This is a genomic window from Pseudomonas fluorescens, from assembly GCF_002022275.1.
Classification (GTDB): Bacteria; Pseudomonadota; Gammaproteobacteria; order Pseudomonadales; family Pseudomonadaceae; genus Aquipseudomonas; species Aquipseudomonas fluorescens_AJ.
This window is the reverse complement of sequence record NZ_MSDF01000008.1, coordinates 57672-104964: the sequence shown is the minus strand read 5'-3', so window position 1 is coordinate 104964 and position 47293 is coordinate 57672. Positions and strand designations below refer to the sequence as shown.

38 protein-coding genes, 4 tRNA genes and 1 riboswitch (1 of these 43 running past the window's edge) are annotated in these 47293 nt (G+C 57.8%); of the genes, 30 read left to right on the top strand and 12 right to left on the bottom strand.

Going from position 1 to position 47293, the window contains the following annotated elements:
* Positions 1-97: 97 nt before the first annotated feature.
* Positions 98-367 (bottom strand): DUF2790 domain-containing protein, encoded by a 270-nt coding sequence (locus BFW87_RS04235; RefSeq protein ID WP_078738716.1) that lies wholly within the window; start codon positions 365-367, stop codon positions 98-100.
* A gap of 397 nt (positions 368-764) precedes the next feature.
* Between BFW87_RS04235 and acs the strand changes: the two genes are divergently transcribed.
* The 7 genes from acs to BFW87_RS04200 all read left to right on the top strand — a co-directional run bounded on the left by acs (position 765) and on the right by BFW87_RS04200 (position 8804).
* A complete protein-coding gene (gene acs, locus BFW87_RS04230) occupies positions 765-2720 on the top strand; it encodes an acetate--CoA ligase (RefSeq protein WP_078738715.1) in 1956 nt (651 codons plus the stop codon).
* A 688-nt stretch (positions 2721-3408) separates the two neighbouring features.
* Positions 3409-4194, top strand: coding sequence for an ABC transporter substrate-binding protein (locus tag BFW87_RS04225; RefSeq protein ID WP_078738714.1), 786 nt, complete (start codon positions 3409-3411; stop codon positions 4192-4194).
* 91 nt (positions 4195-4285) lie between these two features.
* Positions 4286-4975 carry an ABC transporter permease gene (locus tag BFW87_RS04220; RefSeq protein ID WP_078738713.1) on the top strand — a complete coding sequence of 230 codons (690 nt, stop codon included), beginning with the start codon at positions 4286-4288 and terminating at the stop codon, positions 4973-4975.
* Entirely contained in the window at positions 4972-5670 is a 699-nt protein-coding gene (locus BFW87_RS04215) for an ABC transporter permease (protein WP_078738712.1), read from the top strand. Before BFW87_RS04220 ends, BFW87_RS04215 begins: the two co-directional genes overlap by 4 nt.
* A gap of 1 nt (position 5671) precedes the next feature.
* On the top strand, positions 5672-6784 hold the full coding sequence (locus BFW87_RS04210; protein ID WP_078738711.1) for a succinylglutamate desuccinylase/aspartoacylase family protein: 1113 nt from the start codon (positions 5672-5674) through the stop codon (positions 6782-6784).
* 27 nt (positions 6785-6811) lie between these two features.
* Complete coding sequence (locus tag BFW87_RS04205; RefSeq protein ID WP_003214336.1) at positions 6812-7576, top strand: ABC transporter ATP-binding protein; 765 nt, start codon at positions 6812-6814, stop codon at positions 7574-7576.
* Positions 7577-7823: 247 nt separating this feature from the next.
* Positions 7824-8804, top strand: coding sequence for a GlxA family transcriptional regulator (locus tag BFW87_RS04200; RefSeq protein WP_078738710.1), 981 nt, complete (start codon positions 7824-7826; stop codon positions 8802-8804).
* Positions 8805-8808: 4 nt separating this feature from the next.
* On the opposite strand, the gene BFW87_RS04195 is transcribed toward BFW87_RS04200, so the two are convergent.
* On the bottom strand, positions 8809-13698 hold the full coding sequence (locus tag BFW87_RS04195; RefSeq protein ID WP_254865850.1) for a leucine-rich repeat domain-containing protein: 4890 nt from the start codon (positions 13696-13698) through the stop codon (positions 8809-8811).
* A gap of 425 nt (positions 13699-14123) precedes the next feature.
* Between BFW87_RS04195 and BFW87_RS04190 the strand changes: the two genes are divergently transcribed.
* The 7 genes from BFW87_RS04190 to astE all read left to right on the top strand — a co-directional run bounded on the left by BFW87_RS04190 (position 14124) and on the right by astE (position 21892).
* Positions 14124-15344, top strand: coding sequence for an aspartate aminotransferase family protein (locus tag BFW87_RS04190; protein ID WP_078738708.1), 1221 nt, complete (start codon positions 14124-14126; stop codon positions 15342-15344).
* A gap of 132 nt (positions 15345-15476) precedes the next feature.
* Positions 15477-16496, top strand: coding sequence for an arginine/ornithine succinyltransferase subunit alpha (gene aruF, locus BFW87_RS04185; RefSeq protein ID WP_078738707.1), 1020 nt, complete (start codon positions 15477-15479; stop codon positions 16494-16496).
* Between the two features lie 51 nt (positions 16497-16547).
* Positions 16548-17573 (top strand): arginine N-succinyltransferase, encoded by a 1026-nt coding sequence (astA, locus tag BFW87_RS04180; RefSeq protein ID WP_078738706.1) that lies wholly within the window; start codon positions 16548-16550, stop codon positions 17571-17573.
* Positions 17570-19039: a succinylglutamate-semialdehyde dehydrogenase gene (astD, locus tag BFW87_RS04175; RefSeq protein WP_176159706.1), complete on the top strand. Its 1470-nt coding sequence runs from the start codon at positions 17570-17572 to the stop codon at positions 19037-19039. The genes astA and astD overlap by 4 nt, the downstream gene beginning before the upstream one ends.
* 173 nt (positions 19040-19212) lie before the next feature.
* Positions 19213-20559 carry an N-succinylarginine dihydrolase gene (gene astB, locus BFW87_RS04170; RefSeq protein ID WP_078738704.1) on the top strand — a complete coding sequence of 449 codons (1347 nt, stop codon included), beginning with the start codon at positions 19213-19215 and terminating at the stop codon, positions 20557-20559.
* 26 nt (positions 20560-20585) lie between these two features.
* On the top strand, positions 20586-20876 hold the full coding sequence (locus BFW87_RS04165; RefSeq protein ID WP_003214319.1) for a hypothetical protein: 291 nt from the start codon (positions 20586-20588) through the stop codon (positions 20874-20876).
* Between the two features lie 11 nt (positions 20877-20887).
* Positions 20888-21892 (top strand): succinylglutamate desuccinylase, encoded by a 1005-nt coding sequence (astE, locus tag BFW87_RS04160; protein ID WP_078738703.1) that lies wholly within the window; start codon positions 20888-20890, stop codon positions 21890-21892.
* 147 nt (positions 21893-22039) lie between these two features.
* On the opposite strand, the gene BFW87_RS04155 is transcribed toward astE, so the two are convergent.
* A complete protein-coding gene (locus tag BFW87_RS04155; protein WP_003193604.1) occupies positions 22040-22549 on the bottom strand; it encodes a 6,7-dimethyl-8-ribityllumazine synthase in 510 nt (169 codons plus the stop codon).
* A gap of 112 nt (positions 22550-22661) precedes the next feature.
* Positions 22662-22831: riboswitch (FMN riboswitch) on the bottom strand.
* Positions 22832-23022: 191 nt separating this feature from the next.
* Here BFW87_RS04155 and ltaE point away from each other — a divergent pair.
* The 8 genes from ltaE (at position 23023) to mgtE (ending at position 30759) form a co-directional block, all read left to right on the top strand.
* Positions 23023-24027, top strand: a complete 1005-nt coding sequence (gene ltaE / locus BFW87_RS04150) for a low-specificity L-threonine aldolase (protein ID WP_078738702.1) — start codon at positions 23023-23025, stop codon at positions 24025-24027.
* A gap of 146 nt (positions 24028-24173) precedes the next feature.
* Positions 24174-26792 carry an alanine--tRNA ligase gene (gene alaS / locus BFW87_RS04145; RefSeq protein WP_078738701.1) on the top strand — a complete coding sequence of 873 codons (2619 nt, stop codon included), beginning with the start codon at positions 24174-24176 and terminating at the stop codon, positions 26790-26792.
* A 95-nt stretch (positions 26793-26887) separates the two neighbouring features.
* On the top strand, positions 26888-28129 hold the full coding sequence (locus BFW87_RS04140) for an aspartate kinase (protein ID WP_078738700.1): 1242 nt from the start codon (positions 26888-26890) through the stop codon (positions 28127-28129).
* A gap of 172 nt (positions 28130-28301) precedes the next feature.
* On the top strand, positions 28302-28490 hold the full coding sequence (gene csrA / locus BFW87_RS04135; protein ID WP_003175645.1) for a carbon storage regulator CsrA: 189 nt from the start codon (positions 28302-28304) through the stop codon (positions 28488-28490).
* Positions 28491-28552: 62 nt separating this feature from the next.
* Positions 28553-28643 (top strand) — tRNA-Ser (locus BFW87_RS04130).
* Between the two features lie 108 nt (positions 28644-28751).
* A tRNA-Arg gene (locus BFW87_RS04125) sits at positions 28752-28828 on the top strand.
* 72 nt (positions 28829-28900) lie between these two features.
* A tRNA-Arg gene (locus BFW87_RS04120) sits at positions 28901-28977 on the top strand.
* 339 nt (positions 28978-29316) lie between these two features.
* Complete coding sequence (gene mgtE / locus BFW87_RS04115; RefSeq protein ID WP_078738699.1) at positions 29317-30759, top strand: magnesium transporter; 1443 nt, start codon at positions 29317-29319, stop codon at positions 30757-30759.
* A 109-nt stretch (positions 30760-30868) separates the two neighbouring features.
* On the opposite strand, the gene BFW87_RS04110 is transcribed toward mgtE, so the two are convergent.
* The 3 genes from BFW87_RS04110 to BFW87_RS04095 form a co-directional block, all read right to left on the bottom strand.
* Positions 30869-31195 carry an Arc family DNA-binding protein gene (locus tag BFW87_RS04110; RefSeq protein WP_078738698.1) on the bottom strand — a complete coding sequence of 109 codons (327 nt, stop codon included), beginning with the start codon at positions 31193-31195 and terminating at the stop codon, positions 30869-30871.
* A gap of 388 nt (positions 31196-31583) precedes the next feature.
* Positions 31584-31763 carry a PA3371 family protein gene (locus BFW87_RS04100; protein WP_078738697.1) on the bottom strand — a complete coding sequence of 60 codons (180 nt, stop codon included), beginning with the start codon at positions 31761-31763 and terminating at the stop codon, positions 31584-31586.
* A 10-nt stretch (positions 31764-31773) separates the two neighbouring features.
* Positions 31774-32001 carry a hypothetical protein gene (locus tag BFW87_RS04095; RefSeq protein WP_078738719.1) on the bottom strand — a complete coding sequence of 76 codons (228 nt, stop codon included), beginning with the start codon at positions 31999-32001 and terminating at the stop codon, positions 31774-31776.
* Positions 32002-32327: 326 nt separating this feature from the next.
* On the opposite strand from BFW87_RS04095, the gene BFW87_RS04090 reads away from it, so the two are divergent.
* Both BFW87_RS04090 and BFW87_RS04085 read left to right on the top strand, forming a co-directional pair.
* Positions 32328-32404: transfer RNA gene (locus BFW87_RS04090), tRNA-Arg, on the top strand.
* A 145-nt stretch (positions 32405-32549) separates the two neighbouring features.
* Entirely contained in the window at positions 32550-33377 is an 828-nt protein-coding gene (locus BFW87_RS04085) for a hypothetical protein (protein ID WP_078738696.1), read from the top strand.
* Here the strand turns inward: BFW87_RS04085 and BFW87_RS04080 are convergent.
* Complete coding sequence (locus BFW87_RS04080) at positions 33358-33972, bottom strand: recombinase family protein (RefSeq protein WP_078738695.1); 615 nt, start codon at positions 33970-33972, stop codon at positions 33358-33360. The genes BFW87_RS04085 and BFW87_RS04080 overlap by 20 nt on opposite strands.
* A gap of 173 nt (positions 33973-34145) precedes the next feature.
* Between BFW87_RS04080 and BFW87_RS04075 the strand changes: the two genes are divergently transcribed.
* Entirely contained in the window at positions 34146-34451 is a 306-nt protein-coding gene (locus BFW87_RS04075; RefSeq protein WP_078738694.1) for a hypothetical protein, read from the top strand.
* Positions 34444-34842 (top strand): hypothetical protein, encoded by a 399-nt coding sequence (locus BFW87_RS04070; RefSeq protein WP_078738693.1) that lies wholly within the window; start codon positions 34444-34446, stop codon positions 34840-34842. Before BFW87_RS04075 ends, BFW87_RS04070 begins: the two co-directional genes overlap by 8 nt.
* A 79-nt stretch (positions 34843-34921) precedes the next feature.
* Here the strand turns inward: BFW87_RS04070 and BFW87_RS04065 are convergent, their stop codons facing one another.
* Positions 34922-35503: a hypothetical protein gene (locus BFW87_RS04065; protein ID WP_078738692.1), complete on the bottom strand. Its 582-nt coding sequence runs from the start codon at positions 35501-35503 to the stop codon at positions 34922-34924.
* A 282-nt stretch (positions 35504-35785) separates the two neighbouring features.
* On the opposite strand from BFW87_RS04065, the gene BFW87_RS04060 reads away from it, so the two are divergent.
* Positions 35786-40414, top strand: a complete 4629-nt coding sequence (locus BFW87_RS04060; RefSeq protein ID WP_139372389.1) for a hypothetical protein — start codon at positions 35786-35788, stop codon at positions 40412-40414.
* Positions 40415-41532: 1118 nt separating this feature from the next.
* Positions 41533-42918: an MFS transporter gene (locus BFW87_RS04055; RefSeq protein WP_078738690.1), complete on the top strand. Its 1386-nt coding sequence runs from the start codon at positions 41533-41535 to the stop codon at positions 42916-42918.
* Between the two features lie 60 nt (positions 42919-42978).
* Here the strand turns inward: BFW87_RS04055 and BFW87_RS04050 are convergent, their stop codons facing one another.
* The 4 genes from BFW87_RS04050 to flgA all read right to left on the bottom strand — a co-directional run bounded on the left by BFW87_RS04050 (position 42979) and on the right by flgA (position 45576).
* A complete protein-coding gene (locus BFW87_RS04050) occupies positions 42979-43728 on the bottom strand; it encodes a flagellar brake protein (RefSeq protein ID WP_078738689.1) in 750 nt (249 codons plus the stop codon).
* 95 nt (positions 43729-43823) lie between these two features.
* The gene (locus tag BFW87_RS04045) at positions 43824-44294 is read right to left on the bottom strand and encodes a flagella synthesis protein FlgN (protein ID WP_078738688.1); all 471 of its coding nucleotides are present in this window, start codon (positions 44292-44294) and stop codon (positions 43824-43826) included.
* Positions 44295-44342: 48 nt separating this feature from the next.
* Entirely contained in the window at positions 44343-44669 is a 327-nt protein-coding gene (gene flgM / locus BFW87_RS04040) for a flagellar biosynthesis anti-sigma factor FlgM (RefSeq protein ID WP_078738687.1), read from the bottom strand.
* A gap of 142 nt (positions 44670-44811) precedes the next feature.
* A complete protein-coding gene (gene flgA, locus BFW87_RS04035; protein ID WP_078738686.1) occupies positions 44812-45576 on the bottom strand; it encodes a flagellar basal body P-ring formation chaperone FlgA in 765 nt (254 codons plus the stop codon).
* Positions 45577-45655: 79 nt separating this feature from the next.
* On the opposite strand from flgA, the gene BFW87_RS04030 reads away from it, so the two are divergent.
* Complete coding sequence (locus tag BFW87_RS04030; protein ID WP_078738685.1) at positions 45656-46588, top strand: chemotaxis protein CheV; 933 nt, start codon at positions 45656-45658, stop codon at positions 46586-46588.
* Between the two features lie 42 nt (positions 46589-46630).
* Positions 46631-47293 carry the 5' portion of a protein-glutamate O-methyltransferase CheR gene (gene cheR, locus BFW87_RS04025; protein WP_078738684.1) on the top strand. It continues 165 nt past the right edge of the window, so 663 of the gene's 828 nt are visible here — the first part of the coding sequence; its start codon is at positions 46631-46633; its stop codon lies beyond the right edge, outside the window.

The window sequence follows — 47293 nt, the reverse complement described above, 5'->3', positions numbered from 1 at the left end:
AGCCAGCTCCCACATTGGAGCTTCACCGGGTTTGAGGTGGGTGCTTGCCGCAAGAACGATTTCTTGCGGCGAATAAGGAATTAAATGTGGGAAGTTATTACCCGTTAGAGCAGCCATTGCCCATGACTTGATAGTTCAGAATATGCCGCTGACCTTGTGAGTCTTCATATTCCATTTGCACTGGAACAACTTCGCACACTTCCGGAACTTCACTCATGGAGAGTACTTTGGCAACGTCCAAGTGGGTGCTGTAGGTGTAGTCCTCAACCAACGGTGCGTTCTGGTCGGCCAGTTCAGTCGGGGCTTCATCGGCCAGGGCGGCGGTGGCGCACAAGCTGCTGAGGGCCATAACTATTAAAGCTTTCATTGCGGTATTTACCTTCTTCAGGGCGAAAGGGGTCACGAGGCCCTTGTGAGGCCACGTGTGTAACTTAAGAGTTGGGAAGTTCGGATTAACGTTGCCTTCGTGGGGGCTGTTGCGTTGTTAATCACGGTGCCTTGTTGGCGGAGTTGATTTTAGGCCTGCGGGTTATATTCATATACCCGTGCTTTTGATAAACACTATTGGCGGTTTTTGTAACAATCCCGTGGTAAAGCTTTTTTCATCAAGCCGCAAAGCGCCACAGGGCGCGGGCCAGAGCCGTAAATGGGTATGGCATGGCAATTTGTAGGGGCTTGTTACTACCATCGTCGAATGGTTCTATGGGGGCGCCCCGGCTACAACAGGGCATACAAAAACAACGATTGTCACCGAGGTAAGAAAGATGAGTGCGGCTTCCCTGTACCCCGTTCGCCCCGAAGTAGCAGCCAACACGCTGACCGACGAGGCGACTTACAAGGCCATGTACCAGCAGTCGGTGGTCAACCCCGATGGCTTCTGGCGCGAGCAAGCCAAGCGCCTTGACTGGGTCAAGCCTTTCACCGCGGTGAAGCAGACCTCTTTCGACGACCACCATGTCGACATCAAATGGTTTGCCGATGGCACCCTGAACGTTTCCTACAACTGCCTGGACCGTCACCTCGCCGAGCGCGGCGACCAGGCGGCAATCATCTGGGAAGGCGACGACCCCTCCGAAAGCCGCACCATCACCTACCGCGAGCTGCATGAAGAAGTCTGCAAGTTCGCCAACGCCTTGCGCGGCCAGGATGTGCACCGCGGCGACGTGGTGACTATCTATATGCCGATGATCCCCGAGGCGGTGGTCGCCATGCTGGCGTGTACCCGCATCGGTGCGATTCACTCGGTGGTGTTTGGCGGTTTTTCCCCGGAAGCCCTGGCCGGTCGCATCATCGACTGTAAGTCGAAGGTGGTGATCACGGCCGACGAAGGCATCCGCGCCGGTAAGAAGATTCCGCTGAAGGCTAACGTCGACGACGCGCTGACCAACCCGGAAACCAGCAGCATCCAGAAAGTCATCGTGTGCAAGCGCACCAATGGCGCGATCAAGTGGAACCAGCATCGCGACATCTGGTACGAAGACCTGATGAAAGTGGCGGGCACCGTGTGCGCGCCGAAAGAGATGGGCGCTGAAGAAGCCCTGTTCATCCTTTATACCTCCGGCTCCACCGGCAAGCCGAAGGGCGTGCAACACACCACCGGCGGTTACCTGCTCTACGCCGCCCTGACCCACGAGCGCGTGTTCGACTACCGCCCGGGCGAAATCTACTGGTGCACCGCCGACGTCGGCTGGGTCACCGGCCACACCTATATCGTCTACGGCCCGCTGGCGAATGGCGCGACCACGCTGCTGTTCGAAGGCGTGCCGAACTACCCGGACATCACCCGCGTCGGCAAAATCGTCGACAAGCACAAGGTCAATATCCTCTACACCGCGCCAACCGCGATCCGCGCGATGATGGCGTCTGGCACTGCGGCGTGCGAAGGCGTGGACGGCAGCAGCTTGCGTTTGCTCGGTTCGGTGGGTGAGCCGATTAACCCGGAAGCGTGGGACTGGTACTACAAGAATGTCGGCCAATCCCGTTGCCCAATCGTCGATACCTGGTGGCAGACCGAAACCGGCGCCACCCTGATGAGCCCGCTGCCGGGTGCGCACGCACTCAAGCCGGGTTCGGCGGCGCGGCCATTCTTTGGCGTGGTGCCGGCGCTGGTGGACAACCTGGGCAACATCATCGAAGGCGCCGCCGAAGGCAATCTGGTGATCCTCGATTCGTGGCCGGGCCAGGCGCGCACGCTGTACGGCGACCATGACCGTTTTGTTGATACCTATTTCAAGACCTTCCGTGGCATGTACTTCACCGGTGACGGCGCGCGTCGCGATGAGGACGGCTACTGGTGGATCACCGGGCGTGTGGACGACGTGTTGAACGTGTCCGGCCACCGCATGGGCACTGCCGAGATTGAAAGTGCCATGGTTGCGCACCCGAAAGTCGCTGAGGCCGCTGTGGTGGGTGTGCCGCATGACATCAAGGGGCAGGGCATTTATGTGTATGTCACGCTGAAAAACGGCGAAGAGCCGAATGAAGCGTTGCGCCTGGAGCTGAAAAACTGGGTGCGTAAGGAGATCGGGCCGATTGCTTCGCCGGATGTGATTCAGTGGGCGCCGGGGTTGCCGAAGACGCGCTCGGGGAAAATCATGCGACGGATTCTGCGCAAGATTGCCACGGCTGAATATGACGGGTTGGGGGATATCTCCACCCTGGCTGATCCGGGGGTGGTGGCGCATTTGATTGAGACGCACAAGGGCATGAACGCCGCCTAAGGCCGCGTACAGAGCCCCATTCGGTGAACGCCGGGTGGGGCTTTTTTGTGGGATCTCGAAACTCATGGAGATCAAATGTGGGAGCTGGCTTGCCTGCGATGAGGGTGTGTCAGGCGCAGGTGGGCGAACTGATGGATTGCTATCGCAGGCAAGCCAGCTCCCACAGGTGGAATGCATTTCACAGTGACTGTCAGTGGTGGCTTACAGGACCGCTTAACCACCAAGCCAATAAATATCGGTTTTTCATGTAGGGCATTTCCGAATGTTACCGCCACCGCGAAATGTGTAACCCCGCGCCCAATCCTGAGGCAATGCGCTACGCCAACGCCCCGAAAAACCCCATTCCAGACACCCCCGGAAATAAGATTAAACGCCAGACTTGCCGTGCTAGAAGGGTTTGCGAATAATAGGCCCGCTATTTGCAGCATCAACAGGTTTAATATCTTTTGTCTCTGCATAAAAAACAGAGGCTGTCAATGTGCTGGATCCGCTTTCTCAGTGCTTCTGTAAATTGTTGTCGCATTGAGGAAATATCGGCTTCCGGCCTGTCGTTAGAATGCCGATCACTCGCTCGTCGTCTCCGGTGTTGAACCGGTGTAGGACGCAGCACCGCTATTCGGTTTCATTTAAGTCGCATGGTGGGCCCTGGCTCATACTGCTTATTGCCCTATACCGATGGAGTCCCAAGATGAAGAAACTCGTGCTGTTGGGCGCCCTGGCGCTGTCCGTGCTGTCCATGCAGGCTTTCGCTGATGAGAAGCCCCTGAAGATTGGTATCGAAGCGGCTTACCCTCCGTTTGCCTCGAAGGCGCCGGATGGCAGCATCGTGGGTTTTGACTACGACATCGGCAACGCCCTGTGCGCAGAGATGAAGGTCAAGTGTGTGTGGGTCGAGCAAGAGTTCGACGGCCTGATCCCGGCGCTGAAAGTGCGCAAGATCGACGCGATCCTGTCGTCCATGTCCATCACCGAAGACCGCAAGAAGTCCGTGGACTTCACCACCCGCTACTACCTGACCCCGGCGCGCCTGGTGATGAAGGAAGGCACCACCGTCAGCGACAGCCTGGATGAATTGAAAGGCAAGAAAATCGGCGTGCAGCGCGGTTCGATCCACGATCGCTTCGCCAAGGAAGTCCTGGCCCCTAAAGGCGCCACCGTGGTTCCTTACAGCTCGCAGAACGAAATCTACCTGGACGTAGAAGCCGGTCGCCTCGACGGCACCGTAGCTGACGCCACCCTGCTGCAAGACGGCTTCCTGAAAACCCCGGCCGGTAAAGGCTACGCGTTTGTAGGCCCACAATTCACCGACGTTAAATACTTCGGCGACGGCGTCGGCATCGCAGTGCGCAAAGGCGACAAGGCTGACCTGGACAAGATCAACGCGGCCATCGCGGCGATCCGTGCCAACGGCGAATACAAGAAAATCCAGGACAAGTACTTCGACTTCGATATTTACGGCGCTGACCCTAAGTAACTCGACGCGGCTGTCTGTCCCAAATGGCGCAAGCAACAGAATTCCTGAGGTTTGCGCCATTTTTTCATCCCCCTTTTCGAGGACCTGAATCATGTTGAAAGGCTACGGGGCCGTCATCCTCGATGGCGCATGGTTGACGCTTCAGCTCGCCTTGTCGTCCATGGCCTTGGCCATCGTTCTGGGTCTGATCGGGGTCGCGTTACGCCTGTCGCCGGTGCGCTGGCTGGCCTGGCTGGGTGACTTGTACTCCACGGTGATCCGCGGGATCCCCGACCTGGTGCTGATCCTGCTGATTTTCTACGGCGGTCAGGACCTGCTTAACCGCGTCGCGCCGATGCTTGGCTTTGACGACTATATCGACTTGAACCCCTTGGCCGCCGGTATCGGCACCTTGGGTTTCATCTTTGGCGCCTACCTCTCGGAAACGTTTCGTGGCGCCTTCATGGCCATTCCCAAGGGCCAGGCCGAAGCCGGCCTGGCGTATGGCATGAGCAGTTTCCAGGTGTTTTTCCGGGTGATGGTGCCGCAGATGATTCGGCTGGCCATCCCTGGTTTTACCAACAACTGGCTGGTATTGACCAAGGCCACCGCGCTGATTTCGGTGGTGGGCCTGCAAGACATGATGTTCAAGGCCAAGCAGGCGGCAGACGCCACCCGCGAGCCTTTTACCTTCTTCCTCGCAGTGGCGGCGATGTACCTGGTGATCACCAGCGTTTCGTTGCTGGCCCTGCGTTACCTTGAGAAGCGCTACTCGGTAGGCGTAAGGGCGGCTGATCTATGATCTTCGACTACAACGTCATTTGGGAGGCCATGCCGCTGTACCTCGGCGGCTTGCTGACCACCCTGAAACTGCTCGCCATCTCGCTGTTCTTCGGCCTGCTCGCCGCCTTGCCCCTGGGCTTGATGCGCGTGTCCAAGCAGCCGATCGTCAACGGCGCGGCCTGGCTGTTCACCTACGTGATTCGCGGCACGCCGATGCTGGTGCAGTTGTTCCTGATCTACTACGGCCTGGCCCAGTTTGACGCCGTGCGCGAAAGTTTCCTGTGGCCGCTGCTGTCCAGCGCCACGTTCTGCGCGTGCCTGGCCTTTGCGATCAACACCAGCGCCTACACCGCCGAAATCATTGCCGGTAGCCTGCGGGCCACACCGAATGGAGAGATCGAAGCGGCCAAGGCCATGGGCATGTCGCGTTACAAGCTATACCGCCGCATCCTGCTGCCGTCGGCCCTGCGCCGGGCGCTGCCGCAGTACAGCAACGAAGTGATCATGATGCTGCAGACCACGAGCCTGGCGTCCATCGTGACCCTGATCGACATCACCGGTGCCGCGCGCACGGTGAACGCGCAGTTCTACCTGCCGTTTGAGGCCTATATCACCGCCGGCGCGTTCTACCTGTGCCTGACTTTCATCCTGGTGCGCTTGTTCAAGTTGGCCGAAGGCCGCTGGCTGAGCTACCTGGCTCCACGGAAGCATTGATATGGAACGCATCGATCACCTGTTGCCCTGGGGTCACCTGGGCTGCGAGCGCCAGCTGAGCGTGTTTCGTTTCGGCGGCGGCGAGCGCAAGGCTTATATCCAGGCCAGCTTGCACGCCGACGAATTGCCGGGGATGCGCGCGGCCTGGGAGCTGAAAAAGCGCCTGACCGAACTGGAAGCGCAAGGCGCCCTCAATGGCGTGATCGAACTGGTACCGGTGGCCAACCCGATGGGGCTGGGCCAGCTGCTGCAAGGCAGCCACCAGGGGCGTTTCGAGATTGGCAGCGGCAAGAATTTCAACCGCGATTTTGTTGAGTTGAGCGAGCCGGTCGCAACGCTGCTCGACGGCAAGCTCGGCGATGATCCCCACGCCAATGTGCGCATGATCCGCCAGGCGATGACCGATGCCCTCGCCGCATTGCCTGCGCCGAGCAGCCAATTGCAGGGCATGCAACGTGTATTACTGAGCCACGCCTGCACCGCCGATGTGGTCCTCGACCTGCATTGCGACGCCGAGGCCGCGCTGCACATGTACGCGCTGCCCCAGCACTGGCCGCAGTGGCGCTCGCTGTCGGCGCACCTGGGGGTGAAAGTCGGCCTGCTGGCGGAAGACTCCGGCGGCAGTTCGTTTGATGAAGCCTGTTCACTGCCGTGGCTGCGTTTGTCCCAGGTGTTTCCCGAGGCGCAGATTCCCTTGGCGTGCCTGGCGACGACGCTGGAGCTGGGCGGCCAGGCCGACACCGGCCGCGATGAAGCGATCTTCCACGCCGAAGGCATCCTCGCGTTCCTCGCCGAGCAGGGCCTGATCAAAGGCGAGTGGCCCGCACCGCAACACGAACCGTGCGAAGGCCTGCCTTTTGAAGGCACCGAATTGTTGTTCGCGCCCCACGCCGGGGTGATCAGTTACCTGCGCAAGGCGGGTGACGTGATCGAAAAAGGCGAGCCCATTTTTGAAGTGATTGATCCCCTGACCGATCGCGTGAGCATTGTGCGCGCGGGCACGTCCGGGGTGTTGTTTGCCGTTGAACGGCTACGTTATGCCCAAGCGGGTTTCTGGCTGGCCAAGGTGGCGGGGCGCGAAGCGCTGCGTCACGGGCGCTTGCTCAACGACTGACCACCTGTTTTTGTGAGAACCGACCGCATGTACAAACTTGAAGTCCAAGACCTGCATAAACGCTATGGCAGTCATGAAGTGCTCAAAGGCGTGTCCCTGGCCGCCGCGGCCGGTGATGTGATCAGCATCATCGGGTCCAGTGGTTCGGGCAAAAGTACCTTTTTGCGCTGCATCAACCTGCTCGAGCAACCCCACGCCGGCAAGATTCTGCTCAACAACGAAGAGCTGAAACTGGTGGCCAACAAGGACGGTGCCATGAAGGCCGCCGACCCGAAACAGCTGCAGCGCATGCGTTCGCGCCTGTCGATGGTGTTCCAGCACTTCAACCTGTGGTCGCACATGACCGCGCTTGAAAACGTGATGGAAGCGCCGGTGCACGTGTTGGGCATGTCGAAAAAAGACGCGCGTGAAAAGGCCGAGCACTACCTGGCGAAAGTCGGCGTGGGCCATCGTAAGGATGCGTTCCCCGGCCACATGTCCGGCGGCGAGCAGCAGCGCGTGGCGATCGCCCGTGCCCTGGCGATGGAGCCCGAGGTGATGCTGTTCGACGAACCGACCTCGGCACTCGACCCGGAACTGGTCGGTGAAGTGCTCAAGGTCATGCAGGACCTGGCCCAGGAAGGCCGCACCATGGTGGTGGTGACTCACGAAATGGGCTTTGCCCGTGAAGTGTCAAACCAGCTGGTGTTCTTGCACAAAGGCATTGTTGAAGAACGTGGCAACCCGCGTGAAGTGCTGGTCAATCCTCAGTCCGAGCGTTTGCAGCAGTTTTTGTCGGGTAGCTTGAAATAATCAAGACTGCTTTTGTGCACTGAGTGAGTGCATGCTCCACAGTCTTGAGAATGTGCCCAATTCCCCTGTGGGAGCTGGCTTGCCTGCGATAGCGGTCTATCAGAAACAGATGTGCCCACTGACCCACCGCCATCGCAGGCAAGCCAGCTCCCACATTGGATCTCCACATGTTTTGAGATTTGTATTCGTTTCCGGGCTAGCATTGGCCTTTGTCTTCATTACCGTTACTCGCTTCGGATAGCACTCCATGACCGCCCATAAAATTGGTTTCCTGATTTGGCCCAGCACAAAAGCCCTGACGCTTGCGCTGGCTGAGGAGGCCTTGCGCGTTGCTCAGCGGGTGCATCCGGACGTGGTTTACGAGCTGTCGTTCCTGCTCGCCGAACCGTCCATCGAAGGCGCCTGGCAACTGCCGGGTGAGCCGTGGGCCGGCAAGCTTGAAGGTTTCCAGAAACTGTTCCTGCTGGCGGACGAACCGCCGACCGTGATTGCCTCGCAACTGAGCACCGCGCTCAAACAGCTGGTGCGTGCCGGTTGCGTGATCGGCGGTTTGTCGGCCGGGGTCTATCCGCTGGCCCAGTTGGGCTTGCTGGATGGCTACCGCGCCGCCGTGCACTGGCGCTGGCAGGACGATTTCGCCGAGCGTTTCCCCAAGGTCATCGCCACCAGCCACCTGTTTGACTGGGACCGCGACCGCCTGACCGCCTGCGGCGGCATGTCGGTACTCGACCTGCTGCTGGCGGTACTCGCCCGTGACCACGGCGCCGAACTGGCCGGTGCGGTGTCCGAAGAATTGGTGGTGGAGCGCATCCGCGAAGGCGGCGAGCGCCAGCGCATTCCCCTGCAAAACCGCCTGGGTTCCAGCCATCCAAAGCTGACCCAAGCCGTTCTGCTGATGGAAGCCAACATCGAAGAGCCGCTGACCACTGACGAAATCGCCCAGCACGTGTGCGTGTCGCGACGACAACTCGAGCGCATCTTCAAGCAATACCTCAACCGCGTCCCGAGCCAGTACTACCTGGAACTGCGCCTGAACAAGGCACGCCAGATGTTGATGCAAACCAGCAAGTCGATCATCCAGATCGGCCTGTCGTGCGGCTTCTCCTCGGGGCCGCACTTCTCCAGCGCCTACCGTAATTTCTTTGGCGCCACCCCGCGTGAAGACCGCAACCAGCGGCGCAGCAGCAGCCCGTTCGAGCTGTCGTCGGTGCCGTCCGAGCGCGGCTGAGTTTTTATTCCTCGCCCTCTTCTTCAGATTGGGTGTCGCTGAGCGTTGCCTCGGGCTGTCGTGCTTCAGGCACGTTAAAGTCCACGGCGGTACGACGGTAGTAATGGCGCAGCTTGGCTTTTGTCTCAGGGGAGAAGTCGTTGCTGCCCAGATCGAAGTTGTCAGCCCGGTCAGCGTCTAACTCAAACAAATCGTCAGGCAGCTCGGTCATTCGGTTGTCGCTCAAGTCCAGTACATCGAGCCGTGGCAGGTTGAACACTCCGTGAGGGGGCTCGGTCAGGCCGGCGTTTTCGATCATCAGGGTTTCCAGTGCGGACATTTTGCTGACGTCCGGGGACATTCCCAATTCGGTGTTATGACTCAGGTCCAGGTATTCAAGCGCGTGCAGGTCGCTCAAGCCTGCGGCGCTCTCAGGCGTCAAGCGCAGAGTGCTTTGAGCCAGAATAAGCCGCTTGAGCTTCGGTAGTTTGAAGACGCCGGCGGGAATGTCTTGCAAGGTATAACGGTGGACAAACAGGCTTTCCAGGTTGGGAAAACGCTCGAGAAAACCCTCTGGGATTGATGTGGTGCCCTCTGCCCTCAGTTCCAGCCTGGAAATAGGTTCAAAGTCGACCCGCAGCACCGGCAGGTCGCCGAGCAGCGGCATGGTTAACGTCATGTCGTGGAAGTTGGTCGGGGGCTCCTGTTCTGGATCCAGGCTGGTCTCGCGTCGCCAACCTTCCTCCATCAGTGTCTTGAGTTGGTTTCGAAGGATTTGTTGCCGCGCCCGGGCGTCTTCGTCCAGGGGCGCGCCCGTGTGTTCTGCGGGTACGTTCGCCGCCCAGTCTCCCAAGTCCGCTTGCAGACGCTCGTAGTCTGCTTTCAGGCGTACCAGGATCGCCATCGAGTCATCCAGCCCACCGGGTTGCCTGAAAATAAAGTTATTGGCTTCATTGGCGGTGTAGGTGGGGTAAAGCTCATTGACCAGTCGACGTTCGGCGGGATGAGCGTCCGCGCCAAAGTGTTCGCCGGTCTGCTGGCAATAGCGCTTGATGTGCGCAAGCGTCGCGCGTGAGAGGGGGTTGCCTGACAAATCAAAAATGCTGGCGGTTTCTCGGGGGGCGTCGAAGAGAGTGGCGGGCAACCTTCTCAAATAGTTGTTGCCCAGGTTGGCACTCGTCAATTGAGGGTGGTTGAGCAAGCCTTCGGGAAATTGGGAAATGTGGGTGCGGCTCAGGTTCAGCGTCTGCAAGTTGACCATGGGTCTAAGGTCCGGGGAGAGCGACAATTGGTTGTTGTTAGCGAGATCCAGATGTCGCAGCCCGGTCAGCGTGGCAAGGTCTGCACGGCTTTGGATGGAGAGGTGGAGGTTGCAGTTGCGCATCGTCAGGCTGTTGAGATGAGGCATCCCCATGACCTCTGCGGGGATTGTGTTGAGGGCAATATCGCGGATGTCCAACGCGCGCAGATCGGGGAAGTGAGTCAGGAAGGCGGGTGCGTCTCGGGTGGTGTGGTAGCCCTTCAAATGCAGACTGGAAATGAAGTTAAAGCGTGTATTCACACTGGGGAGTTCGCCGTATACGGGGTCGAGTTCCAATAAGTGGCCTTCGCTATAGGCTGGATCAGGTGGAGCTTCATGGCGCCAGGCACTGATCAGCTGGCGAACCCATCTCTCGCGAGCGAGTCGCTCATTGACGATTGTCGAGAAAGGGAGGGGTATTTCAGTGCCGAGCAAGGTTTGCGGAGCGTTGAGGCGCCAGGTCGATAGGCTGTTTTCGAGGTGTGAAAACTCGTTCTTCAGGTATTGAAGCGTGCGCAGTGCAGAACCAGGCTGACCTCGAATGAAGGTCAAAGCACGGGCGCCCTGTACCGGGGTCAGGCGGGGGTAGAGCTCGTGCAATAGCTGCGCATCCAGGCTGCTGTCCGGTGTTGCGGAAGGAGCGGTGTAGCTCTCCATGCCGCCGGGCAGGCGCATCAGGCTCGGATCGTAAAAGGGTTTGCGCAGGGGGTGATCGGCCAGCAGAGTGCCCAGCGCTTCGCGCGTCAGGGTGTGTTGACGCAGGGTTTGCCTCAGCCGCGGGCCTTGGCCGATGTGAATGCCCAGTGCGTTACGCTGCGCGTCAGGCAGTGCCTGGAGCACGGCCGTATAAAAGTCGGTTGCTCCAAACAGGGTGCCCTTGCCGTCGTCGGGAATGTAATCGCCTCCGACCGTGCACACGAGCGTGCGTTGTGTCGGCGCCTGGGGGCTACCGATAGCATCTCGTACCCTGCCCGTACGGCTGAAATCGGTAATGACCAGGCGCACCTGCGGCGACCATCCCGGCAGGTTTTCCAGCGAATGCAGGGCGAGGCGGTATGTGTCGTTGCTTTGCAGGGCGTCCATGTACAGTCCTTCATGGGCCCGGCTGATGCGCACTTCATGGGCCGCCCAGCGTGCGCGCTCAATCACCGATGGGGGCATTTTGCCTTGATCGATGTCCAGCAACTCTTGACCCGTGGCGCCACGTAAAACCTCCTCGGCAGCGCTCTTTGGCAGGCTGGAGGTGGTGTCGATGATTTTTTGCAGGCGCGCGTTATCGGTTACCTCCATTTTTCGATAGTGCGAGGCAAACAGGCTGGCGCGTTCGTCCTGGGCCCGGCGCGCCAACCGTTTGCGCAGTGTCGCGGTGCGCAGGTGCATCGGTACGGTGGGCGTGTGGGGTTCTTCCTCAAGCAAGGCTTTGCGCTCTTTCTCGTTCAAGGTCTCCAGCAAGGTTTTCAGCAGGTCACCATTGTTCATCTGGGCTTCGTGTATTTGCGCCACGGCGGCGTTTTCGTGACCTTGATGCTCCCAGACGGTTTCACCTTTTGCGTTGAGAAACCTCAGCGTCTTGGATTCGGGCCACAAGCCAGTCTGGCTCAGCAGCCATAGTTGGGTTTGCGAATCGGCTTTTTGATAAATCAGAGGATCGTCACTGTTCATCTGGTCGATGAAGGCCTGTAACTGCTCATCGATCCTGACGCGCTTGAGTGCGTCGACCAGCAGCGGGGGCGGCGGCTGGCGGTCCAGGTACATTTTGCGCAGGGCGCCATCGTCGGTCCCGCTGATGCGTTGAGCCAATTCAAGGCCGGCGTCACTGACGCCGTCTGCCGGCGGGCCGAGGCGACGCAGCAGGGTGTTGCGATCCCACGTCATCGGACGATCTTGTGGGGTTATCCAGGCACCCTTGCCATTGCCGATTATCCGCGGGCGGTAGGCGTGCGCACGGGTGGGGTGTGCAAGGAAAGCGTCGCCCGTGTGTTGCTTGACGGAAAAATGCTGCCCGTTGAGCGCCAGGACTTGTTTGCCTGCATGGGCATGCAGCCCCTGCGCGTCAGGGCGTGCCCCCGCGCCCAGTTGAATCTCATGGGCATAGGGTTTCAGGTCGCGGTTCCACAGGCGGGTTTTGCCGTTGCTAGTGACCGGCGTGAGTGAGTCGAAAAAGCTCCACAGCTCCTTCGGCAGCGCCTGTCGCAGCAGGCCCTCGGCAATGGGTGCGCCGACCGCGAACATGCCCAATTGAAGCATTTGTTCAAGGATGGACATCAGGTGCCCGAATGCCTGCTTCTTGAGGCCTTCGGCCCAATCGATGATGCCTTCGAAGACTTCATCAAGCAGTTGATAGGCGGTATAGCCGAGCATCAGCAACCCCAGCGGGGGAATGAAGGGCGCGGCAATGAACGCGGCGATTTCGAGAATGGCTTTACCGATTTTTTGCACAATGTCCCAGCGTTGCCAGCGTGCCTTGCTATCGGCGTCGGCGGTGGAGATGGCTGTCACCCGCGCATCATTGAGCAGCTTGTTGAGTTTGCTTTCGTACAGGTGTTCGTACAGATCGCCGGTGATTTTCTCTGCGTAAAATTGCAATCGGGGTTGGGTTATCGGCTCGTCGCGCCAAGTGGGTCGTGGATCACCAACGCTGTGCTTGTGCCAGACCACTTGCGATAAGCGGCTGTTGAGGCCAGCAAAGAAGTAGCCACGGTGTTCCTGGTTGACGAAGCGGCTGAAAAACGCCTGGTAGTCAGTGTTGCGTAGCTTGTTGGCCAGGTCTTGCATGAACGCTGCGCCGTTGAGGTAGTACTTGAGCGGGGACTGTGGGTCGCCGGGAATGTAGGCCACGACCGGGGCCGCGCTGCGATGTGACTCCAGATCGGGGGCGAACAGTACGATGCCGGTCAGTGGCGCGTTCATCAGGTTCAGGTCGTGACTGAGCAGCGGCTTACCGGCAAGCTCGGCGCCAAGGTTATTCAGGCAGCGGCCAAGCGCATCAAAGACCGTAGGCGTCACATCCTTGTTCAGTCGCGCCATTTGCAGGCTGGTTTGCGCGTCGGCTTTCAGGCTCTGGATGACCTTGTTGCGTAGCTGGGCTTTGAGAACAGCGTCCTGGAACCCGAAAAAACGCTTGAGGTAGCGCTGATAGTGCGCGCCGATATCCAGCAGGCGGCACAGCCCGATGAATTGCGCGGTGCTGATCTGCTCGCGCACCCCTGGCAGCGTGTCGAATTGCCCGGCGGGGGACGGTTCGGTAATGAAGGTCGACTCTGCGGTGTAAGCCGTTGTTTTGCCTTCACCCGCGTCGAAATTGTGCAGCGCGGCCTCCACCAGCGACACGGTCCAGGGTTTGGCGCCCGTTTCAATGGGGGTTAAGGGTAAGGTCAAAGGCTTATACAGGCGCAGATAGGTGGTACTGACATCGGACTCAACGCCAAACTGCTGCTTGAGTGCCTCTTGCAGTAACGGCGCCGCGAAGGCTTGGGGGGACTGGAGCGTTGCGAGGGCCGTATCGACTCTGTTTTGCGCCTCCCAGCTGGTCTGCACGGCTTTTTTCAGGGGGGCGTGTTGCAAGCGATCGGCATCACCCTGCCAGGCGGAAAATTCCAGTTGGATGTTTTTCAAGGCATGACGCCTGACGCTCGAGGCATTTCCAAGCCATTTCGGCAGGTGCGTATGAACCCCGGCGGGCACTCGGCTCGCTGCTTCTACAAGGTGTTGAGTGATAGGGGTTAAAGTCAGCGTGGACACGCGGCGAATCCTTCAGTGAGTGGCTTTACCGTCATCACATCAGCTTGATGGCCGCCGGAGCTGTAGATAGATCAAGCGAGCAGAAAAAATCAGCGAGCCGTGCCTCTGCCTCTCCAGCAGCACACCGTTTAAACTGCGCCATTGCGATGCTATTTGTCGCATTGGCGTAAACCCGCCAAAATCGCGGGTTGGCGCTATAAGAAGTTGTCGCTTGGCGGCAAGGCCGCGCTGAAAACTGTCCTTACAATCCCTGCATCGCCCGCCAGTTCCAGGCAGGCGTTCCTCTTCAGGAGACTCCGATGTCCGTTGAGCAAGCCCCGGTGCAACGTGCCGATTTCGACCAGGTCATGGTGCCTAACTACGCACCGGCCGCATTCATTCCTGTGCGTGGCGAAGGTTCGCGCGTGTGGGACCAGGCGGGTCGCGAGCTGATCGACTTTGCCGGCGGCATCGCGGTCAACGTGTTGGGCCACGCCCACCCGGCGCTGGTCGGTGCGTTGACCGAACAGGCCAACAAGCTGTGGCATGTCTCCAACGTCTTCACCAATGAGCCTGCCTTGCGCCTGGCGCACAAGCTGATCGACGCCACCTTTGCCGAGCGCGTGTTCTTCTGCAACTCCGGCGCCGAAGCCAACGAGGCCGCGTTCAAGCTGGCCCGTCGCGTCGCGTTCGACCGTTTCGGCACTGAGAAGTACGAGATCATCGCCGCACTGAACAGCTTCCACGGCCGTACCCTGTTCACCGTCAACGTCGGTGGCCAGTCCAAGTACTCCGATGGTTTCGGCCCGAAAATCACCGGCATCACCCACGTGCCTTACAACGATCTGGACGCGCTGAAAGCGGCCGTTTCGGACAAGACCTGCGCCGTGGTGCTGGAACCGATCCAGGGCGAAGGCGGCGTGTTGCCGGCCGAGCTGGCTTACCTGCAAGGCGCCCGCGAACTGTGCGACGCGAACAACGCACTGCTGGTGTTCGACGAAGTGCAAACCGGTATGGGCCGCAGCGGCCACCTGTTTGCGTATCAGCATTACGGCGTGGTGCCGGACATCCTCACCAGCGCCAAGAGCCTGGGCGGCGGTTTCCCGATTGCGGCGATGCTCACCACCGAAGCGCTGGCCAAACACCTGGTTGTCGGCACCCACGGCACCACCTACGGCGGCAACCCGCTGGCGTGTGCGGTAGCTGAAGCGGTGATCGACGTGATCAACACCCCAGCAGTGCTGGCCGGTGTGAACGCCAAACACGACCTGTTCAAGGCGCGCCTGGAACAGATCGGCAAGCAATATGGCATCTTCACCGAAGTGCGCGGCATCGGTCTGTTGATCGGTTGTGTACTCAGTGATGCGTTCAAAGGCAAAGCCAAGGACGTGTTCAACGCGGCCGAGAAAGAAAACCTGATGATCCTGCAAGCCGGCCCGGATGTGGTGCGTTTCGCGCCGAGCCTGGTGGTGGAAGAGGCGGACATCAACGAAGGTCTGGATCGTTTTGAACGTGCTGTGAAAGCGTTGACGCAAGCCTGATAGCGACACCTTTATTTGCCGCGGCCTGGATCAAAAATGTGGGAGCTGCTTGCACATTGATATCTATGTGAGCTCAGATTCCCTGTCCGGCATTTTTCCCTCTGTGAGTTTTTCGAGTTAAGGAGTGACACCATGCTGGTGATGCGCCCCGCGCAAATGGCTGATCTGGGCGAGGTACAGCGTCTGGCTGCGGACAGCCCGATTGGTGTCACCTCCTTGCCGGATGATGTGGAACGCCTGAGCGACAAGATCGCCGCCAGCGAAGCGTCCTTCGCGGCCGAGGTCAGTTTCAACGGCGAAGAAAGCTATTTCTTCGTGCTCGAAGACACCGAGACCGGCAAGCTCGCCGGTTGCTCGGCCATCGTCGCCTCGGCCGGTTACTCGGAACCGTTCTACAGCTTCCGTAACGAAACCTTTGTGCACGCGTCCCGCGAGCTGAAGATCCACAACAAGATCCACGTGCTTTCCCAGTGCCACGACCTCACCGGCAACAGCCTGCTCACCAGTTTCTACGTGGTGCCGGAGCTGGTCGGTTCGCCGTGGTCGGAACTCAATTCCCGTGGCCGCCTGCTGTTTGTCGCCAGCCACCCCGAGCGCTTTGCCGACTCGGTGGTGACCGAAATAGTGGGCTACAGCGACGAGAACGGTGATTCGCCGTTCTGGGACGCCATCGGCCGCAATTTCTTCGACCTCAACTACGCCGCCGCCGAGCGCCTGTGCGGGCTGAAAAGTCGTACGTTCCTCGCCGAGCTGATGCCGCATTACCCGATCTACGTGCCGCTGCTGCCGGATGAAGCCCAGGAAGCCATGGGCCAAGTGCACCCGCGTGCGCAGATCACCTTCGACATCCTGATGCGCGAAGGCTTCGAGACCGACCACTACATCGACATCTTCGACGGCGGCCCGACGCTGCACGCACGGGTCTCGGGCATTCGCTCGATCGCCCAGAGCCGCGTGGTGCCGGTGAAGATCGGCGAGATGGTCAAGGGTGTGGGCCGTCAGTACCTGGTGAGCAACGCGCAGTTGCAGGATTACCGCGCGGTGATGCTGGATCTGGACTACGCGCCGGGCAAGCCGGTGACCCTGGACCTGGCGACAGCCGAAGCGCTGGGCGTGGGTGAAGGCGCCAGTGTGCGTCTGGTTGCGGTCTAACAACAGAGTTTCGCGGGTGGCTGACAACAGCGGCCCGTTCGAGGAGATAGCATGATCGTTCGTCCCGTACGCAGCAGCGATTTACCGGCCCTGATTGACTTGGCGCGCAGCACCGGCACCGGCCTCACCACCTTGCCGGCCAATGAAGAGCGCCTGACCCACCGGGTTGGCTGGGCGGAAAAAACCTTTCGCGGCGATGCCGGGCGTGGCGATGCCGACTACCTGTTCGTGCTGGAAAACGACGAAGGCCGCGTGGTGGGCATTTCCGCCATTGCCGGCGCCGTTGGCCTGCGCGAGCCCTGGTACAACTTCCGGGTCGGCCTGACGGTCAGCGCCTCTCAGGAACTGAATATCTACCGCGAAATCCCGACGCTGTTTCTGGCCAACGACCTCACCGGCAATTCCGAGCTGTGCTCGTTGTTCCTGCACGCCGATTACCGCACCGGCCTCAACGGCCGCATGTTGGCCAAGGCGCGCATGCTGTTTATCGCCGAGTTCCCGCAATTGTTCGGCAACAAGATCATTGCCGAGATGCGCGGCGTGTCCAACGATGCCGGGCGTTCGCCGTTCTGGGAGAGCCTGGGCCGTCACTTTTTCAAGATGGAATTCAGCCAGGCTGACTACCTCACCGGCGTGGGCAACAAGGCGTTTATCGCTGAGCTGATGCCGAAGTTTCCGCTGTACAGCTGCTTCCTGTCTGAGGATGCGCGCAACGTGATCGGCAAGGTCCACCCGGACACCGAGCCGGCGCTGAGCATGCTTAAGAGTGAAGGGTTCAGCTACCAGGGTTATGTTGATATTTTCGACGCGGGACCTGCGGTGGAATGTGAAACCTCCAAGATCCGTGCGGTGCGCGACAGCCAGTCGCTGGTGTTGGCCATCGGTACGCCGGGGGACGACGCCACGCCGTTCCTGATCCATAACCGCAAGCGTGAGGAGTGCCGCATTACCGCCGCTCCGGCCCGTCTGGCGGCAGGCACGCTGGTGGTCGATCCACAGACCGCCAAACGCTTGCAACTGGTGGTGGGTGATCAAGTGCGTGCTGTTCCGTTGTCCGCTGCTCGGGAGTCGAAATAATGAATTCGCTGTATATCGCAGGCAGCTGGCTCGCTGGCCAGGGTGAGTTGTTTGAGTCGCGCAACCCGGTGACCCAGCAGGTGCTGTGGGCCGGTAATGGCGCCACGGCAGAGCAAGTTGAGTCCGCCGTGCAGGCCGCGCGCCAAGCGTTTCCCGCCTGGGCCAAGCGTTCGCTGGAAGAGCGTATCGGCGTGCTGGAAACCTTCGCGGCCACGCTGAAGAGCCGCGCCGATGAAATCGCCCGCTGCATCGGTGAGGAAACCGGCAAGCCGCTGTGGGAATCGGCGACTGAAGTCACCAGCATGGCCAACAAGATCGCGATTTCGGTACAGAGCTACCGCGAGCGCACCGGCGAAAAGAGCGGCCCCTTGGGCGACGCCACCGCCGCGTTGCGCCACAAGCCCCACGGTGTGGTGGCGGTGTTCGGCCCTTACAACTTCCCGGGCCACTTGCCGAACGGGCATATCGTTCCGGCGCTGCTGGCGGGTAACACCGTATTGTTCAAACCAAGCGAGTTGACCCCTAAAGTCGCCGAGCTGACCGTGCAATGCTGGATCGAAGCCGGTTTGCCGGCGGGCGTGTTGAACCTGCTGCAAGGTGCACGGGAAACCGGCATTGCGCTGGCGGCCAACCCGGGTATCGACGGGTTGTTCTTTACCGGTTCCAGCCGCACCGGCAATCACCTGCACCAGCAATTCTCCGGGCGCCCGGACAAAATCCTCGCGCTGGAAATGGGCGGCAACAACCCGCTGGTGGTGGACGAAGTGGCCGACGTGGACGCGGCGGTCTACACGATTATTCAGTCGGCGTTTATTTCCGCCGGCCAACGATGCACCTGTGCGCGCCGCCTGCTGGTGCCGGAAGGCGCGTGGGGCGACGCGTTGCTGGCGCGTCTGGTGGCGGTCAGCACGACCATCGAAGTCGGCGCGTTTGATCAGCAGCCACCGCCATTCATGGGCTCGGTGATTTCCCTCGGCGCGGCCAAAGCCTTGATGGAGGCCCAGGAGTTGATGTTGGCCAATGGTGCCGTGGCCCTGCTGGAAATGACTCAGCCACAGGATCAGGCGGCGTTGCTGACCCCGGGCATCATTGATGTGACCGGTGTGACCGAGCGTGAAGATGAGGAATTGTTCGGCCCGTTGTTGCAGGTGATCCGCTACGCTGATTTTGAAGCGGCGATTGCCGAGGCCAACAACACCCAATACGGTTTGGCCGCGGGCTTGTTGTCGGACTCCGAAGCGCGTTACCAGCAGTTCTGGCTGGAGAGCCGTGCCGGGATCGTCAACTGGAACAAGCAACTGACCGGCGCTGCCAGCACCGCGCCGTTTGGCGGGGTAGGGGCGTCGGGCAACCATCGCGCCAGTGCGTATTACGCGGCGGATTATTGCGCGTACCCGGTGGCCTCGCTTGAGACCCCGAGTTTGGTGCTGCCGGCAGCGCTGACGCCCGGTGTAACACTCACGTGAAGGTGGCACCGCTCTAGTGTGGGAGCTGGCTTGCCTGCGATGCAGACACCTCGGTCTTTCACTGAGACCCAGGTGATGCAATCGCAGGCAAGCCAGCTCCCACAGTGATTGGGTTTACAGCTATAGATCTGCAGTTAATGCCTATAAAAACAGATGTTCGTGGAGCCTCGCCGATGAAATCCTGTGAAGTCAATTTTGACGGTCTAGTGGGGCCGACCCATAACTACGGCGGTTTGTCCTACGGCAACGTCGCGTCCCAGAGCAACAGCCAGCAGTCTTCGAACCCGAAGGAAGCGGCGTTGCAGGGCCTGCAAAAAATGAAAGCCCTGATGGACATGGGTTTCATACAAGGTGTGTTGGCGCCCCAGGAACGTCCTGACGTGGCCGCTTTGCGCAACCTGGGTTTCAGCGGCACCGACGCGCAAGTGATCCAGCAAGCCGCCAAGCACGCCATGCCGTTGCTGGTGGCGAGCTGCTCGGCGTCGAGCATGTGGGTGGCCAACGCGGCCACCGTCAGCCCGAGCGCCGATACGGCCGATGGCCGCGTGCATTTCACCGCCGCCAACCTCAACTGCAAGTACCACCGCAGCATCGAACACCCGACCACCAGCCGCGTGCTGGGGGCGATGTTTGCTGATCAGAAGCACTTCGCCCACCACGCCGCGTTGCCGGCGGTGGCGCAGTTCGGCGACGAAGGTGCGGCCAACCACACGCGTTTCTGCCGTGAATACGGTGAAGCGGGCGTGGAGTTTTTCGTATTCGGTCGCAGCGCGTTCGACACCCGTTACCCGGCGCCGCAGAAATACCCGGCGCGCCAGACCCTTGAAGCATCCCAGGCGGTTGCACGCCTGCACGGCTTGAAAGATGACGGCGTGGTCTACGGCCAGCAGAACCCGGCGGTGATTGATGCCGGTGTGTTCCACAACGACGTGATCGCGGTGGGCAATGGCGAAGTGCTGTTCTATCACGAGGACGCGTTCCTCAATACCGAGCAGATGCTTGGTGAGTTGCACGGCAAACTGGGCAGGCTGGGCGGCAACTTCCAGTCCGTCTGCGTGCCGCGTGCCCAGGTCAGCGTCGAAGACGCGGTGCGTTCCTACCTGTTCAACAGCCAGTTGCTGAGCCGCCCTGACGGTTCGATGCTGCTGATCGTGCCGGAAGAATGCCGCGCCAACGAGCGCGTCTGGCAATACCTGCAAAGCCTGACGGCCTCCGGTGGGCTGATCCGCGAAGTGAAGGTGTTCGACCTCAAGCAAAGCATGCAGAACGGCGGCGGCCCGGCGTGCCTGCGTTTGCGGGTGGCCTTGAACGAAACGGAGCTGGCGGCGGTGAACCCAGGCGTTATCATGACCGCGCCGTTGTACGAAACGCTGACCCAGTGGGTCGACAAGCACTACCGCGACAGCCTGCGTGAAAGCGACCTGGCTGACCCGCAATTGCTGCTTGAGTGCCGGACGGCACTGGATGAACTGACGCAAATCCTTAAACTGGGCTCGGTTTATCCTTTCCAGATCAATTAAACGCCATACGGCAGAGAACTATTGTTATGACCACCGACACCCTGAAACTGATCCTTGAAGACACCGACGGCACCCAGCTGGAAACTTCCTGCACCCGCGTCGCCGTGGTGTGGCAGGGCAAGGAAATCTGGATCCAGCACGACGGCCGTGGCCAACTGCTGATCGGTGTGGACGTGGAAGAGGGTGACGCCGAATACGCCAACCTGCTGATGCGCCCACTGGCCACCAACCTGATGAGCCTGCAACTGGAAATGGAACCGGCCGACGTTGAAGGTGATGACGACGATCACGTCCACGGCCCAGGCTGCAACCACTAAGGAAGCCCCTTATGCTCGCCCTCGGCAAACTGCTTGAACTGACCCTCGCCGGTCGTGAACCGGCGCAAAAAATTCAACTGACTGTCGACGGCGTGCAGATGCGCTGGCTCAGCGAAGGCGCACTTGAAGTGCGCCCGCCGCAGGCGTCTGACAACGGCAGCGACGTGCTGCTGTCGTCCGGCATCCATGGCAACGAAACGGCGCCGATCGAACTGCTCGACCGCCTGTTGCATGGTATCGCCCGAGGGGAAATCAAACCCCGCTCCCGTATTCTGTTCCTGTTCGGCAACCCCGAGGCCATGCGCCGCGGCGAGCGTTACCTGGAACTGGACGTCAACCGGCTGTTCAACGGCCGTCATGAAAAAAACATCGGCCCCGAAGCCATGCGCGCCGCTGAGCTGGAGCAATTGGCCCGCAGTTTCTTCAGCCTGCCAGGCCGTTCGCGCCTGCATTACGACCTGCACACGGCCATTCGCGGCTCGAAAATCGAGCAATTTGCCCTGTATCCGTGGAAAGACGGGCGCCAGCATTCACGCCGTGAGCTTGCGCGTTTGCGCGCAGCCGGGATGCAAGCGGTGTTGCTGCAGAACAAGACTTCGATCACCTTCACGGCGTTTACCTACGAGCAACTCGAGGCCGAGGCGTTCACCCTGGAATTGGGTAAAGCCCGGCCGTTCGGGCAGAACCAGGGCGTGGATGTGTCCCGCCTGGAAACGCGCCTGAAGCACATCATCGAAGGCACCGAACCTGAGGCGGATAGCCTCGATGGCCTGCAACTATTTGCCGTGTCCCGTGAAGTCATCAAGCACAGCGATGCGTTTCTGATGCACCTGCCGGCGGATGTCGAGAACTTCTCGCCGTTGACTCAGGGCTATTTGTTGGCCGAGGACGTGGCCAAGACCCGCTGGGTGATCGAGGAGGAGGGTGCGCGCATCATCTTCCCGAACCCAAAGGTGAAGAATGGTTTGCGGGCGGGGATATTGATTGTGCCGACGACGGATGCGGGGCTGGCCTGAATCTAAAGGTCGACCTCGTTCAAATGTGGGAGCTGGCTTGCCTGCGATAGGATCAACTCGGTCCGCCAATTCCACCGAGGCGATGCTATCGCAGGCAAGCCAGCTCCCACACAGGCCCAGCTCAGAGGCTGGACCTGGTGGTGTTGCTTAGACCGCTACAGCACGTGGCTCGCTGCGACGGATCGCGCGAACCTTGTGCAGCGTGTCGGCGCAGGTGCGTGCCGCTTCCTGGCCCTTGTGCACGAAGTGCTCGTAGAAGAATGTGGTGTGCTCGCTGCCCGCGTGGAAATGGTGCGGGGTCAGGGAGACGGAGAACACCGGCACTTCGGTTTCCAGTTGAACCTGCATCAGGCCGCTGACCACCGATTGGGCCACGAATTCGTGACGGTAGATGCCACCGTCCACCACCAGGGCTGCGGCAACGATACCGGCGTAACGGCCGGTCTTGGCCAGCAGCTTGGCGTGCAGGGGCATTTCAAAGGCGCCGCCGACTTCGAAGAAATCGATGTCCGATTCTTGGTAGCCCTGAGCGATCATTTCGGCGAGGAAGCCTTTACGCGATTGGTCGACAATATCCTTGTGCCAGCAGGCCTGGATAAACGCGACGCGCTCGCCGTGATGGTTTTTGCTTTTGCTGTCGATTGCGGTGGGTTGCATGTTCTGACTCCTGTTTAAGAAAAAAACAGGGCGTTATGAATCGAATGGGATTTCAAGGGTACGGACGGCGACGTCATGCAAACATGAACGCGGCGCGCGGCCCTTGGGTGAATCCCGTTCTCTCTTCATCCGGACTATGACCGTCGGCCCCGGGATCACACCGGGTCTGCTGACCTTGTCGCCGTCCTGCGTGAGCAGTTCGAGGCGCCAAGCGCTCGCGGGCTATACACATTGCGTGTAATTACCGCCGGTGGGGAATTACACCCCGCCCTGAGAACGTTGCCACCAGAACCCTGGCGGCGGAGAGTTTTTAACATGGATTTTCAAAAACTGCACGGGCGTCGTATCGATAAGCTATATCGGTTTGTTTGGTTGGTATTCGATTGAAGAGGCGGGGGGCTTGATATTCCGTGGCTTTGCCCGCAGTAATCACTCATAAAAGGAACTGACTTAACCCTCTAGAGGCTTGTTTCATGTCTGTGATCGACCTGCGCAGCGACACCGTGACCCAACCCACCCCCGGCATGCTCGATGCGATGGCCACTGCCGTCAGCGGCGATGATGTGTATGGCGAAGACCCCAGCGTCAACCACCTGGAGGCCGAACTCGCCAAACGTCTGGGGTTTGCCGCCGCGTTATTCGTGCCCACCGGCACCATGAGCAACCTGCTGGCGTTGATGGCTCACTGTGAGCGCGGCGAGGAATACATCGTCGGGCAGCAGGCTCACACCTACAAATACGAAGGCGGTGGGGCGGCGGTGCTCGGTTCGATCCAGCCGCAACCGCTGGAAGTGCAGGCGGACGGTTCGCTGGACCTGGATCAGGTGCTGGCGGCGATCAAGCCCGACGATTTTCACTTCGCCCGCACCCGTCTGCTGGCGCTGGAAAACACCATGCAAGGCAAGGTATTGCCACTGGAATATCTGGCCAAGGCACGGGCGTTTACCCGTGAACACGGGCTGGCGCTGCACCTGGACGGCGCGCGGATCTACAACGCAGCGGTCAAGCTGGGGGTAGATGTGCGGGAGATCGCCCAGCATTTCGATTCGGTGTCGGTGTGCCTGTCCAAGGGCCTCGGCGCACCGATTGGCTCGGTGCTGTGCGGTTCCACGGCGCTGATCGCCAAGGCGCGGCGCCTGCGCAAAATGGTGGGCGGCGGTATGCGCCAAGCCGGCTCACTCGCGGCGGCGGGGCTGTATGCGCTGGATCACCAGGTGCAGCGACTGGCGGATGACCACGCCAACGCTCAATGGCTCGGCGACGAGTTGCGTAAGGCAGGTTTTGAGGTCGAGCCCGTGCAGACCAACATGGTCTACGTGCAGGTGGGTGATCGCGCGCAGGCCTTGAAGGCGTTCGCCGCCGAACGCGGGATCAAGTTGAGCGCCGCGCCACGCCTGCGCATGGTCACGCATCTGGATGTGAGCCGGACGCAGATCGAGCAAGTGCTTCAGACATTTGTCGAGTTTTCCCGAAAATGACCGTGCAGACCGTCTAATTGACTGTTTCTATCGCATAAACACGCTGTACCACCGGCAAAGGGCCGATATAATGCGGCCCTTTGCCGTCGCTCCGTCTAATGATGTTGCGCACTGGCCTTTGGCCGCAGCCTCCGTGGAAGAACCTAATGAAAAGCGCAGAAATCCGTGAAGCCTTCCTTCGCTTCTTCGAAGAGCAAGGCCACACCCGTGTAGCCTCCAGCTCCTTGATCCCAGGCAATGACCCAACCCTGCTGTTCACTAACGCGGGGATGAACCAGTTCAAGGACTGCTTCCTGGGCCAGGAAAAGCGCGCCTACACCCGCGCTACCAGCAGCCAGAAGTGCGTACGCGCCGGCGGCAAGAACAGTGACCTGGAAAACGTGGGTTACACCGCGCGCCACCACACTTTCTTCGAAATGCTCGGCAACTTCAGCTTCGGTGACTATTTCAAGAAAGACGCGATCACCTTCGCCTGGACCTTCCTGACCGGCGTGCTGAAGCTGCCGAAGGAAAAACTCTGGGTCACCGTCTACGCGACCGACGACGAAGCGTATGACATCTGGACCAAAGAAATCGGTGTGCCGGTCGAGCGCATGATCCGCATCGGCGACAACAAGGGTGCGCCTTACGCGTCCGACAACTTCTGGACCATGGGCGATACCGGCCCGTGCGGCCCTTGCACCGAGATCTTCTACGATCACGGCGCCGACATCTGGGGCGGCCCGCCGGGCTCGCCGGAAGAAGATGGCGACCGTTACATCGAGATCTGGAACAACGTGTTCATGCAGTTCAACCGCACCGCCGATGGCGTGTTGCATCCGCTGCCGGCGCCGTCGGTGGACACCGGCATGGGCCTGGAGCGGATCAGTGCGGTGATGCAGCACGTTCACTCCAACTACGAAATCGACCTGTTCACCAATCTGTTGAGCGCCTCGGCTGCCGCGATTGGCTGCGCCAACGAAAACCAGTCGTCGCTCAAGGTCGTGTCGGACCACATCCGTTCGTGCGGCTTCCTGATCGCCGACGGCGTGCTGCCGTCGAACGAAGGTCGTGGTTATGTGCTGCGCCGTATCATCCGTCGCGCTTGCCGTCACGGTAACAAGCTGGGCGCTACCGGCAGCTTCTTCTACAAGATCGTCGCCGCGCTGGTGGCCGAGATGGGCGAAGCCTTCCCGGAACTCAAGCAGCAACAAGACAACATCGAGCGCGTGCTCAAGGCTGAAGAAGAGCAGTTCTCCAAGACCCTGGAACACGGCCTGAAGATTCTGGAACAGGACCTGGCCGGGCTCAAAGGCACCGTGGTACCGGGCGACGTGGTGTTCAAGCTGTACGACACCTACGGTTTCCCGATGGACCTGACCGCCGACATCGCCCGTGAGCGCGAGCTGACCGTCGATGAGGCCGGTTTTGAGCGTGAGATGGAGGCCCAGCGCGTGCGCGCCCGCTCCGCCAGCTCCTTTGGCCTGGACTACAACACCCTGGTCAAGGTTGACGTGCCTACCGAGTTCATCGGTTATCAGGCGACCGTTGGCTCGGCCAAAATTGTGGCTATCTATAAAGACGGCAAATCGGTCGACGTGTTGAACGAAGGCGATGAGGCGGTTGTGGTCCTGGACCAGACGCCGTTCTACGCCGAATCCGGCGGCCAGATTGGTGACTGTGGTTTCCTCAGCTCGACCTCCGGGCGTTTTGAGGTGCGCGACACCACCAAGACTGGCGGCGCGTTCCTGCACCACGGTGTGCTGGTGCTGGGCAACCTGACCGTCGGTGCGCCGGTAGACACCCAGGTCGATGCCGACGTACGGCATGCAACTGCTTTGAACCACTCCGCCACTCACTTGCTGCACGCCGCGTTGCGTCAGGTATTGGGTGAGCATGTGCAGCAGAAAGGTTCGTTGGTCGACAGTCAGCGCCTGCGCTTTGACTTCAGCCACTTTGAAGCGATCAAGCCTGAGCAGATCAAGGCCCTGGAAGACATCGTCAACGCCGAGATTCGCAAGAACACGGCGGTAGAAACCGAAGAAACCGATATCGAAACCGCCAAAAACAAAGGCGCCATGGCGCTGTTTGGCGAGAAGTACGGCGACGAAGTGCGCGTGCTGAGCATGGGCGGCAGCTTCTCGGTGGAGCTGTGTGGCGGCATTCACGCCAACCGTACCGGCGACATCGGCCTGCTGAAAATCATCAGCGAAGGCGGTGTGGCGTCCGGTGTGCGTCGTATTGAAGCGGTGACCGGTGCTGCGGCCCTGGCTTACCTCAATGCGGCTGAAGAACAACTCAAGGAAGCGGCGGGCCTGGTCAAGGGCAGCCGCGACAACCTGATCGACAAGCTGTCCGCCGTTCTGGAGCGCAACCGTGCGCTGGAGAAACAGCTGGAGCAGTTGCAGGCCAAGGCAGCCAGTGCGGCGGGCGACGATCTGTCGGCCAGCGCGCTGGACGTCAAGGGTGTGAAAGTCCTGGCGGTGCGCCTGGACGGTCAGGATGGCAAGGCGCTGTTGGCCTTGGTCGATCAGTTGAAGAACAAGCTCGGCCGCGCAGTGATCCTGCTCGGCGGTGTCCATGAGGAAAAGGTCGTTCTGGTTGCCGGTGTAACCAAAGACCTGACTGGCCAACTCAAGGCCGGTGATTTGATGAAGCAAGCCGCCGCGGCAGTGGGCGGGAAGGGCGGTGGTCGTCCGGACATGGCGCAAGGCGGTGGTGTAGACGCAGGCGCCCTGGACGCGGCGCTGGCCCTGACCGTGCCGTTTGTCGAGGCGGGTATTTAAGGCGCTGTTAATGAGCCCATGGTCTAGTCATGGGCTCGCTCGGTTGCTTGAATTTGTTTATTGGGCGCCCCTTTACGGGCTGAGGCGGCTTAGAAATGGCTTTGATCGTACAGAAATTTGGAGGCACCTCGGTCGGCTCTGTTGAAAGAATCGAGCAGGTCGCCGACAAGGTTAAGAAATTCCGCGATGCCGGCGACGACCTGGTGGTGGTGCTGTCGGCCATGAGCGGCGAGACCAATCGCCTGATCGACCTGGCCAAGGCGATCAGCGGCGATCAACAACCGCTGCCGCGAGAGCTGGATGTGATCATCTCCACGGGCGAGCAGGTGACTATCGCCTTGCTGGCCATGGCGCTGAACAAACGTGGCGTGCCGGCGGTGTCCTACACTGGCAGTCAGGTGCGCATCCTCACCGACAGCGCACACACCAAGGCGCGCATCCTGCAAATCGATGATCAGAAAATTCGTACTGATCTCAAAGCCGGGCGCGTGGTAGTTGTAGCAGGGTTCCAGGGTGTGGACGAACACGGCAACATCACCACGCTTGGGCGTGGCGGTTCGGACACCACCGGCGTGGCACTGGCAGCGGCTCTGAAGGCCGATGAATGCCAGATCTACACCGATGTGGATGGCGTTTACACCACTGATCCGCGCGTTGTTTCCGTGGCCCAGCGCCTGGAAAAGATCACCTTTGAAGAGATGCTGGAAATGGCCAGCCTTGGTTCCAAGGTGTTGCAGATCCGCGCGGTGGAGTTCGCCGGCAAGTACAACGTTCCGCTGCGCGTATTGCACAGCTTCAAAGAGGGTCCGGGCACCCTCATTACTATTGATGAAGAGGAATCCATGGAACAGCCGATCATTTCCGGCATCGCTTTCAACCGCGATGAAGCCAAGCTGACGATCCGTGGCGTGCCGGATACTCCGGGCGTGGCGTTCAAGATCCTCGGCCCGATCAGTAGCGCCAACATTGAAGTCGACATGATCGTGCAGAACGTTTCGCACGATAACACCACCGATTTCACCTTCACCGTGCACCGCAACGAGTACGATGCGGCGGAGAAGATCCTGCAGAACACCGCGAGCGAGATTGGCGCCCGTGAAGTGGTCGGCGATACCAAGATTGCCAAGGTGTCGATCGTGGGCGTGGGCATGCGTTCCCATGCCGGCGTTGCCAGCCGCATGTTCGAGGCCCTGGCCAAGGAAAGCATCAACATCCAGATGATCTCCACCTCGGAAATCAAAGTCTCGGTGGTGATCGAAGAGAAGTACCTGGAACTGGCTGTACGCGCACTGCATACCGCTTTCGAGCTGGACGCTCCGGCCCGACAGGGCGAGTGATGCAAGGCCAGGAAGGCGCGGTTTACCGCGCCTTTCATTTTTTTGTGGGGCGCATGTTCTTTTGCGTGGGCTCGACAATACTTAGGCGGTAGGACTATGGCCCTTGGCTGTAGGTCGAAGGCCTTTTTTTGCAGACTGTTGTTCCTGAACTGAAATGCGTGAGGTGAAAGGTATGCTGATTCTGACTCGTCGTTGCGCAGAAAGCCTGATTATCGGTGATGGCGAAATCACCGTGACCGTGCTCGGCGTCAAAGGCAATCAAGTGCGTATCGGGGTTAACGCTCCGAAAGAGGTAGCGGTCCACCGCGAGGAAATTTACCTGCGGATCAAGAAAGAGAAGGACGAAGAACCAAGCCTTTAATTTTTATCGTTTTTTATGTTTGCAAACGGGGATGAACGTGGTTAATATACGCCCCGTGTTGCGGAGAGCTGGCCGAGTGGCCGAAGGCGCTCCCCTGCTAAGGGAGTACACCTCAAAAGGGTGTCGGGGGTTCGAATCCCCCGTTCTCCGCCATTATTTGCTTAGTACGTTGCAATCTGGTTTTTTCGGTAAGTTGTTGAAATTGATCGAAAAAATAGCTTTACATAGAGATTGAACGGCCTATAATGCGCGGCAACAAATGCACTCGTAGCTCAGCTGGATAGAGTACTCGGCTACGAACCGAGCGGTCACAGGTTCGAATCCTGTCGAGTGCACCATTTAAGAGTCAGTTGCAGCAATGCAGGTGATTCGGCTTCAACCAGTTGTGATCTGGTCTAAAAACACACTCTGCACTCGTAGCTCAGCTGGATAGAGTACTCGGCTACGAACCGAGCGGTCACAGGTTCGAATCCTGTCGAGTGCACCATACAAACAAAAAGCCCGCCTAGTGCGGGCTTTTTGCCGTCTGGGGTTTGTGTAGGATTTCTGCCATTTCTACCCCGCTCATGTGTTTTCCTCATCCGCTGCGTCGTCGCAGTTCATAGATGCAACCACTGCTTAGCTTTGGCTCGCAAGCGCTTGTTCTTTCCAGTTTTTTAGCGTTAAAAGCGCACGCAGCGTGTATCATTGCGCCCGTCAGCCCCGCCGGGGCTTGTGGAATACCTCCATGGACTTACCCAGTAGTTACTTAGTGCCCCGTTTTTCCAATCATGAATTGACTGATTGATCCTTCCGGCGTACCCGCTGCTGGGAGTGGAGTTCGCCTATGACCGAAGTAGTAGTTAAAAAAACACAAGACAGCCTGCAGGATCGCCTGGCTCAAGTCATTGAGCTGCTGCAGCGCCAGCGTGTGGTCGAAGACCTCACGCATCGCCAGGAAGGTCCGAACCACGACCGCGTCGAAAACCTGGTTCACCGACAAAACCTCGTCGAGTTGCAGCGCAAGCTCGATGACCTGCACTCCGCTGACGTTGCCTACATCCTTGAAGCCTTGCCGCTGGATGATCGTCTGACCCTCTGGCAGTTGGTCAAGGCTGATCGCGACGGCGACATTCTGCTCGAAGTATCCGATTCGGTCCGTGAAACCCTGATCGCCGACATGGACGATCACGAGCTCCTGGCTGCGGCCAGGGAGATGGACGCCGACGAACTCGCGGACCTTGCACCTGAACTGCCCCGTGATGTTGTGCATGAGCTGATGGAAGCTCTGGATGGCCAGCAGCGTGAGCGTGTGCGCTCGGCGCTGTCCTATGACGAGGATCAGGTCGGTGCCCTGATGGACTTCGAGATGGTCACCATCCGCGAAGACGTCAGCCTGGAAGTGGTCTTGCGTTACCTGCGTCGCCTCAAAGAGCTGCCCGGCCACACCGACAAACTGTTTGTGGTCGATTACGAAGGCATTCTGAAGGGCGTACTGCCGATCAAGCGTTTGCTGGTCAACGACCCGGACAAGCGCGTTGCGGACCTGATGGCCAGCGACACGGTGAGCTTTCATCCGGACGAGGACGCCTACGACGCTGCCCAGGCATTCGAGCGTTATGACTTGATCTCGGCGCCGGTGGTCGACAAGAACGGCAAGCTGATTGGCCGTCTGACCATCGATGAAATGGTCGACCTGATTCGGGAAGAAAGCGAAACCGAAGTTCTCAACATGGCGGGTCTGCGTGAAGAGGAAGATATTTTTGCTTCGGTCTGGCGCTCATTGCGTAACCGCTGGGCGTGGCTGGCAGTCAACCTGATTACCGCGTTCATTGCCTCGAGGGTCATCGGACTGTTTGAGGGCTCGATCGAGAAGCTGGTGGCGCTGGCAGCGTTGATGCCGATTGTGGCGGGTATCGGGGGCAACTCTGGTAACCAGACGATTACCATGATTGTGCGTGCGATGGCACTCGATCAGGTCAGTACAGCCAACTCCTCACGACTTATGCGCAAGGAGCTGGCGGTCGCGCTGATTAATGGCGTGGTCTGGGGCGGGGTAATCGGTGTTGTTGCCTACTTGCTCTATGGCAGTTGGTCGCTGGGCGTGGTGATGACCGCCGCCATGACCCTTAACCTGCTACTCGCTGCGTTGATGGGCGTGTTGATCCCCATGACCCTCGCACGCCTCGGTCGCGACCCGGCCATGGGTGCCAGCGTGATGATTACCGCCATGACCGACAGCGGCGGCTTCTTCATCTTCCTCGGTCTGGCAACCATCTTCCTGCTCTGACCTGGCGGGGGCGGGCAAGCCCGCTCCCGCATCTGCCCGTTCTGGGCAACACTCGAATTCCACGCAAAAAAAAGCCAGCACATGGCTGGCTTCGGCTTTCAGTTGCAAATCAATTGGCTTCTGCGGCCGCCTCAACGTCGTGCGCGATAAGCGAGACGAGAGCATTTTGCTGGCGGTGGGAGAGCTGACGAAAACGCTGCAGCAGTTCGCGTTCGTGCAGTGACAGCTCGGGGTTGTCCAGGCGCATGCTCAACTCTTCGCCCAAGGCACCTTCCTGAATGAGGCTCTGTTCCAGGCGCGCGATGATTTCGGAGTTCATGCTGCGGTGATGATTGCGAGCCACCTCGGCAATGCGTTCCCGCATTCCGTCTGGCAGACGTACGACGAACTTGTCAGCCGTACGGCTGGAATAAATTGCCTGTTTCAATGGGCGCATATATTTAACCGGTTAGTTCAGGGGAGCGGTTTTTGGAATTGGCCGCAAGATGAGTGTTAAGACAAGGCTCACGACCAAAGTTCAACCCGAATTGCAAAGAGGCCGCATCATGCCTCAGATTTGACAGTTCCTTGGCGTCAATTCTGTGACAAATATTGAACTGCCTAAAGGCTTTATGCCAGCACTCATTTGCATTTTTGCGGACTGGTTTGAAAATTTTTTACGGGGAGTCATCCATCGTTGGATTTCCCGCAAGTCCAGGCCGCAAAAGGGTTTAAGGCCGCACATCCTATAGCAAAGTGGCCTTTTGCCCTTCGTCTTTAGACTAGTGGCATTTTGCCGATTTACGAGTGCGAGGCGACATAAGGTAGGGGAGGAGGAGAGGGGATCAGCGTAAAACCGGGTCAAATTTAATCCGGCGACCCACGACGAGGGTCAGCAGCAAGAAGCTGGCAGAGACGCCTGCAGCAATAAAAGCGGTGGTTTGCCCGGTTTGGGTGCTGGCGTTCATGCCTGCGATGCCGGTGACAAGGGTCAAGCATAAAAAGAACCAAGCCGATTTGGTCATGAGTTATTCCTTAGAACACCCAGTGTTCAGATGCAGGCGCGGCTTGGGTGCCTTGAGTTAGGCGCACTGGAGATTGCGCATTTGGCGTCATCACCGCTAATTGCGGACGTTGTTGCAGGTGGTGTGGTACTGCCTGGCTGATCTGGGCGGGGTCGTCCGAGCCAGACGACTGAAAGTGAAAAGTAACGAGTGCAGCCAGGGCGATAGTATTAAGGGCTAACAGAAGGGCACTGTTCATGGTCATGTTCTCCGCTTATCGCCGTGGCTGAATGAGTTTTGTAGGAGAAGTATTGCAGGTGTCGTGCCAATCTTTTAATTCAATAAAATCAATGGTTTGAGTCTTATTTGACGCCTTGTCAGGTTGCAATTTGCAATGCTGGCATTTTGGGGGAGTGCATTTTGCACGATTAGCCGAAGTCCCCGTGTTCGCTGGGCGAAGCAGGGGTCGCTCAAACAAGGATCGGCCTACACTCAAAAAGCCTACGGACGACATGACAAAACCTACCCTGGCCGTTAACATGCACGCCGTCCGTCGCCGCGCCATTGGCGCGATGGCTGTCAATTGTCCCAGTAGCTCAATTGGATAGAGCATCCCCCTCCTAAGGGGAAGGTTGGCCGTTCGAACCGGCCCTGGGACACCATATTATTCGCTGTCTCCAGCCGGTTATGCTTATTGCACGATTACACCGTGACAGCAGGGTGGCAGCAAGAGCACATTTTTTGAGCCCCGTTTAGGTTGTCCTGACGGGGCTTTTTCGTTGCGGCAACCGAGTTCTTAGGAGGCGTATGGACAGCCTAATCAGTTTTGCTTTGACCACAGCAGCCTCTGCCGGAGTAAGCGCCGCGTTAGTGTTGGCTCTAGGATGGCTGCTCAGGACTTGGATCGGTGAGCGATTAAAGGCAAGCCTAAAGCACGAGTATAGCGAGAGGCTTGAGAGGCTTAAGACGGATCTCAAAAAGCAGAGCGATGCTGACCTTGCGTCTGCTAAGGCTGAGATTGATAGTCAGGCTGAAAAACTGAAAGTCGCCGCTGTTTCTTTTTCGGAGGTCCAAAAGGCAACTCTCCCGAAAAAAATTGAAGCAGTGGACGCTCTCTGGGAGGCGGTTCGGGCCGCTAGGGCGCACGTGCCTGGCATTGTATATATGTGTGACGTCCTCACTGATGAGGAGCTCAGAACTATTAGAACAAGCCAGCAATTCAAGGATTTTAGGCAGCTGCTTGCCGCCATTGACCCGGTGAAGTTAACCCCGCTAATTTTCGGTGATGCGGACAAAACAAGACCTCATGTGGGCGAGTACATTTGGGCGTTGCATTCCACATACCATGGAATTTTAGTCCGTTGTGTTTTCACTCTCGCGGGGAAGGAGGATGCGCGCTGGTATCGCGACGAAGTCACCCAAAGGTTGGTCCGGTCAGCATTCGGTGACGCCGCTCTGCAACAGTTTAAAACTCTTCCTGATCGGCATTTCGATTGGCTGCGCCTAGAGTTTGAGCGTGAGCTTTTCACCTCATTCGATAAGCTGCTGACCGGTAAGGCATTCAGTGAAGCCGCGATGCGACAGGCTCAGGAGATGGAGAAAGCGCTTGCCGCCTCTACCCCTGCAGATCTTTAATGCGCAGTACTGTGGTAGTAGAGCAGTTGGCGTGACGAGCTGTTGCGCGGATACCCAGACCTGCACCGAGCAGTTCCATCACACGCTTATGCAGGTCAGCGTCAATGGGGCGGCCTTGGTACTTGCCAGCGGCCTTGGCCTTCTCGATGCCCTGGGCCTGCCGGTCACGGCGCTGCTCGTAATCTTTGCGGGCAATGGCTGCCATCATTTCCACAAGCATTGAGTTGATGGCCCCCAGCATTCTCCCGGTGAACTCGTCGCCCTTAGTGTCCTGCATGCCCTGGTGGCTGGTCGGCAGATCAAGCGCGACGATACGCAGACCCTTTGAGTCAATAGCAGCTTTGAGCTTTTGCCAGTCCTCCACCGGCAAGCGGGAGAGGCGGTCTATCGACTCCACCAGCAATACGTCCCCCTTGCGAGCATCCTTCAACAGGCGCACCAGCTCAGGCCGGTCGGCGGTGGCGCCGCTGGCATTCTCCAGGTAAACGCTTGCAATGACCTTGTTGTGGTCGCTGGCGAACTGCTCGAGCGAAGCCCGGGCACGGCCGGCGTCTTGTTCTTCGGTGGAGGCTCGGAGGTATGCGCGGATGAACATGATCGGTGCCTGTATCAGTTAGGGCGTTCTACTAATACTGTTGCACTATGGGTGTTACTTATCAAGCGGAAAGCCCGAAAAAGGCAAAATAAGCCTGTATCTGGATAGGCATACTCAAAATCAGAGCTCTACACTCTGTGCATAACAATGACCCCACCTAAAGGAGTAGGCGATTGGAAATCAAGGTAAACGTACCCAAGGGCTTCAAGTTAGTTTATGAGTGGATTGAAGGGGATTTGGTTGTATCGATCGAGCGCGAGGTGGTTGATACGTCCCATAAAGAAAAGAAAGCAGGTCTTCGTCATCTGTATTCCTACAGACGGGGGATTTTTCGCGCTGCGCCGGGGGTGGTGAAAGGCAAGGTCGTGACTAAAGGGAAGGATGGAGTCGTGGTTATCCGCGTGGTAACCGACAAGCAACCGACAATTTCCCAATCCGGCACTGGATCGACCGGTCCAAGGAAGCCAAGCAATGCCTAAGCTCAAAGAGTTTCGACAGGATTACTACTATTTCAGTGGCAAGGTCAGTGACAACGTAAGATCACTCTGCCTTTCCGCGGTAGCAGTAATTTGGGTGTTCAAGCAGGAGATAGGAGGGTTAACCACTCTGCCCACGGCTCTGTATTGGGCTCTGCTTTGGGTCATCTGTGCTCTTGCGCTGGACTTCATGCAATACCTCTACGCTTCCGTGACGTGGGCAGTTTTCAGTAGGTATAAAGAAAAAAAAGGGTTTGACCAGGAGACAGAATTATTGGCTCCAGCTGTCTTAAATTGGCCTACAAATCTGTTTTACGTTTTTAAAATTCTTTCCGCGGTAGCCGTATATATCCAGATACTCCGCTATCTGTTCGGGGTGATTAAGCCAGGTTAGGGCCGGCGAGTGATCTACACGGCTTTCGCAATATAGGAAGCGGGGGGAGGGATCCCCCCCGCCGGATGATATGAAGCTTTTAAATCAAACCGCGACGTTTCAACTCACCCTGAATTTCTTTTTCCACAAGATCCATAGGCGGATTCTTTTCTACCAAATGTTGCTTGATGAAAATTGACTTGAAGTGAGCTTGAGCCAGCTCCACCGGAACGACTGCGTCAGACTGCCAGTTAAATCGCCAAGCCATTAGCTCTGATTCAGATTCGATAACATAGAGCGAACGCTTGAAGTGATTTCGGAAATCGACGACGGCTTCTTTGCCGTACGCTGCGCGAGGAACGCGAACCTCTCGACCTCGCCGATCCCAGCCGATCCAATAGCTTTCATAGCCTATCGACAAGTCTCCGTAACTCGTCATTCGGACGTAGGAGCTATCGAAGCTTGGGAGTCGAATTTCACAAATCTTCCTCATCAGCCCGGTACAAATGTTACCGATGCGGTCCATGGGAGGATTGTCCAAATACGACTTGAGATCTTCATAGCTTTTGAAGCCGAGCAATTTGGCGCCGTGGCGCAAATATTGGCAATGTGAAAGGTCGGCGGGAGCATCTGCCACCTGCATGGATTTAACCGAATCCAAGACTTTTTGGGCGCTGAACATGATCACATGACTCCAAAGTCATGGCCGAAGAAGCGTAGTATTCTCGCTTCGCTGAGCATGCTGCTTGCTGGGCTGGCCACAAAGAGTTATGTGGAAAGAAAAACACTGATTTTCCCACGCAGCAGGGTGGAGATCAGCAACCTTGCCTAGGACGATAGCAGAACTTTATTTTGGAAGGAATACCCCTGTTTGGTGCGCGCCGCATCCATTTTTCCACTGTTCGATCTGGCATAATCTAAAGTCATAACTGAACTCTCATCGAGCACTTTGCAGCGGATGAAAATGGAACCTAGCAGTGTATTTCGTGCCGTGTCGGTAGTCATGCGGGCTGCCTTAAAAAAAATTACACCACTTGCCATGCAAAGGGCGGCCGGGAAAGCACCAGAGGAAGTGCGCTCTGCCGATGATTCAATATTAGAAAGTGCGATCCAGCGCTTAGTGGGCGGACAGCCGGATGATCCGTTTTATAAGCGTTTCCCCAATTCGGTAGCTCATCTCCTGATTACACCCGCCCATCTCGATACGCCAAACGTTGTGAATTGGCTCAGTGATCGCGGAATGAAGGCCGATATCATGCAGGCTGCCCGTAGGAAGTCGCTAGGCTCAGAAGTCCCTAAAGAGGTATTCACTAGGCTTCAAAATCGATATTCCGAGTTAGCCTTAGCGAACTCGCAAGAGGCTAGTAGTGTCGTATCGGCCACGATCGCAATTCTTGCGGAGTCAATCAACGCACTCGTTGAAGATCATGGTACCGCTGGGTTAATCACCGCGGCTCACCATGACCTGTCTGACAAACTGCAAGGAGTCGAGAATCTTCTATTGGGTGCTCACTCTTCTCTTGAACAGCAGACGCCGAACCAGATCGTTGCTTCCGCGCTTGCGAACAATGCTGCTTGGTTGTCAGACGCATTCGGCGATAAAGCGCGTGCTCGCAGTGCATTTGGCCAGCCCCTCAGTCCAGGCGATGAATCGGTCTTACGGACAGTTGATCGCGAAAATCTAAGGGTCACAGTTGCGAGTAATGTTTTTGGGAAACCAGATGATGCCGTCACCGCGTTAGTAGGTGCAGATGGAAATGGCAAGTCTTGGATTTTTGCGCAGACCTGGATTCATCAACCTGACCAACCACTGACCGTTGTATTAGTCCCCGACGATATCCAAGGGCGACCATCTTCAGAGTACTGCCGAGACCTTCTGATCTCGATGCTTCTCACACAAACAGGAGAAATACCAACTCAGGAGCACAAGGAGGTATGGCTCAAGGAGCTACAGAACTGGCAAGGCCAGTCCGACGTTCCTATTCCTCGAGTGGTTGTATTTATGGACGGTATCAATCAGCGCGAAAGTGTCGATTGGGTTACATTCATTGATGCAATGAGTGAGTTGATGGTGGAGATTGGTGGGAAATTGGTGTTCAGCTGTCGGCAGGTTTTCTATCGCGACTTCATAGAAAATAAACTGTATAGCCGGGTGGTCCGAGTCAAGATCCCTGAGTGGACTGATTCAGAACTAGACGAGCTTTTAAATGCGCGAGGAACGTCGATTTCTGCTCTCGATACGGAGGTGATACGCAGTCTTCGTAACCCTCGTATTTTTGGAGTTGCCGCTACTCTCTTCAGCACAGAGCAAATAACAGCGTTCGGCGAATTGAGCATCAGTCGCCTGCTTTTTGAGCATATTCGTAGCAGTGCCGCCGAAGGGGCGAAGAGATCTGACAAGCAGTTCAAAGCAGATATTTGCGCCCACGCGGATAATATTGTGCGTCGTCTTGAGCAGCAACAACGTGATGATATAAACGAGTTCCATATGCGGCTGCTAGTGAACGCTGGTGGTGAGGATCAGGCCATCACCGAGCAGTTTGTCATCACATCAGCTGGGCGTTTCTTTGAGGTGTTAGACGAAGATCCGAACAAGTATCTTTTGAAAGATGAGGGCTTACCGCTGGCGTTAGGGCTTTCTCTGGTTAAGACGGCAAGAGACGCTTTACGGAAAAATAAGAGTGTGGAAGATGCACTATCCAATATTCTTGAACCTATTGCGGCGCTTGATAGGACAGGCGATATCTTGATGGGGGCAATTCTTTCTGCGGTATTGGAAGAATCGCCTCTTGAAATTGTGCGCCCATTGGTTCGTTGTTTTGTCACGCTTCAGAACATAAATTCTGTACGTTATCCAGAATTTCGAAACCTCTTTAGTCTCAACCCTAAAGCGTTTATCGCTGCCCTAGAAGATGCATCCCTTTCTCGCGATGTTGTCTCTAATCTCTCGTGGCTGACTGATGCAGCTGATGATTTACGCGGTGATGAGGCCTTCGAGATCGAGCTTTCCGCCGGTATCCATCGTTGGCTCAACATGTATTCCCTCGCGCCCGAGCGTGGGGTTTTTTATCCCAACACCGCGGAACATGCAGCCGAGCGACTAAAAAAAACGGTTGAACGTGAGCAGGAGCTTTCAGACGCTATCGAGTCATTTTCGGTGACTGAGCAAGATTTTTTTAGCGACATGACTCAGGTTGATCAGGGGGACTACAGCCGCCTCAGTTTGCTTGCCTTCCACGCATTAGCGGGTCAGCCGCTAGCCCCATACGCCAAGGATCTGCGTAACTGGTGTTTATCGACATCGCTCAATGGTGGCCACCAAAGTCCCCAAGGTGTTTTTGACGATCTTTTGCATTTCAATTTGGTTGATTGGGAGGCTACTAGGGACGCGCTGCGGGAGTGTGCGGCCCCCCTGCGGCAAGCTAATGTTTCCAAAGTTGGCCAGTGGGCGTTGATTTATGTTTTGCGCGCCACGGGTGACAGCGACGACGCAAAAGAGGTCCATGCCTTCGTAGAGGCGTTGACCAAGGATCAAGATCGTGGAGGAGGCTGGCGAAGGGTTGAGGACTATTGCGCTACGGACCCTTGCGACCCTTCGTCAGAAGAACCTGACAACATTGAACAGACCGCAAACGACTATAGGGCAATAAACCCGGCCAAGCTGAGCTGTGGCAGGAGTGTCTCGCTAGACGACCACTTTTTTTCGATGGCTAAACCAGGCCTCGCACGCTTCCGACCTGACGCGGCTGTCGAAGCTTTGCGGTCATTCGCAGATCAGGTTTTGAGGCGGGCGGAGTCGGAGTTTCGCCAAGCGATCTACCTGCTCGAAAGTCATACCGTTTGCTTAGACGATCGAGTTGCAAAAGCCTATGTTGAAAAAGCGGGGGAGATTGCGCAGGCTGCATTGAATGCCGGCGAAGATGAGAATAATGAAGCCTGGGTAAGTTCGCAGCATGCTCTTCTTGTTGCCTTTGCTCACATGACTGGTCATGAGCAGTTCTCTGCGCTGCTTAAGCATCCTGAAGACAAAACCCTTCTTCGGGATCTTTGCGATCTTTTCCTGCCAATAGATGAAGCCACCTTGGAGTGTTCGCTCGATAAGGCCTTGAGGGAGGGTAACCAGGTTACTCAGTTTCGTATCCTTTGTTTCGCTGAGGCCTCAGAAACCTCACTCAGTGCCAACACCATCGAGACTGTGATCTCTCTACTCGAATCAACGCACCACCACGTCCGTTTGTCAGCGTTGTCCCTCATGCAGGCTGTCGCTGTTCCGACGCTACTCGTCGGTCTCGTGAAATCTGGATGGAGTGCCGCTCTTCTCGACGCGGTGTCTCATAAAACCGAAATACTCTATGGATCGCTTGCGCTTGTAAAAGCTGCGGAGCAAGGCTTAATTTCAGTCGAGGAATGTCTCGATCGAATTGCCCTTTCCGCTTATGAGATTTTCGCTGAGCGACTTGGACCTGATGCTGCACTGGCAATTTCAGACCGCGTCAATACGGCTATTTTCAAAGCAGCGGAGTTTCAGGTTACAAGTAACTTGCCACGCATCGAACAAAATATTAATGGGCGCCACTGGCCGGAGGTCGTTGAGGTATCCGAAAAAAAACCTCAAAAGGAAGGCCTGCGGGAGCAGCTAGAACGGCTCGCCGATACTAGCGATGCTTGGTACAAGCGCCAGCAGCAAAACGAAGATGCTTTTGATCGTTTTGAGCGCGATCTGTTGAAGGTCGGTGCTCAGCTAATCGTTCAGGCTGTCACCATTGGGTTGATTCGGTCAATTGACCGGGTGGCACCGGTACTAGTCGATTCATGGCACAAACATTTTCTGGCTCTGGACGGTCAGAGCTTTAATAATGTACACAATATTGCTTCGCTTGTTGCCGAAGCTATCTCCAAAAGAAATGTTGATGCTGGGATGGCTTTGTTCGAGCGGTTAAAAGCCGGCCACCCCGATGTGCGAGTAACATTAGGTCGTAGCAAGGTTGAGCTAAATGCGGTCTGTATTTGGCGGGCTGCTGAGAGCGAAGAAATCAAAGGTGCTTGTTTCGCGCGGCTCGATGGGATCGACAATGATCATGAGCTTGCTATGGAGGTTCTTGCTGCAATAGAAGCTCAGCGAGAACACCTGATACATGATTATGTCGTCGATCGGAGAAAGCGCCTAGAGCCAGCACATCGGGCTCGGGCTACGATGGTGGCTGGATTTTCACTGGACAATGATTGGGCAATAGAGACGATCGATTCGTTAAAAGACGAGCATGGATTTCTCCACCAGGCCTATGTTGCATCCAAATACGCTATGGACCGTCACCAATGGTCGCGTCATTGGGCTTCTAAGATGCGTAGTGCGACAGATCCAGTCGAGCTTTGGCGTTACTCAGTTTTACTGTCGAAAATAGTTGATGGTCGCTTCAATCTGACCGAGCTGTATGGTGAAACTCCTAACCCCCTTATTAAACGCTTTGGCAGTACGCTTAATCGGCCGATACGCAATAGGATCAGTAAGTGGAAAGGCCAACGAGAGTCGAAGCTTTTTGGCATGCGCACTCCGGACCGTACGTTTATTACTAGGAGTAGAGTTGTAGATTAGTTTCAGGTTGGTAGATCTAGCCATCGATAGGCGGTAGGTAAGCCGCCGGACAGCCTGGACCGATTTAAGGATTGATTGTTTTATTAGTTAGTTGCTGCTAAATCACGCACTGAACCTGGAGTCCTGGCACGGAGGCTCGATGGTGGGGGCTGCGTAGCCCGACAGAAACGAGCTAAGTCAAGGCATAAGTGCAACGAGCTGCGCCCAGCTATCACCGCTGCCCGCTGATGGCGGCGGATAGCGGCCGTCCCGGAATGGATCACACGGGAGTACGTGCATTTCCACGACATCTCCACATCCAAGTGACTGCGCGCGTACTACTTAAGGTTCTTTTGCCGCTTTCCAGGCTGGGTGCCAGTAGATAGATAGCATGCAAATGCCTGGTTCAGCCATAGTTAGCCGTACACCACCATCAGATTCTCCTGAACCAATGATTGAAAGACCTACGTCGCTCAAGCATCACCCTTGGGGAGACGGTCAAATCCCAGCCGCCCCACTACACTAAAAAATCAGCAAAAAACTGGGGTAAGGAAATGTCGGAAGCTAGACCGGCTGAGCGGAAAATTTAAAAAGCTACTCCAGGACACCTCCTTATCGGGCTGTGCGGGCCTCTACTTGGGCTTTCACAGCTGGATCAGCCTCACCGAAAAACGAGGCATTACGCGTTAGGGAAAGATTGCCACCGCAATTTAAAACGAATTATGTCCTCTGTACTAATCGGCCAAAGCCCATTTTCGGACTGGGCATAGGGGCAAGAAGGTCTGAATCGCCCCGAGTTTTGCAGACACCTCTTTGCCTTAAACTGAGGCAAATTAGGAGGTACCATGAACAATCCGCGTTAATCCGAAGAATTCAAAGCCTGCTCAGATTTTTTCTGACGGGGCTTTTTTTGTGGCTGGCGTTTAAACACCGGTCGAACCTTGTTGGCGATGAAGGTTCACAGCAGGGGCTACGGGTATTTATCGCAATCGGTGTACCTCGCACACCGCCAGGCAGCGTCTGAGCTGTGAAGCAAAATATTCCCCGGAAACAGTGCGTACCGCCTGTCCGGACCCGGCAACACCGGACTATCATTTGATAGCCCTGTCTCTCACCGCAAGGAGCCGCTCGGAACGCCGATGCGCCAGATCTGGAAATCTTTTCGAGCCCTTTATTTCGCCTCTTTGATGATGCTGATTGGCTCCGGCCTGCTCAGTACTTACCTGGCCCTGCGCCTGGCGGCCGACCATGTCGACAGCCTGTGGGTGGGTGCGCTGATGGCGGCCAACTATTTTGGCCTGGTGCTGGGCGGCAAAATCGGGCATCGCCTGATCGCCCGGGTCGGGCATATTCGTGCCTACGCTACCTGTGCCGGTATCGTCGGCGCGGCGGTGTTGGGCCATGGCTTGATCAATTGGCTGCCGGCCTGGATCGTGCTGCGGATGGTCGTGGGCCTGGGAATGATGTGCCAGTACATGGTCATCGAAAGCTGGCTCAATGAGCAGGCCGACGCCAAGCAGCGCGGCGTGGTGTTCAGCGGTTATATGATCGCGTCTTACCTGGGGCTGGTGTTGGGGCAGTTGATTCTGGTCATGCACCCCGAGTTGGGTCTTGAATTGCTGATGCTGGTCGCGCTGTGTTTCGCCCTGTGCCTGGTGCCGGTGGCAATGACCCGACGCATTCACCCGGCCCCCTTGCACCCGGCGCCGATGGAGCCGCGCTTCTTTATCAAGCGTGTGCCGCAGTCGCTGAGCACGGTGTTGGGCGCGGGTGTGATCGTCGGTTCGTTTTATGGTTTGGCGCCGTTGTATGCCTCCCAGCAAGGGCTGACGACTGAGCAGGTCGGTCTGTTCATGGGGTGCTGCATTTTTGCCGGCCTGCTGGTGCAGTGGCCGCTGGGCTGGTTGTCGGATCGCTACGACCGCGCCTTGTTGATACGCTGCTTTGCCTTGTGCCTGGCGGTGGCGGCGTTGCCGTTGGCGATCATGACGCACGTGCCGTTGGAAGTGCTGTTCGTGGCCGGGTTCCTGTGTTCGTTGGTGCAATTCTGCCTCTATCCGCTGGCGGTGGCGTTTTCCAATGACCATGTAGAGGGGGATCGCCGGGTGTCGCTGACCGCTATGCTCCTGGTGACTTACGGCGTCGGCGCGAGCATCGGGCCGCTGTTGGCCGGTGTGGCGATGAAGCTGTTCGGCAGCCATATGCTGTATGCGTTTTTCAGTCTGTGCGCGTTGATTCTGGTGTGGCGTATCCGGCCGAAAGCGGTGACCAACCTGCACCAGGTGGACGATGCGCCGCTGCACCATGTGGCGATGCCTGACAGCATGTCCAGCTCGCCGCTGGTGGCTTGCCTTGACCCACGGGTAGACGAGGCGGTCGTGCAGGAGCAGATGCAGGATCCCGTTCCGGACCCTGCGCCGCAAACGGATCCGTCGCCACCGGCAGATGAACCGCCCTTCGAGGGCCCCCCGGCGCCCCTGGGGCCGGACGAGCATCCCCACGACTTGAGCAGGGCGCGCCCCTGAATGCAAAAACGGGCGGACCCCATAAGGATCCGCCCGTTTTTTTGCCGCGACCTTTAAGGCTTAAAGGTCGTCGTCCTTGTCGAAGCGCCGCGCTTCACGCTGCAACTGGTACACAAAACGTTCCACCTGGCGCTGCACCAGGCCGCTCATGTTGTGGAAGCGCACGCCGGCGAACGTTGTGTTGATCTTGTCTTCGAAATGCAGGTAACGCAGTTCGACGGACGTGGTCATGCTGCCGAAGGGCAGGGCGGCGATAAAACGGTCGTAGACCTGGCCCAGTTGCAGGCGCTCGGAGATGTCGCCCTCAAAGCGCAATTTGCAGCCGGTGGCGGAGATGTCCAGCAACTTGCCGCTGATCGGTGCCTTGAGTTTCTCGCCACCTAGCTCGATGCTGACCAGTTGTGCCAGCTTCAGTGCGGCGCGAAAGGCATTGCGACGCTGATGGTAAACCACCTCGTCGGGCATGCTGCCGGTGTAGATGCGGTGGCCGTCTTTTTCGCTGATGGTCAGGGTGCCGTTGCTTTCCCAGGCAATCCGCACGCCGTCATGGAAGCCTTCGATACGGAAGGGTTCGCCGTTCTCAAGGTAGCGCTCGCCATCGCGGGGAATCATTTCGTCCAGGGCTAGCGTCTTGCTGTCCCGGTCAACGTCCACCAGGTAGCTCTGAAAGCGCTGGCTGCGTTCGTGGAAAGTGATGATCAACGGATCATGGCTTTCTTGCAGCATCCGCAAGGTGCCAGCGATTTCCAGAGGCGTGGTAAGTACTTTGGGTGGCTGCGGTGCATCTTCCGCATTAAGGGCGTTGAACACGGTTCTTCCATCTCCAGACAAAATACGACTACACGCAAGAACCGGCATTTTGCCAGTATGTGGCGCGCCTTGGATAGGTGCGCTTTGAACCGGCGTCAGGCTTGGCTGCGGGTGCTGGGTTTGACCAAGCGTGAAGTGGAGCCTTGGGCATTGTAGAGGGCCGGAGGCTCTCCGCCGTGAAGTATACGTAGCTGGTTGGCGGTCGTGGCTTGCTGCAGCTGGATCGACTGACCGTTGAGCAGGTTGGCTTCCTGGCACTGGGCGAGCAATTGATTGAGTGCGGTGCTCTGCGTCAGCAATTGATCGCCGACCGAGGAGTGGCTGGCCAACTGGGCGAGACCATCGTGATCCGCCGGCAGGCCTAGGCTGACAAGAATCTCGCTGCGCTTCCTGCCATGCTGCTCCAGCAACACGATCAGCGACTGCTTGCGCGCCAGAATTTCTTCCAGCAAGCGCATATCCCGACCATAAAGGGCCAGGGATTCTTCTTTGAGCAGCTCCAGCAAATGTTGCGTCGGAGCCAGATCATCAATGATCAGTTGAAGCAAATGTTCGTCGTGGTGCATGGCTGGCCTTGGGTTTTAAGCGTCCAAAAGCCCTGCGCAGGCCTTTGCCTAGCGCTCGGCTTCGAAGTTAAGCAGCTTGCTGGCTACACGGTTGCTGTCGACTTTATAGCTGCCATCAGCGACGGCCTGTTTCAACTCGGCCACGCGGGCTTTGTTGACAACCGGTTGGTCGCGCAGCGAGTCAGTGACCTTCTGCAACTGTTGAGCCTCATTGCTCAGGTGTACGGATTCCCCGCTTTGGCTGGCGGCGGCCTGTTCCGGCTTGGCTGCAGGCGCTGGCTGGGACTTGGCTTCAACGCCGTCCTTGGCCCCGCTGGTGCGCGTGTTGCCGGGCACTGCCTGGGAGTTATTCAAACGGCTGAAATCGATGACCATGATAAAAAAACCTCTGGGTATTTGGACGCTTGCCATGTTTTCGGCCATACCCGGACAAACTTTAGGCTCGATTGACAATAAACCTGCACGTGCGGACGTCTGGCGCACAGTGTAGGAAAAGCGGGCGTCCTCTGCCAGTAAACTATAACGCTACCTCAACCTGACCCGGCGCGGTCACTTGCGCCTTGATCACGCGGTTGGAGTTGAGGTTTTTCACCCGAATCTGTTCGCTCATGCCGCCGTTGGACAGCGCCTCTCCCGGCATCTTTACCGTCAGCCCGCCACTGCTGGCGGATATGACGACCTGATCGCCCTTGCGAACCACCTCGGCCTGTTCCAGATGGACCAGGGTGATGACCTGGTCAGTGACCATTGGTCGGGTAAGTTTCTGCCCAACCGCCTGATCCAGAGACGTGAGGTAACCCTGGTTGATCAGGCTGATGTCCCGTTCGCGCAAGGCCACGTCTTCGAAACCAATGATGCCGGTGCGCTTCAGTGGCCGTGTAACCACCACGACGTCGCGGAACAGCTTGACCTGCGCCGGCACGAACACGGTCCAGGGTGAAGCGCCTTCGCAGCGTACTTTTACGGTGACCCGGCCGATGGGCTGGGCGGGGCTTTCCAGCGACGCTGTCAATTCCTTGTCGCACAGGGGCATGCGCAGGCGTGGGTCGAGCTGGTTGACCTGAATTTCATAACGCCCCGGCGTCTGGGTGGTCGCCAGATAATCTTCTACAGTGAACTCAAGAAAGCCTTGAGTGACGCCGATAAGGAGATCAGGCAAGGTGACATTGTCTGCGCGGGCCGTGGCGCCCAGGCCCAAGGCAAGCAATGCCATCAAGACGCAGAAAAGTCTGCAGTACCGTGGGAGACGGAGGCGTCGGGAAACTGTCGTTTTAATATCCATAATCGATAAATAGCAAAGCTCGTGCCGTTTAGCGTTGGGTGCGCGTCGTACCCCTTAGATTTAGCGTAGGAGTCTGGGCATGGCAGGTGTAATGGATTCAGTAAACCAGCGTACACAGCTGGTAGGGCAGAACCGCCTGGAGTTGCTGCTGTTTCGTCTGGACGGCAAACAGCTGTACGGCATCAATGTGTTTAAAGTGCGGGAAGTGTTGCAGTGCCCCAAGCTGACCATCTTGCCCAAATCCAGCCCCGTGGTATGTGGCGTCGCCAACATCCGTGGCGCGACCATCCCGATTCTCGACTTGGCCATGGCTACCGGTTCTTCGGGGTTGCAGGACCGTCAGAGTCCTTTTGTGATCATCACCGAGTACAACACCAAGACCCAGGGCTTTCTGGTGCGCTCGGTGGAGCGCATCGTCAACATGAACTGGGAAGAGATCCATCCGCCGCCCAAGGGCACCGGGCGCGATCACTACCTCACGGCGGTGACGCGGGTCGATAACCAATTGGTGGAAATCATCGACGTAGAGAAGATCCTCGCCGAAGTGGCGCCTACGTCCGAAACCATCTCGGTAGGCGTGGTGGACGCCGAAACCGCGCACAAGGCGGTATCGCTGCGTGTGTTGACGGTGGACGACTCGTCGGTGGCGCGCAAACAGGTGACACGTTGCCTGCAAACCGTCGGTGTTGATGTGGTGGCGCTGAACGACGGCCGCCAGGCCCTGGATTACCTGCGCAAGCTGGTGGATGAAGGCAAAAAACCCGAAGAAGAATTCCTGATGATGATCTCCGACATTGAAATGCCGGAAATGGACGGTTACACCCTCACGGCTGAGATCCGTAACGATCCACGCATGCAAAAATTGCATATCATCCTGCATACTTCGTTGTCGGGGGTATTTAATCAGGCGATGGTCAAGAAAGTCGGTGCTGATGACTTCCTGGCCAAATTCCGTCCTGATGACCTGGCATCCCGGGTGGTCGACCGGATCAAGGCAGCAGATCACGGCTAGGGGATTACCCCTGGCGGTCACACGATTTAAGAGGCGGTATCATTGTCTACGGGTAATTTGGATTTCGAACAGTTCCGGGTCTTCCTGGAAAAAGCCTGTGGCATATTGCTCGGTGAAAACAAGCAGTACCTGGTATCCAGCCGTCTCAACAAACTGATGGAACAGCAGGGCATCAAGTCCTTGGGCGAGTTGGTGCAGCGCATCCAGGGCCAGCCGCGCAGCGGGCTCAAGGAAATGGTGGTCGATGCCATGACCACCAATGAAACCCTGTGGTTTCGTGACACCTACCCGTTTGAAGTGCTCAAGAGCAAAGTGCTGCCGGAGGCGATCAAAGCCGCGCCGGGCCAGCGCCTGCGCATCTGGTCGGCGGCCTGTTCGTCGGGGCAGGAACCGTATTCGATTTCGATGTCCATCGACGAGTTTGAACGGACCAATATGGGCCAGTTGAAGGCTGGGGCGCAAATTGTCGCCACCGACTTGTCCGGCACCATGCTCACCAACTGCAAGACCGGCGAGTACGACAGCCTGGCCTTGGGCCGTGGTCTGTCCCAGGAACGCCTGCAACGTTTCTTCGACCCGAAGGGCGCGGGGCGTTGGGCGGTCAAGGCGCCGATCAAGAGCCGGGTGGAGTTTCGCTCGTTCAACCTGCTCGACAGCTACGCCAGCCTGGGCAAGTTCGACATGGTGTTTTGCCGCAACGTGCTG

Excerpts from the sequence above, each read along its gene's own strand:
- ltaE (WP_078738702.1), top strand. The coding sequence starts at position 23,023 with ATGTCTGTGATCGACCTGCGCAGCGACACCGTGACCCAACCCACCCCC.
- BFW87_RS04110 (WP_078738698.1), bottom strand. The coding sequence starts at position 31,195 with ATGCGCCCATTGAAACAGGCAATTTATTCCAGCCGTACGGCTGACAAG.
- BFW87_RS04200 (WP_078738710.1), top strand. The coding sequence starts at position 7,824 with ATGACCGCCCATAAAATTGGTTTCCTGATTTGGCCCAGCACAAAAGCC.
- BFW87_RS04235 (WP_078738716.1), bottom strand. The coding sequence starts at position 367 with ATGAAAGCTTTAATAGTTATGGCCCTCAGCAGCTTGTGCGCCACCGCC.
- BFW87_RS04215 (WP_078738712.1), top strand. The coding sequence starts at position 4,972 with ATGATCTTCGACTACAACGTCATTTGGGAGGCCATGCCGCTGTACCTC.
- BFW87_RS04085 (WP_078738696.1), top strand. The coding sequence starts at position 32,550 with ATGGACAGCCTAATCAGTTTTGCTTTGACCACAGCAGCCTCTGCCGGA.
- BFW87_RS04080 (WP_078738695.1), bottom strand. The coding sequence starts at position 33,972 with ATGTTCATCCGCGCATACCTCCGAGCCTCCACCGAAGAACAAGACGCC.
- BFW87_RS04220 (WP_078738713.1), top strand. The coding sequence starts at position 4,286 with ATGTTGAAAGGCTACGGGGCCGTCATCCTCGATGGCGCATGGTTGACG.
- BFW87_RS04045 (WP_078738688.1), bottom strand. The coding sequence starts at position 44,294 with ATGCACCACGACGAACATTTGCTTCAACTGATCATTGATGATCTGGCT.
- BFW87_RS04225 (WP_078738714.1), top strand. The coding sequence starts at position 3,409 with ATGAAGAAACTCGTGCTGTTGGGCGCCCTGGCGCTGTCCGTGCTGTCC.
- BFW87_RS04070 (WP_078738693.1), top strand. The coding sequence starts at position 34,444 with ATGCCTAAGCTCAAAGAGTTTCGACAGGATTACTACTATTTCAGTGGC.
- astE (WP_078738703.1), top strand. The coding sequence starts at position 20,888 with ATGCTCGCCCTCGGCAAACTGCTTGAACTGACCCTCGCCGGTCGTGAA.
- BFW87_RS04060 (WP_139372389.1), top strand. The coding sequence starts at position 35,786 with ATGGAACCTAGCAGTGTATTTCGTGCCGTGTCGGTAGTCATGCGGGCT.
- BFW87_RS04205 (WP_003214336.1), top strand. The coding sequence starts at position 6,812 with ATGTACAAACTTGAAGTCCAAGACCTGCATAAACGCTATGGCAGTCAT.
- flgM (WP_078738687.1), bottom strand. The coding sequence starts at position 44,669 with ATGGTCATCGATTTCAGCCGTTTGAATAACTCCCAGGCAGTGCCCGGC.
- BFW87_RS04100 (WP_078738697.1), bottom strand. The coding sequence starts at position 31,763 with ATGACCAAATCGGCTTGGTTCTTTTTATGCTTGACCCTTGTCACCGGC.
- flgA (WP_078738686.1), bottom strand. The coding sequence starts at position 45,576 with ATGGATATTAAAACGACAGTTTCCCGACGCCTCCGTCTCCCACGGTAC.
- BFW87_RS04095 (WP_078738719.1), bottom strand. The coding sequence starts at position 32,001 with ATGAACAGTGCCCTTCTGTTAGCCCTTAATACTATCGCCCTGGCTGCA.
- csrA (WP_003175645.1), top strand. The coding sequence starts at position 28,302 with ATGCTGATTCTGACTCGTCGTTGCGCAGAAAGCCTGATTATCGGTGAT.
- BFW87_RS04065 (WP_078738692.1), bottom strand. The coding sequence starts at position 35,503 with ATGTTCAGCGCCCAAAAAGTCTTGGATTCGGTTAAATCCATGCAGGTG.
- BFW87_RS04155 (WP_003193604.1), bottom strand. The coding sequence starts at position 22,549 with ATGCAACCCACCGCAATCGACAGCAAAAGCAAAAACCATCACGGCGAG.
- astB (WP_078738704.1), top strand. The coding sequence starts at position 19,213 with ATGAAATCCTGTGAAGTCAATTTTGACGGTCTAGTGGGGCCGACCCAT.
- mgtE (WP_078738699.1), top strand. The coding sequence starts at position 29,317 with ATGACCGAAGTAGTAGTTAAAAAAACACAAGACAGCCTGCAGGATCGC.
- BFW87_RS04140 (WP_078738700.1), top strand. The coding sequence starts at position 26,888 with ATGGCTTTGATCGTACAGAAATTTGGAGGCACCTCGGTCGGCTCTGTT.
- astA (WP_078738706.1), top strand. The coding sequence starts at position 16,548 with ATGATCGTTCGTCCCGTACGCAGCAGCGATTTACCGGCCCTGATTGAC.
- BFW87_RS04210 (WP_078738711.1), top strand. The coding sequence starts at position 5,672 with ATGGAACGCATCGATCACCTGTTGCCCTGGGGTCACCTGGGCTGCGAG.
- BFW87_RS04055 (WP_078738690.1), top strand. The coding sequence starts at position 41,533 with ATGCGCCAGATCTGGAAATCTTTTCGAGCCCTTTATTTCGCCTCTTTG.
- BFW87_RS04165 (WP_003214319.1), top strand. The coding sequence starts at position 20,586 with ATGACCACCGACACCCTGAAACTGATCCTTGAAGACACCGACGGCACC.
- aruF (WP_078738707.1), top strand. The coding sequence starts at position 15,477 with ATGCTGGTGATGCGCCCCGCGCAAATGGCTGATCTGGGCGAGGTACAG.
- alaS (WP_078738701.1), top strand. The coding sequence starts at position 24,174 with ATGAAAAGCGCAGAAATCCGTGAAGCCTTCCTTCGCTTCTTCGAAGAG.
- acs (WP_078738715.1), top strand. The coding sequence starts at position 765 with ATGAGTGCGGCTTCCCTGTACCCCGTTCGCCCCGAAGTAGCAGCCAAC.
- BFW87_RS04030 (WP_078738685.1), top strand. The coding sequence starts at position 45,656 with ATGGCAGGTGTAATGGATTCAGTAAACCAGCGTACACAGCTGGTAGGG.
- BFW87_RS04190 (WP_078738708.1), top strand. The coding sequence starts at position 14,124 with ATGTCCGTTGAGCAAGCCCCGGTGCAACGTGCCGATTTCGACCAGGTC.